General features: G+C 59.8%; 63 protein-coding genes and 1 tRNA gene (1 of these 64 running past the window's edge). 33 read left to right on the top strand and 31 right to left on the bottom strand.

What is annotated here, in order from left to right:
• The 4 genes from HP556_RS24705 to argC form a co-directional block, all read left to right on the top strand.
• Positions 1–448 carry the final stretch of an MBL fold metallo-hydrolase gene (locus HP556_RS24705; RefSeq protein WP_175368922.1) on the top strand. Its footprint begins 542 nt before the window's first position, so only the last 448 of its 990 coding nucleotides appear in the window; its start codon lies beyond the left edge, outside the window; its stop codon occupies positions 446–448.
• Between the two features lie 146 nt (positions 449–594).
• Complete coding sequence (locus tag HP556_RS24710; protein ID WP_175368923.1) at positions 595–1,584, top strand: MBL fold metallo-hydrolase; 990 nt, start codon at positions 595–597, stop codon at positions 1,582–1,584.
• Between the two features lie 232 nt (positions 1,585–1,816).
• Positions 1,817–2,503, top strand: a complete 687-nt coding sequence (locus HP556_RS24715) for an FMN-binding negative transcriptional regulator (RefSeq protein ID WP_175368924.1) — start codon at positions 1,817–1,819, stop codon at positions 2,501–2,503.
• The gene (gene argC, locus HP556_RS24720; RefSeq protein WP_175368925.1) at positions 2,500–3,558 is read left to right on the top strand and encodes an N-acetyl-gamma-glutamyl-phosphate reductase; all 1,059 of its coding nucleotides are present in this window, start codon (positions 2,500–2,502) and stop codon (positions 3,556–3,558) included. Before HP556_RS24715 ends, argC begins: the two co-directional genes overlap by 4 nt.
• Positions 3,559–3,661: 103 nt before the next feature.
• Here the strand turns inward: argC and HP556_RS24725 are convergent, their stop codons facing one another.
• Together HP556_RS24725 and HP556_RS24730 are read right to left on the bottom strand one after the other, a co-directional pair.
• Positions 3,662–4,126, bottom strand: coding sequence for a carboxymuconolactone decarboxylase family protein (locus HP556_RS24725; protein ID WP_175368926.1), 465 nt, complete (start codon positions 4,124–4,126; stop codon positions 3,662–3,664).
• Between the two features lie 196 nt (positions 4,127–4,322).
• Entirely contained in the window at positions 4,323–5,357 is a 1,035-nt protein-coding gene (locus HP556_RS24730; RefSeq protein ID WP_089264165.1) for a glutamine synthetase beta-grasp domain-containing protein, read from the bottom strand.
• A gap of 503 nt (positions 5,358–5,860) precedes the next feature.
• On the opposite strand from HP556_RS24730, the gene HP556_RS24735 reads away from it, so the two are divergent.
• Entirely contained in the window at positions 5,861–6,061 is a 201-nt protein-coding gene (locus tag HP556_RS24735; RefSeq protein ID WP_175368927.1) for a DUF2735 domain-containing protein, read from the top strand.
• A gap of 113 nt (positions 6,062–6,174) precedes the next feature.
• Here the strand turns inward: HP556_RS24735 and HP556_RS24740 are convergent, their stop codons facing one another.
• From HP556_RS24740 to HP556_RS24750, 3 genes are all read right to left on the bottom strand, one after another.
• Positions 6,175–7,116 carry a glutaminase gene (locus tag HP556_RS24740; RefSeq protein ID WP_175368928.1) on the bottom strand — a complete coding sequence of 314 codons (942 nt, stop codon included), beginning with the start codon at positions 7,114–7,116 and terminating at the stop codon, positions 6,175–6,177.
• A gap of 27 nt (positions 7,117–7,143) precedes the next feature.
• Positions 7,144–7,545: an MAPEG family protein gene (locus tag HP556_RS24745; RefSeq protein ID WP_089264168.1), complete on the bottom strand. Its 402-nt coding sequence runs from the start codon at positions 7,543–7,545 to the stop codon at positions 7,144–7,146.
• A gap of 147 nt (positions 7,546–7,692) precedes the next feature.
• A complete protein-coding gene (locus tag HP556_RS24750) occupies positions 7,693–9,432 on the bottom strand; it encodes a PHA/PHB synthase family protein (protein WP_276509763.1) in 1,740 nt (579 codons plus the stop codon).
• Between the two features lie 480 nt (positions 9,433–9,912).
• Here HP556_RS24750 and HP556_RS24755 point away from each other — a divergent pair, with 480 nt between their 5' ends.
• The 7 genes from HP556_RS24755 (at position 9,913) to recJ (ending at position 17,022) form a co-directional block, all read left to right on the top strand.
• On the top strand, positions 9,913–10,104 hold the full coding sequence (locus HP556_RS24755; RefSeq protein WP_420878697.1) for a hypothetical protein: 192 nt from the start codon (positions 9,913–9,915) through the stop codon (positions 10,102–10,104).
• 93 nt (positions 10,105–10,197) lie between these two features.
• Complete coding sequence (locus HP556_RS24760; protein WP_092143358.1) at positions 10,198–11,418, top strand: LL-diaminopimelate aminotransferase; 1,221 nt, start codon at positions 10,198–10,200, stop codon at positions 11,416–11,418.
• Between the two features lie 77 nt (positions 11,419–11,495).
• Positions 11,496–12,818 carry a homoserine dehydrogenase gene (locus HP556_RS24765; protein ID WP_175368930.1) on the top strand — a complete coding sequence of 441 codons (1,323 nt, stop codon included), beginning with the start codon at positions 11,496–11,498 and terminating at the stop codon, positions 12,816–12,818.
• Positions 12,819–12,875: 57 nt separating this feature from the next.
• Positions 12,876–13,874, top strand: a complete 999-nt coding sequence (gene glpX / locus HP556_RS24770) for a class II fructose-bisphosphatase (RefSeq protein ID WP_068736567.1) — start codon at positions 12,876–12,878, stop codon at positions 13,872–13,874.
• Between the two features lie 10 nt (positions 13,875–13,884).
• Positions 13,885–14,337 carry a GNAT family N-acetyltransferase gene (locus HP556_RS24775; RefSeq protein WP_175368931.1) on the top strand — a complete coding sequence of 151 codons (453 nt, stop codon included), beginning with the start codon at positions 13,885–13,887 and terminating at the stop codon, positions 14,335–14,337.
• Positions 14,338–14,416: 79 nt separating this feature from the next.
• Entirely contained in the window at positions 14,417–15,136 is a 720-nt protein-coding gene (locus tag HP556_RS24780) for a haloacid dehalogenase type II (protein WP_175368932.1), read from the top strand.
• A gap of 47 nt (positions 15,137–15,183) precedes the next feature.
• On the top strand, positions 15,184–17,022 hold the full coding sequence (recJ, locus tag HP556_RS24785) for a single-stranded-DNA-specific exonuclease RecJ (RefSeq protein WP_175368933.1): 1,839 nt from the start codon (positions 15,184–15,186) through the stop codon (positions 17,020–17,022).
• Positions 17,023–17,066: 44 nt separating this feature from the next.
• On the opposite strand, the gene HP556_RS24790 is transcribed toward recJ, so the two are convergent.
• Positions 17,067–17,795: a GntR family transcriptional regulator gene (locus HP556_RS24790; protein WP_338117610.1), complete on the bottom strand. Its 729-nt coding sequence runs from the start codon at positions 17,793–17,795 to the stop codon at positions 17,067–17,069.
• A gap of 156 nt (positions 17,796–17,951) precedes the next feature.
• Here HP556_RS24790 and HP556_RS24795 point away from each other — a divergent pair, with 156 nt between their 5' ends.
• From HP556_RS24795 to HP556_RS24805, 3 genes are read left to right on the top strand one after another with little or no spacing between them, the layout of a single operon-like run.
• Positions 17,952–19,301, top strand: a complete 1,350-nt coding sequence (locus tag HP556_RS24795) for a class-II fumarase/aspartase family protein (protein WP_175368935.1) — start codon at positions 17,952–17,954, stop codon at positions 19,299–19,301.
• Between the two features lie 30 nt (positions 19,302–19,331).
• Entirely contained in the window at positions 19,332–20,312 is a 981-nt protein-coding gene (locus HP556_RS30325) for a tripartite tricarboxylate transporter substrate-binding protein (protein WP_175368936.1), read from the top strand.
• A gap of 9 nt (positions 20,313–20,321) precedes the next feature.
• Entirely contained in the window at positions 20,322–21,710 is a 1,389-nt protein-coding gene (locus HP556_RS24805; RefSeq protein ID WP_175368937.1) for a lyase family protein, read from the top strand.
• Positions 21,711–21,719: 9 nt separating this feature from the next.
• Here HP556_RS24805 and HP556_RS24810 read toward each other — a convergent pair whose 3' ends face one another.
• Together HP556_RS24810 and efp are read right to left on the bottom strand one after the other, a co-directional pair.
• Positions 21,720–22,949 carry a lytic murein transglycosylase gene (locus HP556_RS24810; protein ID WP_175368938.1) on the bottom strand — a complete coding sequence of 410 codons (1,230 nt, stop codon included), beginning with the start codon at positions 22,947–22,949 and terminating at the stop codon, positions 21,720–21,722.
• Between the two features lie 168 nt (positions 22,950–23,117).
• Complete coding sequence (gene efp / locus HP556_RS24815) at positions 23,118–23,684, bottom strand: elongation factor P (protein ID WP_068736546.1); 567 nt, start codon at positions 23,682–23,684, stop codon at positions 23,118–23,120.
• Between the two features lie 138 nt (positions 23,685–23,822).
• Between efp and epmA the strand changes: the two genes are divergently transcribed.
• Genes epmA through HP556_RS24830 form a run of 3 tightly spaced genes read left to right on the top strand, consistent with a single transcriptional unit; the run spans position 23,823 to position 26,291 of the window.
• Complete coding sequence (gene epmA, locus HP556_RS24820) at positions 23,823–24,875, top strand: EF-P lysine aminoacylase EpmA (protein WP_175368939.1); 1,053 nt, start codon at positions 23,823–23,825, stop codon at positions 24,873–24,875.
• Positions 24,872–25,972 carry a lysine-2,3-aminomutase-like protein gene (locus HP556_RS24825; RefSeq protein ID WP_175368940.1) on the top strand — a complete coding sequence of 367 codons (1,101 nt, stop codon included), beginning with the start codon at positions 24,872–24,874 and terminating at the stop codon, positions 25,970–25,972. Before epmA ends, HP556_RS24825 begins: the two co-directional genes overlap by 4 nt.
• Positions 25,973–26,012: 40 nt before the next feature.
• Positions 26,013–26,291 carry a hypothetical protein gene (locus HP556_RS24830; RefSeq protein WP_081422013.1) on the top strand — a complete coding sequence of 93 codons (279 nt, stop codon included), beginning with the start codon at positions 26,013–26,015 and terminating at the stop codon, positions 26,289–26,291.
• Positions 26,292–26,314: 23 nt separating this feature from the next.
• Here HP556_RS24830 and HP556_RS24835 read toward each other — a convergent pair whose 3' ends face one another.
• Together HP556_RS24835 and HP556_RS24840 are read right to left on the bottom strand one after the other, a co-directional pair.
• Complete coding sequence (locus HP556_RS24835; RefSeq protein ID WP_175368941.1) at positions 26,315–26,890, bottom strand: HdeD family acid-resistance protein; 576 nt, start codon at positions 26,888–26,890, stop codon at positions 26,315–26,317.
• 122 nt (positions 26,891–27,012) lie between these two features.
• On the bottom strand, positions 27,013–28,038 hold the full coding sequence (locus HP556_RS24840; RefSeq protein WP_120289484.1) for a PrsW family glutamic-type intramembrane protease: 1,026 nt from the start codon (positions 28,036–28,038) through the stop codon (positions 27,013–27,015).
• A 156-nt stretch (positions 28,039–28,194) separates the two neighbouring features.
• On the opposite strand from HP556_RS24840, the gene HP556_RS24845 reads away from it, so the two are divergent.
• Complete coding sequence (locus HP556_RS24845) at positions 28,195–28,455, top strand: hypothetical protein (protein WP_068736902.1); 261 nt, start codon at positions 28,195–28,197, stop codon at positions 28,453–28,455.
• Between the two features lie 3 nt (positions 28,456–28,458).
• Here the strand turns inward: HP556_RS24845 and HP556_RS24850 are convergent, their stop codons facing one another.
• Positions 28,459–28,749: a hypothetical protein gene (locus HP556_RS24850; RefSeq protein WP_175368942.1), complete on the bottom strand. Its 291-nt coding sequence runs from the start codon at positions 28,747–28,749 to the stop codon at positions 28,459–28,461.
• 192 nt (positions 28,750–28,941) lie between these two features.
• Here HP556_RS24850 and HP556_RS24855 point away from each other — a divergent pair, with 192 nt between their 5' ends.
• Entirely contained in the window at positions 28,942–29,535 is a 594-nt protein-coding gene (locus HP556_RS24855) for a DedA family protein (RefSeq protein ID WP_175368943.1), read from the top strand.
• A 21-nt stretch (positions 29,536–29,556) separates the two neighbouring features.
• On the opposite strand, the gene HP556_RS24860 is transcribed toward HP556_RS24855, so the two are convergent.
• Positions 29,557–29,793: a hypothetical protein gene (locus HP556_RS24860; RefSeq protein WP_068736536.1), complete on the bottom strand. Its 237-nt coding sequence runs from the start codon at positions 29,791–29,793 to the stop codon at positions 29,557–29,559.
• Positions 29,794–29,928: 135 nt separating this feature from the next.
• Positions 29,929–30,468: a hypothetical protein gene (locus HP556_RS24865; RefSeq protein WP_175368944.1), complete on the bottom strand. Its 540-nt coding sequence runs from the start codon at positions 30,466–30,468 to the stop codon at positions 29,929–29,931.
• A gap of 422 nt (positions 30,469–30,890) precedes the next feature.
• Here HP556_RS24865 and HP556_RS24870 point away from each other — a divergent pair, with 422 nt between their 5' ends.
• Together HP556_RS24870 and HP556_RS24875 are read left to right on the top strand one after the other, a co-directional pair.
• On the top strand, positions 30,891–31,394 hold the full coding sequence (locus HP556_RS24870) for a Panacea domain-containing protein (protein WP_175368945.1): 504 nt from the start codon (positions 30,891–30,893) through the stop codon (positions 31,392–31,394).
• Positions 31,395–31,472: 78 nt separating this feature from the next.
• Positions 31,473–32,165 carry a hypothetical protein gene (locus HP556_RS24875; RefSeq protein ID WP_175368946.1) on the top strand — a complete coding sequence of 231 codons (693 nt, stop codon included), beginning with the start codon at positions 31,473–31,475 and terminating at the stop codon, positions 32,163–32,165.
• A gap of 22 nt (positions 32,166–32,187) precedes the next feature.
• On the opposite strand, the gene HP556_RS24880 is transcribed toward HP556_RS24875, so the two are convergent.
• From HP556_RS24880 to HP556_RS24900, 5 genes are all read right to left on the bottom strand, one after another.
• Positions 32,188–32,661, bottom strand: coding sequence for a hypothetical protein (locus HP556_RS24880; protein ID WP_175368947.1), 474 nt, complete (start codon positions 32,659–32,661; stop codon positions 32,188–32,190).
• Positions 32,662–33,099: 438 nt separating this feature from the next.
• Positions 33,100–33,882 (bottom strand): hypothetical protein, encoded by a 783-nt coding sequence (locus tag HP556_RS24885; protein ID WP_175368948.1) that lies wholly within the window; start codon positions 33,880–33,882, stop codon positions 33,100–33,102.
• Between the two features lie 102 nt (positions 33,883–33,984).
• Positions 33,985–35,484, bottom strand: coding sequence for a hypothetical protein (locus HP556_RS24890; protein ID WP_175368949.1), 1,500 nt, complete (start codon positions 35,482–35,484; stop codon positions 33,985–33,987).
• Positions 35,481–36,227 carry a hypothetical protein gene (locus HP556_RS24895; protein WP_175368950.1) on the bottom strand — a complete coding sequence of 249 codons (747 nt, stop codon included), beginning with the start codon at positions 36,225–36,227 and terminating at the stop codon, positions 35,481–35,483. Before HP556_RS24895 ends, HP556_RS24890 begins: the two co-directional genes overlap by 4 nt.
• Before the next feature lie 415 nt (positions 36,228–36,642).
• Positions 36,643–37,305, bottom strand: a complete 663-nt coding sequence (locus HP556_RS24900; RefSeq protein ID WP_175368951.1) for a recombinase family protein — start codon at positions 37,303–37,305, stop codon at positions 36,643–36,645.
• Positions 37,306–37,651: 346 nt separating this feature from the next.
• Between HP556_RS24900 and HP556_RS24905 the strand changes: the two genes are divergently transcribed.
• A complete protein-coding gene (locus HP556_RS24905; protein ID WP_175368952.1) occupies positions 37,652–38,332 on the top strand; it encodes a hypothetical protein in 681 nt (226 codons plus the stop codon).
• A gap of 189 nt (positions 38,333–38,521) precedes the next feature.
• Here HP556_RS24905 and HP556_RS24910 read toward each other — a convergent pair whose 3' ends face one another.
• A complete protein-coding gene (locus HP556_RS24910) occupies positions 38,522–38,884 on the bottom strand; it encodes a hypothetical protein (protein WP_175368953.1) in 363 nt (120 codons plus the stop codon).
• Between the two features lie 281 nt (positions 38,885–39,165).
• Here HP556_RS24910 and HP556_RS24915 point away from each other — a divergent pair, with 281 nt between their 5' ends.
• Positions 39,166–39,663: a hypothetical protein gene (locus tag HP556_RS24915; RefSeq protein WP_338117611.1), complete on the top strand. Its 498-nt coding sequence runs from the start codon at positions 39,166–39,168 to the stop codon at positions 39,661–39,663.
• Positions 39,664–39,706: 43 nt separating this feature from the next.
• The gene (locus HP556_RS24920; RefSeq protein WP_175368955.1) at positions 39,707–41,035 is read left to right on the top strand and encodes a hypothetical protein; all 1,329 of its coding nucleotides are present in this window, start codon (positions 39,707–39,709) and stop codon (positions 41,033–41,035) included.
• 522 nt (positions 41,036–41,557) lie between these two features.
• Here the strand turns inward: HP556_RS24920 and HP556_RS24925 are convergent.
• From HP556_RS24925 to HP556_RS24935, 3 genes are all read right to left on the bottom strand, one after another.
• Positions 41,558–42,514 carry a hypothetical protein gene (locus HP556_RS24925; RefSeq protein WP_175368956.1) on the bottom strand — a complete coding sequence of 319 codons (957 nt, stop codon included), beginning with the start codon at positions 42,512–42,514 and terminating at the stop codon, positions 41,558–41,560.
• A gap of 83 nt (positions 42,515–42,597) precedes the next feature.
• The gene (locus HP556_RS24930; RefSeq protein ID WP_175368957.1) at positions 42,598–44,436 is read right to left on the bottom strand and encodes a site-specific integrase; all 1,839 of its coding nucleotides are present in this window, start codon (positions 44,434–44,436) and stop codon (positions 42,598–42,600) included.
• 85 nt (positions 44,437–44,521) lie between these two features.
• Positions 44,522–44,596: transfer RNA gene (locus HP556_RS24935), tRNA-Glu, on the bottom strand.
• 329 nt (positions 44,597–44,925) lie between these two features.
• Between HP556_RS24935 and HP556_RS24940 the strand changes: the two genes are divergently transcribed.
• Both HP556_RS24940 and HP556_RS24945 read left to right on the top strand, forming a co-directional pair.
• Positions 44,926–45,180, top strand: coding sequence for a PilZ domain-containing protein (locus HP556_RS24940; protein WP_175368958.1), 255 nt, complete (start codon positions 44,926–44,928; stop codon positions 45,178–45,180).
• Between the two features lie 12 nt (positions 45,181–45,192).
• Complete coding sequence (locus tag HP556_RS24945; protein ID WP_089264231.1) at positions 45,193–45,345, top strand: hypothetical protein; 153 nt, start codon at positions 45,193–45,195, stop codon at positions 45,343–45,345.
• A gap of 21 nt (positions 45,346–45,366) precedes the next feature.
• Here HP556_RS24945 and HP556_RS24950 read toward each other — a convergent pair whose 3' ends face one another.
• The 4 genes from HP556_RS24950 to HP556_RS24965 all read right to left on the bottom strand — a co-directional run bounded on the left by HP556_RS24950 (position 45,367) and on the right by HP556_RS24965 (position 47,788).
• Complete coding sequence (locus HP556_RS24950; protein WP_338117612.1) at positions 45,367–46,014, bottom strand: glutathione S-transferase family protein; 648 nt, start codon at positions 46,012–46,014, stop codon at positions 45,367–45,369.
• A gap of 330 nt (positions 46,015–46,344) precedes the next feature.
• Positions 46,345–46,794, bottom strand: a complete 450-nt coding sequence (locus HP556_RS24955; RefSeq protein ID WP_089264233.1) for a VOC family protein — start codon at positions 46,792–46,794, stop codon at positions 46,345–46,347.
• Positions 46,795–46,932: 138 nt separating this feature from the next.
• A complete protein-coding gene (locus HP556_RS24960) occupies positions 46,933–47,088 on the bottom strand; it encodes a hypothetical protein (RefSeq protein ID WP_246297895.1) in 156 nt (51 codons plus the stop codon).
• 175 nt (positions 47,089–47,263) lie between these two features.
• Complete coding sequence (locus HP556_RS24965) at positions 47,264–47,788, bottom strand: PAS domain-containing protein (protein ID WP_175368960.1); 525 nt, start codon at positions 47,786–47,788, stop codon at positions 47,264–47,266.
• Positions 47,789–47,949: 161 nt separating this feature from the next.
• Here HP556_RS24965 and HP556_RS30430 point away from each other — a divergent pair, with 161 nt between their 5' ends.
• Entirely contained in the window at positions 47,950–48,075 is a 126-nt protein-coding gene (locus HP556_RS30430; RefSeq protein ID WP_256461297.1) for a hypothetical protein, read from the top strand.
• Between the two features lie 203 nt (positions 48,076–48,278).
• Positions 48,279–48,464 (top strand): hypothetical protein, encoded by a 186-nt coding sequence (locus tag HP556_RS24970; protein WP_116662218.1) that lies wholly within the window; start codon positions 48,279–48,281, stop codon positions 48,462–48,464.
• Positions 48,465–49,014: 550 nt separating this feature from the next.
• On the opposite strand, the gene HP556_RS24975 is transcribed toward HP556_RS24970, so the two are convergent.
• Positions 49,015–49,182 (bottom strand): hypothetical protein, encoded by a 168-nt coding sequence (locus HP556_RS24975; RefSeq protein WP_170849665.1) that lies wholly within the window; start codon positions 49,180–49,182, stop codon positions 49,015–49,017.
• 255 nt (positions 49,183–49,437) lie between these two features.
• Here HP556_RS24975 and HP556_RS24980 point away from each other — a divergent pair, with 255 nt between their 5' ends.
• Entirely contained in the window at positions 49,438–49,611 is a 174-nt protein-coding gene (locus HP556_RS24980; RefSeq protein WP_081422012.1) for a DUF3606 domain-containing protein, read from the top strand.
• Positions 49,612–49,691: 80 nt separating this feature from the next.
• Here the strand turns inward: HP556_RS24980 and HP556_RS24985 are convergent, their stop codons facing one another.
• Positions 49,692–50,057: a PRC-barrel domain-containing protein gene (locus HP556_RS24985; protein ID WP_175368961.1), complete on the bottom strand. Its 366-nt coding sequence runs from the start codon at positions 50,055–50,057 to the stop codon at positions 49,692–49,694.
• A gap of 95 nt (positions 50,058–50,152) precedes the next feature.
• Positions 50,153–50,398, bottom strand: coding sequence for a hypothetical protein (locus HP556_RS24990; RefSeq protein WP_175368962.1), 246 nt, complete (start codon positions 50,396–50,398; stop codon positions 50,153–50,155).
• 468 nt (positions 50,399–50,866) lie between these two features.
• Here HP556_RS24990 and HP556_RS24995 point away from each other — a divergent pair, with 468 nt between their 5' ends.
• On the top strand, positions 50,867–51,193 hold the full coding sequence (locus HP556_RS24995) for a hypothetical protein (protein WP_089264243.1): 327 nt from the start codon (positions 50,867–50,869) through the stop codon (positions 51,191–51,193).
• A 124-nt stretch (positions 51,194–51,317) separates the two neighbouring features.
• Here the strand turns inward: HP556_RS24995 and HP556_RS25000 are convergent, their stop codons facing one another.
• Together HP556_RS25000 and HP556_RS25005 are read right to left on the bottom strand one after the other, a co-directional pair.
• Positions 51,318–51,503, bottom strand: coding sequence for a hypothetical protein (locus tag HP556_RS25000; RefSeq protein WP_139069921.1), 186 nt, complete (start codon positions 51,501–51,503; stop codon positions 51,318–51,320).
• Between the two features lie 223 nt (positions 51,504–51,726).
• Positions 51,727–51,894, bottom strand: a complete 168-nt coding sequence (locus HP556_RS25005; protein WP_158550333.1) for a hypothetical protein — start codon at positions 51,892–51,894, stop codon at positions 51,727–51,729.
• A 277-nt stretch (positions 51,895–52,171) separates the two neighbouring features.
• On the opposite strand from HP556_RS25005, the gene HP556_RS25010 reads away from it, so the two are divergent.
• Positions 52,172–52,378, top strand: a complete 207-nt coding sequence (locus HP556_RS25010; protein WP_089264246.1) for a hypothetical protein — start codon at positions 52,172–52,174, stop codon at positions 52,376–52,378.
• 161 nt (positions 52,379–52,539) lie between these two features.
• Positions 52,540–52,788, top strand: coding sequence for a DUF6719 family protein (locus HP556_RS25015; RefSeq protein ID WP_139212548.1), 249 nt, complete (start codon positions 52,540–52,542; stop codon positions 52,786–52,788).
• The last annotated feature ends 79 nt before the right edge of the window (positions 52,789–52,867 follow it).

A 52,867-nucleotide genomic window follows, 5' to 3' on the forward strand; every position in this document is an offset into this window, starting at 1 on the left:
CGACGATGGCGAACTGGCCAAGGCCGCCAATGACCGCATGAAGGGTCTGTTCGCCAGCAACCGCAAGCTCTTCAACGATGGGTTGAAGAAGAAGGTCACGCCCTATGAGTGGGGCAAGGATGTCGCACCGGGCCTGCTCGCCGTGGAGTCGGTCGGCCATACGCCGGGCCACACGTCGTTCGTGCTGTCGTCCGGCAGCGACAAGCTGTTCATTCAGTCCGACGTCACCAACCATCCGTCGCTGTTCGTCACCAATCCCGGCTGGCATCTGATGTTCGACCAGGATCCGGCACAGGCGGAAACGACGCGCCGCAAGGTCTATGACATGCTGGTGGCCGAGAAGATGCGTGTGCAGGGCTTCCACTATCCATTCCCGGCCAACGGTTTCGTCGAGAAGGATGGCAGTGGTTATCGGCTGGTGCCGGCCCCATGGAGCCCGGTGATCTAAACGAAGCCTGGCAAATTTCCCGGCCTGCGCTGCAGTGCAGGCCGGCTGGCCTCGTAAACACCCATCGCCTCCGTCGGTGCGTCGTGCCAGTCTCTGCGCCGGAGTCGCGCCAACAGCGACCATGCAAAGCAAGGGGAGAAGACTTCATGGATCTGTCACGACGACACGCACTGGCGGGTGCCGCCGCGCTCGCAGCGACGCCACTGCTTTCATCGGCCCCGGCAAAGGCATCCGCACCGCCGGCCGATAAGCAGGCGCCGAGTTTCTATCGCTACAAGGTCGGCGATATCCAGGTGAACGCCATTTCCGATGGTGCGGCGACGTTTCCGCTGGCCGATACCTATATTTCCAACGCCAAACGCGATGATATCAATGCCGTGCTCGCCAGGGCATTTCTGCCGAAAGATCAGATCACCAACTTCTATGCGCCATTGGTGATCAACACCGGTGGCAAGCTGGTGGTGATCGACACCGGCAACGGGCCGGGCGCCTATGCCAGTAGCAAGGGCAATGTCGGTCAGTTCATTACCAACATGACGGCGGCAGGGATCGATCCAAAGATGATCGACATGGTCGTGATCTCGCACTTCCATGGCGATCATGTGAACGGCCTGCTGACGGCGGACGGCGTGCTGGCGTTTCCCAATGCCGAAGTGCTGGTGCCGGCAGTAGAGTGGAAGTTCTGGATGGACGACGGCGAGATGGGCCGTGCCACCGGCGATCGCATGACCGGTCTGTTCAAGAACAATCGGCGGGTGTTCGAGGCCGGGTTGAAGAAGAAGGTTACGCCCTATGAATGGGGCAAGGACGTCGCGCCCGGGCTGCTGGCTGTCGCCTCGATCGGGCACACGCCGGGCCACACGTCCTATGTGCTGTCGTCCGGATCGGACAAGGTCTTCATCCAGTCGGACGTCACCAACCTTCCGGCGCTATTCGCCGCCAATCCCGGCTGGCACGTGAATTTCGACCAGGATCCGGTGCAGGCCGAAGCCACCCGCCGCAAGGTCTATGACATGCTGGTCGCCGACAGGATGCGGGTGCAAGGCTTCCACTATCCGTTCCCGGCCAACGGTTTCGTCGAGAAGGATGGCAACGGCTACCGCGTCGTGCCGGCACCGTGGAGCCCGGTTCTCTGAGGTCTGCGCTCTGGTGATCTTGACGGATCGCGGGCGCGGCCCTATGACCGCGCCCATGATCAACCTTGCGACCAGCATCATCGCCCGCCGCCGCCGCATTCTCGCGGCAGGTGGAGATATGTGCGCATAAGCGTTTCGATCTCTCACTGCCGCCGGATATGGTCCGCGGCAGTCTTTCTCCCAAACAGCAGCGCGACCCATCCGGCGGCCTTCACTCAGGAAGGAGCCCGCCATGTATACGCCGCCCAAATTTCAGACCGACCGGACTGACGCACTTGCGTTTGCGGACGCGCGCGGCTTCGGCACGGTCTGCGCCTTCGATGGCAGGAAGCCGATCGCCTCCGCGGTGCCTTTCTGCCTCGACTACGGCAATGACGGCACGCCGCGTCTGGCCTTTCACCTTGCGCGACAAAATCCGCTGCTCAAGCTTGCAGACGGCGTGACGCCATGGGCCATGGCCATCCTGGGCGCTGATGCCTATGTGTCGGCCGACTGGTACGTATCGCCCGATCAGGTGCCGACCTGGCTCTATCAGGCGGTCCATCTCACCGGACCGGTGCGCATCCTGTCTGGTGGTGAACTGGGCCCGCATCTTGACGTGCTGAGCGCAAGGTTCGAAACACGGCTGGCGCCGAAGAAGCCCTGGACCTCCGATAAGATGGCGGCGGGGCGGCTTGAGGCGATGAAGAAGGCGATCGTCGGTGTGGTGATGACAGTGGACGAGGTCGAGGGTAGCTCCAAGCTCAACCAGCACAAGTCAGATGCCGATCATCTGGCTGTCATGAGCGCACTGGCGCTGCGGCCGGAGCCTGCCGCGTTCGAGATTTCAAATGCGATGCGCAAATTGCGGCCGCATTTGTTTGCGGAAGAGACGACACAATTGACTGCTATGGCTGAGGCCGAAGGATTTATGGGATGAGCACGAAGAAGAAAATCGGCATTCTCGGTGCGTCCGGTTACACCGGAGCCGAACTGGTGCGGCTGCTGCTGCGTCATCCCAAGGTCGAACTCGTGCTGCTGACAGCCGACCGGCGTGCCGGTCAGGCGATGGGCGACGTGTTCCCGCAATTCGCCCCCTATGAGCTGCCTACGCTTGTGAGCATCGACTCCGTCGACTGGACGATCATCGGCCTCGATCTGGTGTTCTGCGCGCTGCCGCATGCGACGACGCAGAAGGTGCTGCAGGATTTGCTGGCCAAGGCGCCGGAGACCAAGGTGGTGGATCTGTCGGCCGACTTCCGGCTCGAGGACGCAGCCGCCTATGCGAAGTGGTATGGCCACGAACATCATGCGCTGGAGCTGCAGAAGGAAGCCGTCTACGGCCTCGTCGAGCTCTATCGGCGCGACATCAAGAAGGCGCGGCTCATCGCCAATCCCGGCTGCTACACATCATGCGCGATCCTTCCGCTGGTGCCGCTCTTGAAGGCGCGCGCCATCGAGACCGATGAGATCGTCATCGACGCCAAGTCCGGCATGACGGGAGCAGGGCGTTCCGCCAAGGAAGAGATGCTGTTCTCCGAAGTGTCTGAAGGCTTCAACGCCTATGGCGTCGGGCATCATCGGCATATGGCGGAGCTCGATCAGGAGTTTTCCAAAGCCGCTGGCAAGGAGGTTGTCGTCAGCTTCACGCCGCATCTCTTGCCGCAGAACCGCGGCATTCTCTCGACCATCTATGTGCGTGGCCGGCGGGGCAAGACGGCGCAGGATCTCCACGAGGTGCTGGTGAAGCAGTATGAGAAAGAGCCGTTCGTGCACATCCTGCCATTCGGCAAGACGCCGCATTCGCGGCACGTGCGCGGCTCCAACATGACCTTCATCGGCGTTGCCGCTGACCGTATCCCGGGCCGCGCGATCATCGTCTCGACCCTCGACAACCTGACCAAGGGCGCATCGGGGCAGGCGGTGCAGAACATGAATCTGGTGCTTGGCTTTGCCGAGACGCTGGGCATCGATCAGCCCGCGATGTTCCCGTAGAGAGCGCGCATACACCTTGGCCCGCATTGCAGGCCGGGTGACGACAGCGAGAGACAACAGAAAAGGCCCGAATTTGCGTTCGGGCCTTTTTTCTATGCTCTTGTCACTTCGCCGCTCCCGGCTTCGGTGCGCGCTCCTTGAACAGTTCACTCAGTGTCTGCGCCGCCTCAATGGCGCGCGGGAAACCGGCATGGACGGTCGTCAGATAGACGATCTCCTTCAGCTCTTCCTCTTTCACGCCGGCGTTGAGCGCGTAGTTCGCATGGATCTTCATGAACGGCCGATGCCCCAGCGCCGCGAAAGCGGCGACGGCTGCTAGCTGTCGCGTGCGCGCGTCGAGAACCGGCCGCGCCCAGACGTCGCCGAGTGCGTAGCCCGTGATCGCATCGGCGAGAAATGGAAATTCGGCGCGCAGGTCTTCGAGGGTCGGCTGGCTGCTGCCGGCATTGAGTGATCGAACAACCTCGTCGCCGCGTCGCAGGCGTTCTTCCGTCGTCTCCGCGCGAAGGCTTGCCGTGGATGCCAGCACGCAGAAAGCCGCAACGAAAGCGGTCGTTCGATATGACATGATCGCTTCTCCCTGTTTTTCTCGCCGCGTGAATGTTGCGACAGCGGACAAGCATTGGGGCATGTCGCACGGCCGGCGTTAGACCGATCCTGCCGATCTCTTGTCCAATCCTCTAAGGCGGCGAAAGGACGCAGGGGCCAAACAAAACGGCCCGAACTTGCGTTCGGGCCGTTCGCTTTTGATCTGTAAGTGACGTTTACGCGGCTGCCGACTTGGCGGTCGGGACTTCCGAGATGGTCTTCAGGATCTGCGAAGCGATCTGGTAGGGGTCGCCCTGGGAGTTAGGGCGACGGTCTTCCAGATAGCCCTTGTACTCATTCTTGACGAAGGAGTGCGGGACGCGGATCGATGCGCCGCGGTCCGCGATGCCGTAGCTGAACTTGTTCCACGGAGCCGTTTCGTGCTTGCCGGTCAGACGCTTGTCGTTGTCCGGGCCGTAGACGTTGATGTGGTCCATCAGGTTCTTGTCGAACTGGGCCATCAAAGCTTCGAAGTAAGCCTTGCCGCCGACCGTACGCATGTATTCGGTCGAGAAGTTGGCGTGCATGCCCGAGCCATTCCAGTCGGTATCGCCGAGCGGCTTGCAGTGGAATTCGATGTCGATGCCGTACTTCTCCGTCAGGCGGAGCAGCAGGTAACGCGCGATCCACATTTCGTCAGCGGCCTTCTTGGAGCCCTTGCCGAAGATCTGGAATTCCCACTGGCCCTTCGCCACTTCGGCGTTGATGCCTTCGTGGTTGATGCCGGCTTCGAGGCAGAGGTCGAGATGTTCTTCGACGATCTCGCGGGCAATTGAGCCGACGTTTTTGAAGCCGACGCCGGTGTAGTAGGGGCCCTGCGGCGCGGGATAGCCATCCTCGGGGAAACCGAGCGGACGGCCGTTCTCGTAGAAGAAGTATTCCTGTTCGAAGCCGAACCAGGCGCCGGCATCGTCGAGAATGGTGGCGCGCTTGTTGGTCGAGTGCGGGGTGACGCCATCCGGCATCATGACTTCGCACATCACCAGGGCGCCGTTCTCACGGGCCGCATCCGGATAGATCGCAACCGGCTTCAGCACGCAATCGGAGCTGTGGCCTTCGGCCTGCATGGTCGACGAACCGTCGAAGCCCCACAGCGGGAGCTGTTCGAGGGTCGGGAAATCTTCGAATTCCTTGATCTGCGTCTTGCCACGCAGGTTCGGAACCGGCGTGTAACCGTCGAGCCAAATATACTCGAGCTTATACTTTGTCATGCGGGTCTCTCATGAGTTGGCGATGCGTAGGGCGTGAGCCCTGAGCTTGCCGGCGGGCGGACGCAAAATCCGCCCCCAGCGGCGCTGCATATAAAGCACGTAGTATGCCAACTTGTCGCGGTGCAACGCTTTTGTGACGAAAAGCGCGGCGCGTCCCCAGTGAGGCTGTCATTCGCTGTCTGGAGAGCGCATCGGAGGCCGGGAATCGGTCCAGATTCGTGGATTTTTCAGAGGAATTCAGCCGCGCGCGAAAATGTTGACTGCCCAATTCCCTTGCAGGCTATTTTTGACCGGAACTTTTCTGCCTTTCAGACGCTCAAATGAGAGGTCCGGCGCTGCGTAGGCGGCTTCAAAACCTGCGCGCCCAAAGCGCACGTCCATCGAGTGCGCATATTGTAGCCATTTGGATGCTTCTTACGAGGCAGTCGGCACAAAAGAAGGGCGCCTCTGTTACAATGATGATCCGAAAAGGAAAAAACAGATCAGAGGAAGGAAGAGAAGCGATGCCGACGTCTCAAACGCATCACCCCCATACCGCTAAAATCTACCAATTCCCGGCTGGCGGCCGTGCATCGGTCGGACCGCGGGGACGGCTCAGTAAGCCGCTGGACCTGCGTGCCTCGACCGTGAAAACCGTGGCCGACTATGACAGCTGGTACCACGAGGCTGCCATCCAGGAAGCCAACCGGACCTACGAACATTGACGGTGCCTGGTCGACAGCAAGGTTCACCGCCCCAGGCGCGGTTTATCGACGACGATCAAGGGCTGAAACAGCGATGTTTCAGCCCTTTTTCATGACCGGCAACCGGGTTGGCGTCAGACGCCGAAGATCGACCAGCCGAGCCGCTTCGTGAGCGCTTCGAGCGCAATGCGGCCGAGATGCGAATTGCCGTGCTTGTCGAGACCCGGCGCCCAGACTGCGATCGACGCCTTGCCGGGCGCGACCGCGATAATGCCGCCGCCGACACCGCTTTTGCCGGGCAGGCCGACGCGATAGGCGAACTCGCCCGAGCCGTCGTAATGACCGCACATCAGCATCAGCGCATTGATACGACGTGCGCGCTCCGAGGAGACGACCGACAGACCGGTCGAGGGATTGCGGCCCGAATAAGCGAGGTAGCGCGTCGCCATGGCCAACTGCCGACACGACATCGCGATCGCGCAGTGGTGGAAATAGACGCCGAGCGTGAAGTCGACGGGATTTTCGACCACGCCGAACGACTTCATATAGTTCGCCAGCGCGGTGTTGCGAAAGCCGGTGCGTTTCTCGGACGCGGCGACCGTCTCATCGATCACGATGGAGCTGTCGCCGGACAGAAACTGCATGAAACGCAGGATTTCGCCGATCGCCTCGCGCGGCTGATGGCCGGACAGGATGACATCGGTGACGGCGATGGCGCCGGCATTGATGAAGGGGTTACGCGGCACGCCGCGCTCCCGTTCGAGCTGGACGATGGAGTTGAACGGGTTACCCGATGGCTCGCGGCCGACATGTTTCCAGAGCCGGTCGCCGACCATGCCGAGCGCCAGCGTCAGTGTGAAGACTTTCGAGATGCTCTGGATCGAGAACGGCACATCGGCGTCGCCGGCGGCTGCGACGTGGCCGTCGGCATCGATGACCACAAGACCGAACTGGTTGGGATCGACACCCGCCAGTTCCGGAATATAGCTCGCGACGTCGCCGCGGTCCGTTCGCTGCGCCATCTCGTCGGCAATTTCCTTGACGACGAGATCGAGACTTGGGGCAGCGTGGTTCATTGCAGATCAATCTGGCGAGAAGAAGCGTTAGTACGGAATCCGCAGGATCGCGATGGCGAGGACCGCCTGGGCGATGAAGCCGACCACGAAGGCCAGCGTGCGGAAAATCGGCAGGCCGAGTGTGTAGACGATCAGATGCACTACGCGCGACCAGAAATAGACCGCGCAGGCCAGAACAGTAGTCGGGGTCGAAACGTCCGCAGCATTCAGGATCAGCACCAGCGGCGCGAAGATGATGAGATTCTCGACGGCATTGTCATGGGCGAACATCATCCGGTTGGCCCATTCGGCCTGCGGCCTGTCGGTGCGCGTCGGGTTGGCCATGACGCCGGTGACACCGCGGACCATGATGCGGTTCAGCATATAAGGCACCCAGAGCAGGCCTGTGAGAATCACGGTCAGTGTCAGCCAGAACAATTCGCGCGTCATCCGGGTATCCTTTCAGTCGAAATTCCCGCGGAAAACGCGGAGATGGTCATGCAAAACACACGCGCCGCAAGCGGATGCGACGCGTCCTTGCTGAAATCATAGACGTTTGCTGTGACGACGCCAAGCAAGCGCGGAGGAGGCGGGCCGTTACGCCCGCACCCGCACATAACTGCCCGGGGCGTCTTCCAGTGCGGGGAATGCGTCGGTGCCGACATGGCGGGCAGGAACTTCCTCACCATCGATGCCGGAGAGCCACTCCCGCCAGTTCGGCCACCACGAGCCAGCATGTTCCTGCGCGGTCTTCATCCAGTCGGCAAGATCGGTGGCGTGGGCGTTGTCGTTGGTCCAGTACTGGTACTTGCCGGAGGCTGGCGGATTGACCACGCCAGCGATATGGCCGGAGCCGGACAACACGTATTTCACCGGACCGCCGAAGAATTGCGAGCCGTACAGCACCGATTGCGCCGGCGCGATGTGGTCCTCGCGGGTGGCGAGATTGTAGACAGGCACCTTGACCTTGGAGAGATCAAGTCGGGTGTTGTCGAGGATCATGTTGCCGGTCGAGAGCTTGTTCTCGAGATAGCAGTTGCGCAGATAGAACGAGTGGTTTGCCGCCGGCATCCGCGTCGCATCCGAATTCCAGTGCAGCAGATCGAAGGCCGAAGGCGGCTTGCCCTTGAGGTAGTTGTTGACCACGTAGGACCAGATTAGGTCGTTCGAGCGCAGCATGTTGAAGGCCATGGCCATCTTGCTGCCTTCCAGCACGCCTGCCGCCTGCATGTCCTTTTCCAGCGCCGAGATCTGATCCTCGTCGACGAACACCATGAGGTCGCCGGCATGGGTGAAGTCGACTTGCGCGGCCAGGAATGTTGCCGATGCCACGCGAACGCGGCGCTTCTCGGCGAGCCAGGCCAGCGTCGAGGCGAGTAGGGTGCCGCCGACGCAATAGCCAATGGTGTGGACCGTCATCTCGCCGGTGACCTGCTCGATCACGTCCATCGCGGTCAGCGGGCCTTCCTTCATATAGTCGTCGAAGGTCTTGGTGCCGAGGCGCTTGTCGGGGTTGACCCAGGAGATCACGAACACCGAGACGCCCTGATCGACGGCCCACTTGATGAAGGATTTCTCGGGCTTGAGATCGAGGATGTAGAACTTGTTGATCCAGGGCGGCACGATCAGGAGCGGCGTGCGCAGCACGTTTTCGGTTGCCGGCTGATACTGGATCAGCTGCATCACCTCGTTCTGGAAAATCACCTTGCCCGGCGTCGTCGCCATGTTGACGCCGACTTCGAGGTTTTTCGGATCGGATTGGCGGATGCGGATCGAGCCGCGGCCGGCCTCGATATCCTCGGCCAGCATGGTCATGCCGCGCATCAGGTTGCTGCCGTTCGACATCACCGTCTCGCGCAGTACTTCCGGATTGGTCAGCACGAAATTCGACGGCGCCATCGCATTGGTGATCTGCTGGACGTAGAACTCCGCCTTCTTGCGGGTATGCGCATCGAGCCCCTCGGCATTCTTGACGAGGTCGTGGGCCCATTGCGTCGTGAGCAGATAGGCCTGCATGACGAAATCGAAGAACTGGTTCGATTTCCATTCGGGATCGCTGAAGCGCTTGTCGCGCGGCGCTGCCTCGATAGCGGGCAGGCTGGCTTCGCCGACCATCCGGCGCATCGCCGAGCCCCAGAGGTCGAGATAGGCCTTGCCGAGCTTCATCTGCAATTCGGCGGCGCGCTTGTCGTCGGACAGCCAGTAATTGGCGACGATGCTGAAGGTCTTGATCAGCTCCGTCAGCTCGTTCGGCGGCTTGTCGACGGTCTCGCCACTTTGGCGCGGTTGCAAATAGGCGGCCAAGGCCTTGCCGCCATTCTCCATCGCCTTGGCCATGTTGAGCGCAAAAGCTTCGGGATTGAACGGTTTGGCGGACGCGTCGCCCGAGATTTTGTCGTTAGCAGCTTTGGCGTCGGCGGCAACTTCGGTCATGGCGCAACAACAGCTTCATTCCAGTCGGGCAACGGTACGTCACCACGCAAATCGATGATGGCACAGTTCGCGGATTGCCGCAGGATTCGATGTGCTGCACCGCGTCATGTATTCGGCTTTGGGTCTTGCTTCCGTCATATTGAAGATCCAAGCCTTTAGCGTCTTCTCCCGGCATTAATCGTTTGTGACCAGATTGGTTGGATGGTGCGCTGCGATAGGGATGAAATCGATTCTAATGCGATGTAGGGTTGTGGCGTGACGCGTAGAGGCACATTCAGGGCGATCGGTGGTCGCAGCGGGCGGGCGGCGACAGCGGCCGCCCTCCTGGCGCTGGGGCTTGGCTTGCCTCTGGGCGGCTGCGCGTCGACCATCGCCGACATGCCCATGGTAGGCACACCCGCGGGCGCTCCGGCGCGTCCGGCCGAGGTGGGGACCTATCTGCCGGTTCACGACCTGCCGACCACCCGCGAAGGCACCGCCATGGCGCCGGCGGACCAGGCCAAGATGCAGGCCGAACTGACTGCCGCCCGCGATCGCCAGGCCGTCGTGCTGCCGGCCAAACCGGCGGCCAAATAGTCAAAACTGCCCGTCGTGACTGGTGTCACCGGGCTTCCGTGATAAAAAGAAGCGATTCAACCGCATGATGAAGCGGTTCTGGAGCCCGATCCCATGGAAGAATTCTACCGCATCCGCCGATTGCCGCCCTATGTGTTCGAACAGGTCAACCGGGCCAAGGCCGCCGCGCGAAACGCTGGCGCCGATATCATCGACCTCGGCATGGGCAATCCGGATCTTGCGACCCCGCCGCATGTGATCGAGAAGCTCAAGGAGACCCTGGGCAAGCCGCGCACCGACCGCTATTCGGCCTCGAAGGGCATCACCGGCCTGCGCAAGGCCCAGGCCGGCTATTACGAGCGCCGCTTTGGCGTGAAGCTCAATCCGGACACCCAGGTGGTGGCGACGCTGGGCTCCAAGGAAGGCTTCGCCAACGTCGCCCAGGCGATCACCGCGCCCGGCGACGTCGTGCTGTGCCCCAATCCGAGCTACCCGATCCATGCCTTCGGCTTCTTGATGGCCGGCGGCGTGATCCGCTCGGTGCCCTCCGAGCCGACGCCGGATTTCTTTGCAGCCGTCGAGCGCGCCATCATCCATTCGATCCCGAAGCCGATCGCGCTGATCGTCTGTTATCCGTCGAACCCGACGGCGCAGGTGGCGAGCCTCGATTTCTACAAGGACCTCGTGGCCTTCGCGAAGAAGCACGAGATCTACATCCTCTCGGATCTCGCTTATGCCGAGGTCTATTTCGACGATAAGAACCCGCCACCCTCGGTGCTGCAGGTACCAGGCGCGATGGACGTCACCGTCGAATTCACCTCGATGTCGAAGACCTTCTCCATGGCCGGCTGGCGCATGGGCTTTGCGGTCGGCAACGAGCGCATCATTGCCGCGCTGACGCGGGTGAAATCCTATCTCGACTACGGCGCATTCACGCCTGTGCAGGTCGCGGCAACTGCCGCGCTGAACGGCCCCGACGACTGCATCCGCGAGATGCGCGATGTCTATCGCAAGCGCCGCGATGCGATGGTGGAGTCTTTCGGCCGCGCTGGCTGGGACATTCCGCCGCCCTCGGCGTCGATGTTCGCCTGGGCGCCGCTGCCGGAGAAATTCCGCGAAGTCGGCAGCATGCAGTTTGCAACGCTTCTCGTTGAAAAGTCCGGCGTGGTGGTATCTCCCGGCGTCGCCTTCGGCGAGCATGGCGAAGGTTACGTCCGCATCGCGATGGTCGAGAACGAACAGCGCATTCGCCAGGCTGCCCGCGGCATCCGCCGCTTCCTTGAAAGCGGTCTCGAAACGTTGCACAACGTGGTTCCTCTCGCCAACCGGCGATAGGCGTGATCCCCGAAAACCGGCAACCGGTTTTCGGACCGGTCATCGCTCAACAAGAATTCCGACAGGTCTGAAGCTTAATGGTCGCACCCCTCAAAGTGGGTATCGCGGGACTCGGCACCGTTGGTGCCGAAGTCGTCCGTCTCATCGAACAGCAGAACTCGATTTTGGCCGCGCGCTGCGGTCGTGGCGTCAAGGTGGTTGCTGTCACCGCGCGCTCCAAGAGCAAGAAGCGCAGCGTTGATCTGCGCGGCATCGACTGGATGAAGGATCCGCTCGCGGTTGCGCAGCATCCCGATGTCGAGTGCTTCGTCGAACTGATGGGCGGCGTTGGCGATCCCGCGCTGTCGTCGATCGAGGCGGCGCTGCGCGCCGGCAAGTCGGTCGTGACCGCGAACAAGGCACTGATCGCCAAGCATGGCCTGAAGCTAGCCACATCGGCTGAGAAGCACGGCGGCGCGCTGAACTACGAGGCCGCCGTCGCTGGCGCCATTCCGATCGTCAAGACCATCCGCGAAGGTCTTGTCGGCACCGATATCAATCGCGTCTACGGTATTCTCAACGGCACCTGCAACTACATCCTGTCCCGGATGGAGCTGGAGGGCCTGTCCTTCGAGGAATGCCTTAAAGACGCGCAGCGGCTTGGCTACGCCGAGGCCGAGCCGTCCTTCGACGTCGATGGCCACGACACCGCCCAGAAGCTGGCCATTCTCGCCAGCCTCGCATTCGGGACCAAGGTCGCGCAGAGCGCTGTTTCGGTCGAGGGCATTTCATCCATCGCCGCTGAAGATCTGCGCGCTGCTGCAGAGCTCGGCTATCGCGTGAAGCTGCTGGGCGTTGCCATGCGCACCGCGACTGGCATCGAACAGCGCGTGCATCCAACCATGGTGCCGCTGTCGTCTTCCATTGCGCAGGTCATGGGCGTCACTAACGCCGTCACGGTTGATGGCGCAGGCATTGCGCCGATTACACTGGTCGGTCCCGGCGCTGGCGGCGCCGCGACGGCGTCTGCGGTTCTTGCCGATATCGCCGATGTCGCACGCAATGTGCGTGCGCTGCCGTTTGGTCGGCCGGTTGAGAAGCTCAAGACCACCACCAAGGCGCCGATGGAACGCCACGAAGGTGGCTATTACATCCGCCTGATGGCGCGCGATCTTGCCGGCACGGCCGCACGCATCGCAACGCGTCTGGCCGAGCAGAAGATCTCGCTGGAGTCGATTGTGCAGCGCCATCCCAACGGCGGCATCGAGCCGGTCGGCAAGAGCACGAAATCGTCACCGGTGCCTGTTATCCTGATCACCTACGCCACCACCGAGGACGCGATGCGCCGCGCCCTCCAGGCCGTACAGAGCGACAAGGTGATATCAGGCAAGCCGCAGGTTATTCGCATCGAGAAGAACTAAATCCACGCGTTGAGAGTTGTACGGGGACATTCGTCCCACCGTAGAAGGAGCCCGCCGATGTCGACCCATATTACCGTCCCGCCGCAGCAACTGCTCGAGCGCATTCTGACGCTGGAGATCGTTCGCGTGACCGAGCGCGCGGCAGTGTCGGCTGCGCGGCTGCGTGGTCATGGGCAGGAGAAGGCGGCGGATCAGGCAGCGGTCGATGCGATGCGCCGCGAGCTCAACAAGATGCCGATCGACGGCACCATCGTGATCGGCGAGGGCGAGCGCGACGAAGCGCCGATGCTCTATATCGGCGAAAAGGTCGGCATCAATGCCGGCCCGAAGGTCGATATTGCCGTCGATCCGCTCGAAGGCACGACGCTGTGCGCCAAGGACATGCCGGGCTCGATCGCCACCATGGCGATGGCCGACGGCGGCACGCTGCTGCATGCGCCCGACGTCTATATGGACAAGATCGCGATTGGTCCGGGCTACGCCAAGAACGTGATCGACATCGACGCATCGCCGGAAGAGAACATCAAGCGCCTCGCCAAGGCCAAGGGCGTGCCGGTGTCGGCGATCACCGCCCTCGTGCTTGAGCGGCCGCGACACGAAGCATTGATTGCAGCGATCCGCTCGACCGGGGCGGCGCTACGTCTCATTCCGGACGGCGACGTCGCCGGCGTCATCCACACCACCGATCCCGCCAAATCTGGCATCGACATCTATCTTGGCATTGGCGGCGCACCGGAAGGCGTGCTGGCAGCTGCAGCACTGCGCTGCATCGGCGGCCAGATGCAGACCCGATTGATCCTCGATACCGACGAGAAGCGCGAGCGTGCGCTGAAGATGGGTGTCACCGATCCGAAGATGATCTATGGCATCGAGGACATGGCGAAGGGCGACTGCCTGTTTGCCGCCACCGGTGTTACCGACGGCGCATTGCTGTCGGGCGTCAAGTTCCGCGGCGACGTCATTGAGACCGAGACCATCGTGATGCGTTCGGTGACCGGCACCGTGCGCATCATCAAAGGCGAGCATCGCCAGCTCGAAAAATTCCACCTCGATTGAGTTCAGTCACATGGCGAAGGCGAATGTTGAGATCCGCCCGGTCGGCCCTGATGAAAGGGCCGCCTGGGAGCCGTTGTGGCAGGGCTATCTGACCTTTTACAAAGCGACGCTGCCGCAGATCGCGACCGATACGGCGTGGAAGCGTTTCCACGACGCCAATGAGCAGATGTTTCTGCTCGGCGCCTATGTGGACGGCAAGCTCACCGGCATCGTGCAGTTCCTGTATCACCGCTCATCCTGGACGCCGGGTAACTACTGCTACCTGCAGGACCTGTTCGTCGACAACGGCGCGCGGGGACTTGGCGTCGGCCGCGCTCTGATCGAAGCGGTTTATGCAAAGGCCAAGGCTGACGGCTGCAGCCGCGTGCATTGGTTGACCCAGAACGAGAATGCGCAGGCCAGGATTCTCTACGATCAGGTCGCGGACAATTCCGGATTTATGCAGTACCGGAAGATACTCTGATCAAAGGCAATCCGAGCGCGCCAACATGCGCTCGGATTAATCGAACTGAAAACCAAGAAAACAAAATGGGGATGAGACCATGAGCGAGACCGATAGCGTCAAGGCTCTGGTGTTCGACGTGTTCGGCACCGTGGTTGACTGGCGTTCCAGCCTGATTGCTGACTGTACCGCGTTCGGCAAAGCGCGCGGCATCACCGCGGACTGGACTGCGCTCGTCGATGCCTGGCGGCAGGCCTATATGCCGTCGATGGATGTGGTGCGCCATCATCCCGAGCGCGGTTTCGTCAAACTCGATACGCTGCATCGGCAGTCACTCGATGTGCTGGTCGCCAAGTTCGGCATCAACGGGCTCTCGGACAACGATCTGCATCACATGACACTCGGCTGGCACCGGCTGCATCCGTGGGCGGATTCGGTCAGCGGTCTGACGCGCTTGAAGACCAAATACGTCATCAGCCCGTTGTCGAACGGCAATGTCGCGCTGCTGACCAACATGGCGAAATTCGCCGGCCTGCCATGGGACCTGATCATGAGCGCGGAACTGTTCGAACACTATAAGCCCGATCCGCAGGCCTATTTGGGCGCGGCCGCCCTGCTCAATCTGAAGCCTGCGGACGTCATGATGGTCGCCGCCCATAACAGCGATCTCGATGCCGCACACAAACTCGGCCTCAAGACCGCCTTCGTGCCGCGCGTCACTGAGTACGGCCCGCACCAGAACCGCGATTTCAAGGCCGAGGGCCCGTGGGACGTGGTGGCCGATGATTTCAATGATCTGGCGAAGCGGATGGGCTGCTGACGGCCTGAGATTTGCCGAAAGCGGCTGCGCGGCCTATTGCTGATGCCATGACGCCACCGACCATCATTCCCGTCGAATCCCAGCAGGCCTTTCTCGGCGTTACCGAATCCGCCACCGGGCGGATCTGGCGCGACCGGGTGGATCAGCGCGGGGCGGCGCGGGCGCTGGCCATGGTGCAGCGTTTTCAATTGCCGGAAATGCTGGCGCGGGTCATCGCCGGCCGCAATATCGAACTCGACGCAGTCGAAGACTTTCTCGATCCCACCATCCGCAAGCTGATGCCGGACCCGTTCACCATCACGCAGATGGAAGCGGCGGCGAAGCGCATCGCGGATGCCGCGCAGCGCCGGGAGAAGGTGGCGATCTTCGGCGACTACGACGTCGATGGCGCGACGTCGTCGGCGCTGCTGGCCTGGCATCTCAGGCATTGCGGACTCGATCCGCAGATCCACATTCCCGATCGCATCTTCGAGGGCTACGGCCCCAATGTGGATGCCATCAGAATGCTGGCCAGCAAGGGCGCGACGCTGCTCGTCACCGTCGATTGCGGCACGACCAGTTTTGAGCCGCTGGCCGAGGCCAAGAAGCTCGGCATGTCCGTGGTCGTCATCGATCACCATCAGACCGGCGAGGAATTGCCTGACGTGGATGCCGTGGTGAATCCGAACCGGCTCGACGATATTTCCGGTCTGGGTCATCTCGCCGCCGTCGGCCTCGTGCTGATCACGCTGGTCGCGGTCAATCGCGAATTGCGCAAGCGCGGCTTCTGGACCGCCGAGATGCCCGAGCCTGATCTCCTGGGCATGCTGCATCATGTGGCGCTCGGGACTGTGGCTGACGTGGCGCCACTGATCGGCCTGAACCGCGCCTTTGTCGCCAAAGGTCTCATCGCATTGCGTCGCCGCGATCACATCGGGCACACCGCGCTGATGGATGTGGCGCGTTTGAACGGTCCGCCGGAAGCATGGCATCTCGGCTTCATGCTGGGACCGCGCATCAATGCCGGCGGCCGGATCGGGCGCGCAGACTTGGGCGTGCGGCTGCTGCTCGAAGGCGATATCTCCGAGGCCGCGAAGATCGCTGCCGAACTCGATCGGCTGAACATCGAACGACGCGTGATCGAACAGGCCGCGGAAGCGCAAGCCGAGGCCGAGGCTCTGGCGTCACTGGGGCTCGAAGACAAAGGCTCCGTAGTCGTGACCGCGTCTGAAGGCTGGCATCCCGGCGTCGTCGGTCTGGTCGCCTCGCGGCTCAAGGAGAAATTTGCGCGTCCGGCTTTTGCCATCGCGCTGGAGCCTGGCGGAATTGGCACGGGGTCTGGCCGCTCGATCTCCGGCGTCGATCTCGGCAAAGCCGTGCGGCAAGCTGTTGCCGATGGGCTTCTGATGAAAGGTGGCGGCCACGCCATGGCCGCGGGCATCACGCTACGCAAGGAACGGCTCGGCGAATTCCGCGCCTATATCGAAAGCGCGCTGGCTGCGGATGTCGGCAAGTCCCGCAACGAGAAAGAACTCTTCATCGATGGCGCTATCACTGCGCGCGGTGTGACGACGGATCTCGTGAATACGCTCAATCGCGCCGGGCCGTTCGGGCAGGCCAATCCCGAGCCGGTGATTGCGCTGCCGGCGCATCAGCTCGTTTATGTCGATGAAGTTGGGCAGGCGCATCTGCGGCTGCGCTTCAAGGCGTCGGACGGCGCCATGGTCAACGGTATCGCGTTTCGTTCAGTGGGGCAGAAACTCGGCAACGCGTTGCAGGAGCTGCGCGGTCAGCCGGTCCATGTGGCGGGCTCGCTGACCGTCGATCGCTGGCAGGGTGCCGAGCGCGTGCAGATGCGCGTGATCGACGTGGCGGCGCCGGATCCCGGGCCGAAGATGATCAGGTAGTCTCACCGCTCTCAACCTGTCGTCTCCCGGCTTGACCGGTGCACTCATCCATTTGTGTCTTGCCGGCGGAGCAGCCTGGTCGAATATCGATACCGGTCCGCCGGATGAATACTGAGCGAGACTTCGGCCAGCTCGTTTGACGCGAACAGATACTGCCGCCGAATCGACAGCGCATGCGCGCCAGCCGTTGCCTTCAGTGGCTCCGCCATCGCGTCCGACACGCCAACCGCAGAAATGTCCTGCCGGATCTCGACAAAGCGTCGTCCCGAGATTTTCTCGACCAGCGTGCCGAAGATCTCATGATGCCCCGCCATTTTCGTGCGTACCTCGTCGGCGAAGGCGCCGTCGATATAGACATCGGTCCAGCAGATCGGCGTCTGTGTGACTTCGCCGGGAATCGTGCGCAGACTTGAGATGCACAGCCAGCGGCGGCCGGGCCGGCATCCGAGCTGGCTGGCAAGCTCGCTGTCGGCGACGACATCCGCAACGCGCTGCACGTGGCGCTCCGTCTCGGTGCCGAACTGCTGCACCGCCTCGATCGTATTGAGTGCCTGCGTAAAGCCATCACCGCCCTTGGCCGGAGAGGTCGCCTCGACACGCGTCCCGGCATTGCGCTTCCGGCTGACCAAGCCGGACGCCTGCAGCTCCTGCATCGCCGCGCGCACGGTTGATCGGCTCACGGCGAACTGGTCCGCCAGCTCGAACTCTGTCGGCAGCACAGACCCGACCGGATGCCGTCCGTCTGCGATGGCCTCGGTAAGTGCTCGGGCCACGAACGCGTAACGCTTTTCCACCGTCGTCCCTCGACCCCTAAGTCCCTGATCGCAAGATGGAAGCCTGATTGGCGACCATCTCGTCAAGAAAGGAGATTGACACACAGTTTATGTTCGTACAATTTAATATGTACGAACATAACAAGAGGAAGCGGTATGGGCAGCACGGTTTTCGATTCGGTCCTGTTTCGGGACATGTTCGGCACCGCGGAAATGCGGGCGATCTTCGCCGACGAAGCCCTGGTCGGCCGCTACATCGAGGCCGAAGTTGCGCTGGCCCGCGCCCAGGCCCGTCTCGGCGTTGTCCCCAAGGAAGCCGCGCAGGCCATCGAGGCCGCCGCTAAATCGATCCGGATCGATTTCGACAAGCTCCGAGCTGAGACCGAAATCGTCGGCTACCCGATCTTGCCGCTGGTCCATCAGCTCTCCGAAGCCGCAGGAGAGGCGGGCCGCTACGTCCACTGGGGTGCGACCACTCAGGACATCATGGACACCGCCAACGTCCTGCAGATCCGCGCGGCGCTACAGATCGTTGCACGCGATCTGCGTGAGGTCCGCGACATCTTGGTCGCGATGGCGCGCAAATATCGCGACACGCCGATGGCGGGGCGCACCCATCTGCAGCAGGCGCTGCCGGTCACCTTCGGCTACAAGGCCGCCGTCTGGCTGTCTTCCGTCGATCGCCACATCGAACGCGTCGATCAGGCATTGCCGCGCATCCTGCTCGGCGAGTTCTCCGGCGCCGCGGGGACGCTCGCATCGGTGGGCGAGGGCGGCTTGGAGATGCAGAAGCTGTTCTGCGAGGAGCTCGGCCTGCATCAGCCCTCGATCACCTGGCATGTTGCCCGCGACGGCATCGCCGAAGCGGTCACGCTGCTCGGCCTGATCACCGGTACGCTCGGCAAGATCGCCACCGACGTGATGCTGTTGTCATCGTCCGAATTCGGCGAAGTGTCTGAGCCTTTCGTGCCCGGTCGCGGGGCGTCATCGACGATGCCGCAAAAGCGTAACGCGATTTCAAGCGAACTGATGCTCGCCGCTGCCAAGGCGGTGCGCCAGCACGTCGCGACAATGCTCGATGGCATGATCCATGACTTGGAACGTGCAACGGGGCCGTGGCACCTCGAATGGGTGTCGTTGCCGGAGAGCTTCCTGCTCACCGCCTCGTCGCTGGCAAATGCCAAATTCATGCTGGCCGGGCTCGTGGTTCACGAAAAGCGGATGCTGGAGAATCTGGATCTGACACGTGGTCTCATCGTCGCCGAAGCGGTGATGATGGCAGCGGCGCCGAAACTCGGCCGCCAGCATGCGCATGACGTCGTCTACGACGCCTGCCGCAAGGCGATCGAAGGCGGCGGACAGCTTGCGGATATCCTCGCCGAGGTCCCGGAAATCACCGAAGCGCTTGGCGGCAAGGACGCCATCCGTCGTCACTGCGACCCGGCCAACTATCTCGGCCTCTGCGGTCCGATGGTCGATCGCGTGCTGAGCATGAGTGGACACTGAAACAACACACACAACAGGGGAGGAATTTCGATGACGAAGAACATTTTGACGACCGCATTCGTGCTCGCCGGTGCACTGCTGTCTGGCCCAAGTCTGGCGCAGGATTATCCGACCCGCACGATCACCATGAACATGCCGTATTCGGCAGGTGGCCCCGGTGACACCATCGCGCGGCTGTTGGCGCAGGGCATGAGTGGCCCGCTGAAACAGCAGGTCATTGTCGAGAACACGACGGGCGCCGGCGGCTCCATCGGCAGCGCCAAGGTCGCCGCTTCGCCACCAGACGGCTACAATCTGCTGCTGATCCATATCAGCCACGCGACCAATCCGGCGCTGTATCCAAAACTCAAATACGATCCGATAAAGGACTACGAGCCGATCGGTCTCGCTGTCGATCTGCCGTCGGTGTTCGTGGCACGCAAGGATCTCCCGGCCGCCAATCTCGCCGAGCTGATCGCCTGGATGAAGACCAACAAGGAGAAAGTGAACTACGCGCATGCCGGCATCGGATCGGCGTCGCATCTGTGCGGCCTGCTTCTCAATACAGCGACCGGTACGCAGCCGACCCAGATCGCCTATCGCGGCGCTGGTCCGGCGATGAACGACATGATGAGCGGGCAGGTCGATGTCATGTGCGACCAGATCGTCAACGTGGTCGGCAATGTCGATGGCGGCACGATCAAGGGCTACGCCGTCACCAGCACCGAGAAGGCGCCGGCGCTGCCAAAACTGCCCACGACAGCCGAAGCCGGTCTGCCGGGTTTCACCTACACGGTCTGGTACGGCCTGTTCGCGCCGAAGGGCACACCCAAGCCGATCATCGACAAACTCGTTGCCGCACTGAACGTGGCGCTGAAGGACGAGACCGTGAAGAGCCGGCTTGCCGGGCTCGGCGTGCAGCCAGTGGCGCCGGAACGGGCGACGCCCGATGCGCTGGCCGCGCATCTGAAATCCGAGATCGACAAGTGGACGCCGATCATCAAGGCAGCGGGCGTTGTCGGCGCGCAGTGAGCGAGACTCGTGAGTGACGTTCGCACGGAACATGACGCCTTCGGTGCCATCGCGGTGCCGAAGGATCGCTATTGGGGCGCGCAGACCCAACGCGCGCTTGAGGTCTTCCAGGTTAGCGATGAGCGTTTCCCGGTCGCGCTGATCCGTGCATTCGCCCTGCAGAAGATCGCGGCCGTTCGCGCCAATCTGCAACTCGGGACGATCGCGCCGGAGATCGCAGCGCCGATCGAAGCAGCGGCACTCGAACTTCAGCGAGGCCGTTTCGACGATCATTTCCCGTTGCCGATCTGGCAGACTGGCTCCGGCACCCAGACCAACATGAACGCCAATGAGGTGATCGCAAACCGCGCCAATGAATTGCTGGGCCAGCCGCTTGGGACCAAATCACCCGTTCATCCCAACGATCACGTCAATTGCTCACAGTCATCGAACGACAGCTTTCCGACCGTGATGCATGTGGCAACGGCGCTGGAGTTGCGCGGGCGCTTGCTCCCGGCCTTAAAGACGCTACGCGATGATCTTCGCGCCAAGGCGGACGCGTTCTTCGACGTCGTGAAGATCGGACGCACGCATCTGATGGATGCCGTGCCGATGACCATGGGGCAGGCATTCGATGCCTTCGCCCGCCAGATCGGCCATGCGATCGACCGCATCGAAGCCGTCTTCCCGCGCCTGCTGATGCTGCCCCAGGGCGGCACGGCCGTCGGCTCGGGGCTCAATGCGCCAGAGGGATTCGACAGCGCCTTTTGCGAGCACCTGAACGCACTGACCGGCGTTACGTTCGTCCCGAACCCGAGCAAGTTCGAAGGCATGGGCGCGCATGACGCGCTTGTCGAAGTGTCCGGCGCGCTCAATGGCCTTGCCGTCACGCTGCTGAAGATCGCGAACGACGTGCGCTTCCTCGGTTCGGGTCCGCGCTGCGGGTTCGGTGAGCTTGTCATCCCGCATGACGGGCTGACGTCGTCGATCATGCCAGGCAAACGCAATCCCACCATCGCTGAGATGCTTGCGCAGGTGTGTTTTCAGGTGACGGGTAACAACGCCGTCGTCACCGCAGCCAGCGCATCCGGCAATTTCGAGCTCAACGTTGCCAAGCCGGTGATCATCTACAATGTTCTGCAGTCGATCCGCATCCTCGCCGATGGCATCGATGTCTTTACGTCCCGATTGATCCGCGATCTCGACGTCGATCGGCGACAGCTCGCCGCGAATGTCGCCAACGCGCCGCTGCTCGCGACAGCGCTCAATCCGGTGATCGGCTACGACAAGGTCGCGCTCATCACAGCCAAGGCGCTGGACGAGTCCATTACACCGCGCGAAGCAGCGATCGCGCTAGGACTGCTCTCGGGTGAAGACTACGATCGTTACGTCGATCCGCAGCGGATGGCGGGCATTTGACGGAACGGCTCAGCCGCCTTGCCGCAACCGCGCGAGCACCTTCAGCCCGCCATAGCCATCCGCCGGCAGCAGACCCATCTTCGTTTGATAGTCCTTCACCGCTTTCATCGTGTCGTTGCCGACGCGGCCATCGGTGCCGCCGGTGTCGAAGCCGGCGCGGGTGAGGCGAGTTTGTACTTCCTGCACTTCGGCGAGTGTGAGCGCGCGTTCCGAGCCGGGGAACGGCTGGATGAAAGGCGGCGCGCCGAGAATGCGATCGCCGAGATGGCAGATCGCCAGCGCATAGTTCATCGACGGATTGTAGCTGCGCACGGCGTAGAAGCCCTGACCGAGCAGGAAGGCCGGACCGCCTTGCACGGGTACCCAGAGTTTGGCATTGGCATTCGGCTGCGGGAAAGGCTGGCCGTCGGCACGCGTGACCCCTGCAGCGGACCATGCGGCAAAACTGCGATTGCTATCCGATGACGGCGCGCCGTTGGCGCGGACCTCGTAGCCCCAGTGCTCGCCGCGTGGATATTTGCCGCGATTGACGAGGAAGCGTGCGCTAGAGCCGAGTGCATCATCGGGCTTGCCGAACGGCGAGACGCGGCCGTCGCGGTCATAGTCGATGCCGACATTGAGCCAGACCTCGGGCATCCACTGCGTATGACCCATCGCGCCGGCCCATGAGCCGCGCATTTCGTCCGGCGTGCCCCAGCCCTTGTCGACGATCTTCAATGCGTTGATGAGTTCGGTTTCCCAATAGGCGCGGCGGCGCGGTTCGTTCCACGCCAGTGCGGCCAGCGACGGAAATACCGGGCGCATATGGTTCTGCTGCACGATGGGATCGCCATAGGCGGACTCGACGCCCCACAGCGCCAGCAGCGTGCCGCGCTCGACGCCGAAGTCGCGCTCGATGCGGTCGAACACCGCTTCGTTCTTGCGCAGCGCGTCCTTGCCGGCGGCGATCCGCCAGTCGGAGGCGCGGCGGTTGATGTATTGCCAGAGCTGCTCGTGAAATTCCGGCTGCTTCTGCATCTTGGTGAAGACGGACATGTCCGGCTCGATGCGGCCCATTACGCGGGTATAGGTGGCGTCGGAGACGCCTTTGGCAGTTGCCTTTGCACGAAAGCCGTCGCGCCACGCGTCGAAGCCCGCGGGGGCCGCAAGGGCGGTACCGGGCATGGCCAGCAGCGCGCCGGCGCCCAGGCCGGAGCGGAGCAGGCTGCGTCGGTCGATCAGGGAATCGCGCGTGGTCATGCCCCATTGTAGCCGCATGACTTGCGCGGCGGCAGGGGCAATGCGTCGCGGCGCGTCAACGCAATCAACGGATTGATATCATGTATAAAAAAGACCGCCGGAAGCCATTTTCGGGCGTCCGGCGGTCTTGCGAAAAAGGTGCGGCAGTCTTGCGACAGCCGGGATCCTTTAGTCCTTGGCGCGTTCGATGTAGGAGCCGTCCTCGATCAACACCACGATGCGTGTGCCGGTACCAACATGCGGCGGCACGTTGGTGCGGACGCCGTTGGACAGCATGGCAGGTTTGTAGGACGACGACGCGGTCTGGCCCTTGGTCACCGGCTCGGTATCGACGACTTCGAGGGTCGCGCGCTGCGGCATCTGGATCGCCACCGGAACGAGGCCGTGCAGCGACAGCTTTACGGTCATGTTCTCCTGCAGATAGGGCTCGGCATCGCCGATGACGTCCTTCTGCACCTGAACCTGGTCGTAATTGTCGTTGTTCATGAAATGGAAGCCGTCGGCATCCTTGTAGAGGTAATTGAAGTTCTGGTCTTCAATCGTCGCCTTTTCCACCTGGTCAGTGGTCTTGTAGCGCTCCGAGATCTTCACACCGTCGCTGATTCGGCGCATTTCGATCTGGCTGACCGGGGTTCCCTTGCCGGGGTGGATGTTCTCCGCGGACAGAACCACGTAGAGCTTGCCTTCCTGCTCGATGACGTTGCCCTTGCGAATAGAACTGGCGATGACTTTCACAGATATGTTTCCTAGATTTCAGGCCCGGGACCGATCCGGACGTGTGTGTCCTGTGGCCAGCGAAGCGGTTTCGGGGGGCAACATACTGATTTCACGCGGCGATGCCAGCGTTTTGCAACCCAAAAGGGCCGTTTGCCGATGACTGGAACCGACCGTCCGTCGCCCTGGTGGAGCCCGGCGCGACATCAGGACCGCCGGGGCTTCCTGCTGGCGCGGGGAGCGATCACGAAGGGTATCCGGACGCGGTTCGAGGCTCAGGGCTTCCTGGAGGTCGAGACTGGCGTCCTGCAGGTCTCACCGGGCAATGAGACCCATCTGCATGCGCCAAAGACGACATTGATCGACCGCGATGGCGAGCGGTTCTCGCGGTATTTGCGAACATCGCCGGAATTCGCCTGCAAGAAGCTGCTGGCGGCGGGCGAGACCAGGATCTTCGAATTCGCGCGGGTGTTCCGCGACCGCGAGCGCGGCGACAAGCACCTGCCTGAATTCACGATGCTCGAATGGTACCGTGCCGAGGAGAGCTACGAGACCGTGATCGCCGATTGCGTGGCGATCATCGCCAACGCGGCGCAGGCGACAGGCATCAAGCAGTTCACGTTTCGCGGTCAGGTTGCCGATCCGTTTGCCGAGCCGGAGATGTTGACCGTGGCAGCGGCGTTCACGCGCTTTGCGGATATAGATTTGCTTGCAAGCATCGATGGCGCCGAGGGGGATCGCGCTAAGCTGGCGGCTGCTGCGACTGGCAAGGTGCGGATCAGTGACGACGACACATGGTCGGATATTTTCAGCAAGATTCTCGTCGAGCATGTCGAGCCGCATCTCGGGCAGGGACGGATGACCGTGCTGTTTGAATACCCGTCGCCGGAAGCGGCATTGGCGCGCACCAAAGAAGGTGACCGACGCGTGGCCGAACGCTTCGAGGTCTATGCCTGCGGTGTTGAACTGGCCAATGGCTTCGGCGAGCTGACCGATGCCGATGAGCAGCGCCGACGCTTCACGGAAGCGATGGACGAAAAAGAGCGTCGCTATGGCGAGCGCTATCCGCTCGATGAGGAGTTTCTTGAAGCCGTGGCGGCAATGCCGGCAGCATCCGGCGTAGCACTCGGCTTCGACCGGCTGGTGATGCTGGCCTCGGGCGCGACGCGGATCGATCAGGTGGTGTGGACGCCGCCGGCAGGTGCGTCATGAACCGTCATGTGAAAGTTGCGACGACCCTGCGGCAAGCCAGCGACCTCATCGAAAACGGCCTCGCGCCGGCGTCGACGCTGGCTGATTTGGAGAAAGTCGCCGCGCGTTATGCGGTCGCGGTGACGCCGGCCGTAGCCGCACTGATCGACAGCAGCGATCCCGACGATCCGATCGCGCGCCAGTACATACCGAGTGTGGATGAACTGAACGCGCAGCCCGAAGAGAACGCTGATCCGATCGGTGATCACGCCCACGCGCCCATCGACGGCATCGTGCATCGCTATCCCGACCGCGTGCTGTTCAAGCTGGTACATGTCTGCGCGGTGTATTGCCGGTTCTGTTTCCGCCGCGAGATGGTGGGGCCGGGCAAGGAGACCGCGCTGTCACCCGACGCCTATTCAGCCGCGCTGGATTACATTCGCAGCCATGACGAGATCTGGGAGGTAATCCTCACCGGCGGCGATCCCCTCATGCTGTCGCCGCGGCGATTGAGCGAGATCATGGCGGATCTCGCTGATATCCCGCATGTAAAGATCATTCGATTGCATACGCGGGTCCCCGTGGCTGATCCCGGCCGCGTGAGTGCGGAAATGGTGGATGCATTGAAAGTCACGGGTGCCAGCACATGGGTGGCGCTGCATGCCAATCATCCGCGCGAGCTGACGGATGCTGCACGTGCGGCCTGCGCGCTGATGGTGGATGCCGGCATTCCCATGGTGAGCCAGTCGGTATTGCTGCGCGGCGTCAATGACGATGCGGCGACGCTGACGGCACTGATGCGCGGTTTCGTCGAGTGCCGCATCAAGCCCTATTATCTGCATCACGGCGACCTTGCGCCTGGCACCGCACATTTGCGCACCAGCATCGCGGAGGGACAGGCCTTAATGCGCGCCATTCGAGGCAATGTTTCCGGATTGTGCCAGCCGGATTATGTGCTCGATATTCCCGGCGGTTATGGCAAGGCGCCGATCGGTCCCGAATATTTGTCTGAGAATTCTTCAATCAGCCTCAAGCCTGACGGTGAAGCTTCTGCGGAATCGGTCTATCGTGTTGTGGATTACTGCGGCGACGTTCATATCTATCCACCGAAGCCGTAGCGATCGGCTTACACGCGCCACCTGGTGTCGGAGACAAAAAATGAAAACATTGTTCGTGATGACGGCAGGCCTGTTCGTGCTCGGCCATTCGCTGGCTCTGGCGCAGGATTCGTCCCGCAACCTGCCACCCAAGGGCCTGCGCTCGCAGCCGACCACACAGACCAACAGCGGCGGTGCTCTGCCAGAGGCTCCCGTCGGCCATCGCCAGCCGCGCCCAGGCGATTTGCCGCCGGAGACCGGCAAGAACGATCCGTCCCGCATCGACGCGCAGGATCGCGAGCTTGATCGCATGATCAAGAATATCTGCAAGGGCTGCTGAGCCCCTGCAGACAGTTGGCGGGGTCAGGCCTTCTTGCGGGCGGCCATCGCCAAGCCAATCAGCGAAGCGCCGCCGATCACCAGATTGATGCCGACCATCAAGCCGATGGCCCAGGCTGCCGTGCCGGGCAGGCCCGAGATGATGATGAAGGCGATCACGATATCCATCAGACCGGAGAAGGCCATCCAGCTCCAGCGCTCCGACAATTCCTTGCGATGCTGAAGCGCGTACATGATGGTCGCTACGCCCTCGGCGAGGAAATAGACGCCAACCACGAATGTCAGTGTCAGCGTGCTTTCGGCCGGGCGCGTAAGCAGAATGATGCCTGCGCCGATACCAAGGATTGCTGAAATCAGCGACCAGATGAAGCCCGGCGTCTGACGCGCCCAGAAGGTCATCAGCAGCGCGGCGACGCCCGAGATGAAGAACATCCAGCCCAGCATGACGGTGACGGCGATGCTGGCCACCTGCGGCACGATCATCGCGGCGAAGCCGAGGATCACCAGCACGATGCCCTCGATTAGAAATGCCTTCCAATGCACGCGCACGGCGTCGCTCATCTTCGATTGCAGCTCGGCGAGGTTGGGCGGCATGGTCATGGCGGCATGTCCTGATCTGGCCGGCAGCATGCTGGCCCTACCTTGCATTTATCCGCTCACACGCGGAAGCGTGCAAGTTTGTTGATCGGGAATAGCTCGAATGTCGCGTGAGGTCTTGAACGTTATGACTGCGCGGTCATGGCCGGTGCGGCCGTGCGCATGCGGTTGCGCCCGAGAATATAGGCTGTCGTCGTCAGCACCAGCAGCACGGCGCCGATGGCGATGGATGCCAGACCGAGCGGGATCAGCACCATGGTGACGTTGCGCGCCGGGTTCGTAAACCAGTGATGAATCGAGGTCAGCAAGAAGGCTGTGCCGGCAAAGCCCGCGCCGCCGCCGGCGACCAGCAGCGCCCACATGCCGCGCAACTGGCTGAGCCGCTCGCGTGACACCTCCGTATGTGGCGCATGATGCGCGCCGATCCGCCTGACCAGCCGCGCCGCCAGCGCAATGGTGCCGAAGCCAATCACCACGCCAGCGGCCTCGAGCACGCGGCGCATCACGCCGACGATCTCCGGATGTCGCTGCAGCGTCAGCAAAGGAAGATCGAAACAGGCATGCAGCGTCACCGGCGCGAGAACAATGAGCATGGGCGTGCGAATAAAAGCCCAGCCGTCGCGGCGATGGGCGCCGAGCGCGCGGCCGGAACGGGTGATGGCGATGTAAGCGCCGGCGATGACGCCGAGCGCGCCGTGAAATGGCACGGTCAGCACGCTGCGCAGCACCGCGAGCGTCCGCCACATGTCGGGATATTGCAGGAGATAGACGAGATTCTCGTAGGCTGCGAAGCCGAGGCCGGCGGCGGCGCCGTAAACCACCGTGTCCATCGGATCGGCCGTCCGGGCGCGCTGGGTGGACACCGCGATGATGACGAAGATCTTCACGATCTCCTCCGGCGCGGCGACGCCAAACACGGCGTGGAGCACCATGGCCAGGGTCGGGTTGTCCGTAAGGCCCGGAATTGCCGCGAACAGCGCGCGGGCATAGCCGAGCAGGGAGATGCTGGCGGCCCCCAGCAGGAATGACGCCCAGACCAACCCGGGCGGTCCCGGCCGTTCATCGGCAGCAATCACCAGCCACAGCAACAGCAAAGCTGGTGCCACGGCGGCGATACCGATCACGGTGGGGAGCGATTCGAGCAGGTTCATGGAACTTAATTATAGACGGCCGGGCAGACCGGAAAGAGTGACTCTTGCGGGAGCCGCCTGCGACAAAAGAGAAGCGAGCGGGCCCGGGCCAGGGCCGGAACCAATCAGTGTTCGGTCGATTGGGCTGACACAGCTCATACTGCACGGGAAATGACCATGGCCGACGACGCAAAGACACCCCCCTACATCTACGAAGGCGTCGAGCCCGTGCCTGAGGCCAGGTCGACAATCACAGAAACGATCACGGATGTGAAAGAGGCGGTGACCGAGACCGCGCACCGCATCGGCGGTGCCATCGAGTCCGGCAAGAAGCCAGGCATGCCCTTGAGCATCCTGGCCAATGTTGCGCGTGAAGCGCCGCTGGGGTCGCTGCTGGTTGCTTTTCTGCTCGGCGTCGCCGTGGCGCGCCGGCGCTAGGCGTCAGCGAATCCGGGCCGGCACCAGATTGACCGGCTTCGTGGTCCGTAGCGATGCCGGCTGATAGGCTGAGGCAGGCGCAAAGACCGACTTGCAGCCATCGCTTAGCTGAGACTTGTTGCGGATCATGCAAGCCGTGACGCGATCGACATCCGGGATTTCCGAACTGCACAGTCGCATCGCATCGCCCGTGCAAAGCTGTTCCTGTTCGGCGCTGTAGGCGTGGCAGACGGTGGTCAGCATGCCGAATGCAAGAACGGTGGCGGCGGCGAGCTTCGCGGTGGTGAATGTCATCGTGTGTCCCTCGATCTTGTGTCCATCCGTGCGCCGATCGGCGCGTCGTTGGAGCGATTTGATAGAGGGCGTTCGCTTCAGGCGGTTTGCGCGGAGGCGAGGAAACGGTTTCTTCGACCGCGGTTTTGTTTCATTTCTGATGATGGACGAAACACAGCCTGAACACAGCGTGCCGGTCGGAATCCCATCCTGATGGACATTATTCAGAAAATCTCGGCGCTGATCGCGGCGCAAGCCGATTTGGCTGGACCGCTCGGTTTCGTCATCGCCTTCTTCGGATGTCTGGTCGGCTCCAGTTTCGTCGTTCCGGCTGCGGCCATCGTGACGGCGACGGGGGTGCTGATCGGCGCCGGCGTGGTGTCCTGGACTTTCGTCCTTTGGGCCATCGGCGGTGCGGTGCTCGGCATGAGCGTGTCCTATGAGCTCGGCAAACGGTGCGGGCCGAGGCTGCTGGAGATGCGGATGCTCCAATCGCGTCAGCAACTGGTGGCGCGGGTGCGTGGGCTATTCGAGCGCTACGGCATCGCGGCGATCATGGTCGGTTATCATATCGGGCCGGCGCGCGCGCTGGTCACCAGCGTCGCGGGCATTACCGGCATGCCGCGTCTGAAGTTCGAAATTGCCAGTATCGTGTCAGCAATGGTCTGGATCGTCGATCACGCCTTGATCGGCGTCATCCCCGGCACACTCATCGACGCCGACAGTCCATGGTTGCTCCCGGTGACATTCGGAGCACCGGTCGTCGTGATCGTGCTGACCGTGATGTTGCTGCGCAAGGCGTTGTAGCCCCAGCGCCAACGTCTCGCATCACGCGGCCTTCGAGATCTTCTTCTTGAGATGCCCGGTGTCGTGATCGCGGCGGAGCTGACTGAGCGACGTGTCGTTGAGCTTCGGCAGCACTTCGCTGAGCGTGAGCGTGTCGGGATGCCCGGCTGCGAAAAACTTGCCGTAGATCTTGCGGAGTGTTGCCAGTGTGGTGCTGCCGTATTTCTCGGTCATCGCGCTGTCGTGCGCGTGAAGGTGATCGCCGCCGTCATGCTTCATGTCTCGCTCCCTGCCGGTATCGCATGATCTTGCACCTTGAGCAGTGCAGATTGCGTTCGGCCAGACAGACTAGGCGCGGTGCTGTGGAGAGTACAAGCAGTTCACGTGTGCTCGGGAGCAATCGCGCGGGATGGCTTAGCCGCGCGCCCCGGGGCGCTTGCGCTGCACAATGATCTTCATCTTCTGACGGCCCTTGCTTGCCGCGGCGCGGGAGCGTGAGCGGCGCGGCTGCTCACGCGCGGCAGGCTTGTCGTCAGTTGCCGAGGTGCTGGCAAAAGACTGCCGGAGAGTGTCGAGCGTGGAGGTGAGAGCGCCGACCTGTTCGTTGAGCTTGCGCGCTTCGTTCTGCTGCGCTGTCATCAGACGCTGCATGGTCTGCAACTGATCCTGCACGACCTGAAGCTGATCGATCGACTGCTGCTGCGTGGCCTCGATGCCCTTGGTCTTTTCGATCAGCTGCTCGGACGCTTGCGCCACACGGGCCTGTTGCAGGCGTGATGCGGTGAGCCGCTCCGGCTCCGGCGTTGCGCCGCTGTAGCTGCGCCACGTGAATATGCCGCCGATGCCGATCACGACCAGAAACAGGGCCGCAGCCGCAACCATGATCGGCTGCTGGCTAATGCGCCAGGTGTGACCGGGTTCGGACGCGTAACTGTGCTGGGAAGCGCTCGGCATGATTTCGACCATGAAGCTCGAAGTCCTATGGCGTGTGATCGTTCCAATCCGCGACAAAACCATCCAGAACGCGTGAATTTCGGGAGGTTCGCGGCCAAGTTCAACGAAAATAAGGCTCGGGTGGCAATAACGTGGCCTGACCCAGGGCAGTGCGCGAATGGCGCTCCCTAGCGGAAACCTCGGAAGCGCGCTCTAAGTATTGATTTACATGAAGAAAATGCCGCTCGATTGGATTGCTGTGTAGCATAGAAGTGTTCTTTTGCCAATCGCCGCAGCAATATCGTTCTTGCTTTGTTCTAATTTTCATCTACCGTTGAAGCCTGTGGATCCCTGTTGATTCCGGTATCACCTCGACAGGTGGCCTACGGCACGAGGTGCACAACCTGTATTGCTGCCTCAGAGACTCTGTTATTGGATCGGCCATGTATGAAGCTCGCAAGATATGCAATTTTCTGCTGGCGAATTACGACGCTGTAGAGTTCGACATCACGAACTTGCGCATCAACAAGCTCCTGTACTTTATTCAGGTCGGTGCACTGAGACAGACGCCTGAAGGTATCATCCGAAATCACTTCGAGGCTTGGCAGTTTGGCCCCGTTATCCGGCCCGTATTCGACGCCTTCAAAGGGTACAAGGAAACACCGATAAAAGCGCCGGCCGAATATCTCGATTACGCTTCCGGTCGCACGATTCCGATTCCTCATGACGACATCCGTGAGGACCACCAAAAGATCATTAGGCGAGAGTTTTTAGACTACAGTCGTTTCACCACGGGGCAGCTCGTTTCGTTGTCACACGAGACCAACGGGCCATGGGACTTGGTCTACAAGGCGTATCTTGCCGATCCGACCCGAAGCCCTAGGATTTCAAACCAGATCATCCGCCAGCATATGATCGGGGAAAGCTCATCCACCGTTAAGCATTAACGCCCTGTTAGGAGTTATTGTTGGTCTTGCCCGAATCACTTTAACATCGGGTTTTGGCCCACTCCTAAGGAGGACCTGATGGCGGGGCGGGGAAAGTATTTCGAGTTGTTAGACTTCACGAAGTTTGCGTTTCCATCAGTGATAGGAATGGACGCAGCGGCCACCGCGAATAACCTCATAGAGAGGCTTGGCGGCGGCGGGTTCATGTCATACGGCCCGATTTGGTCGCGCCTCAATCCGATCGTCGCGGGGTATGCTACCGACGCATTCATTGCCTCAGAGTTCAGCTTTCATTCCGAGGAATGGGCAAACGATGCAATGCAGGAGGTGGCCCGCCTGTTGCGCCAGTATTTCAACGGGCGAGGACGCTGGTTCCAATACCCCCAGCGCCCCTCGAAAGTTCTCGGCTTCTGGTTCAAGCCAAGCATCAAGGGAGTTTGGTGGGTTGATGGCAAGGCTTACGCTGTGCTGATCAACGCTCGCAAGCAACAGCCGCTGTTTCCAGACCATCTTCGCTTCCTCGCTCGTGGTGTCTACGAACTGCACTGTGTAGAAGACCCGAACGATCCGACACCGCTAATCATCGATTTGAGCGAGCCGCAACGCAAAGAAGGTCGAATCCTCCGGGCTTATGAGATGCCTGTGGCGAAGGCGGTTTCCCTCGAAGAGTTTGAAGATGCGGTACGTGAGTTCCTAAGGGCACTTCAAATGGCGGGCGTGGCGCTACCTCCCGAGGGCATGGACATCGTGAGCCTGTTTAAGAAGAAATAGGTAGGCGCATGGGTGGCCAGCGCTAAGTCTGCGACCCCGGGAAGGTGTAATCGTTGAACGCCGCGTCGCTAAGTGTGGAATCGAGCAGAACCTTCCACGCTTGGCCCGCTTCGATCCATTTAGCTTTTCGGTCGGGCAGATTTCGCAACATTCGAAAGGCACTCGGAGCAAGTCTCGAGGCTGTGCTTTCCCTCGTCTTATCCTCTGACGCTTCTTGAATCACACTCTTGAAGAGACGCTCTGGTGTGGCCCATCCATCTTCTCGAAAACGATCGGAGATAAAGTAAGATATAAATGCGCGAAATGTGACGGCCGCACCGACCTGGTGATACGTTTGGCTGACTGCAACAGCGTCGAGCCATTTAATGACCCGGTCGCTCGGATTATCGAAGCCATCTTCATTGAGAATAGTGGTCGAAAAGAAATAACCAATATCAGCCTGCAATTCCTGTTCAAGCGAGAGATACCAGTTTTTGATGGAGACGATAGGCGACATTGAAATGATTTCCATATAGCGGGCAGCTTGGAAGGCTTTGCGAAGTGACAACGCTTACTACACGTGGGCTAGCCGAAAATCACTAGAAGCCTTTTGTTGTACAATAATTTTCAGGGTGAAATTCAAAGGCTACAGCCTGAGGGCACGACGCGAATTTTTTCTCACCGTGCCGTCACCGCGGGGCCTGCGCCGGGAAACATCGTGGTCACCGCCCCGGGCCATCACGCGACGCCCGGTGGTCTCGGTGACCGTCAGCCCTTTGCAGCACGAGCTTTCCCCGCTGTGTCCGTTCAAGGCTTCCATTGAAGAATTTGACGAAGCTGTGTGGCAGTTTCTGACAGCATTGCATGTCGCCGGGGCATCACTTCCGCTGGACGTCGCAGATCTCGTCGACTTGTTCAAGCGTAGATAAAACTGCCGGACTTGCGGGCTTCGACGCTAAGACAAACTCGTCTTTAGCTTTATGAACTCCGCAATCTCCACCTCTCGCGCCTTCTGGAATATCCACCCACCCAGAGTGCGATTCCAACGACCCCCGAGGTCTTTCAATTCCTGCTTCAATGGAGCGGTATCGCCTTTGACAAGGAACGATTTGACCTGACCATCTTTCTCATAGTCCTCCATGTAAAGTTTACCGGCTTTGACAATCTTCGTGATGCTTTCCAGCCGTTCACGCAGATCATCTGGAGAGGCAACTTTTGGCAACTCCCCATTGAGAAGCCTTCGGACATTTATGGAAAGTTGGTTGAACAGCTTCTCTCGGAGATCCGTTATGCTGGAGTAGGCGCCCGTCAAGCCGATTTTCTGCATTCGCTTCTCGAAATCTTTCAGCGCTGCAAATTGATCGATATCAAGCTTGTCTGGCTCGATGTTTCTTGACGAGAAATAGAGCATCACGGGCCTGTTATTCTTGATGAACCATTCGATCTCTTCGGCAGTACCACTCTCGCTGGCACCAGTCGGAGATCCCAGCCGGGTCCAGAACACACCAATAGCCATATCGCAAGTTTTAAGCATCTGGTCGTTGATGACGCCTTGAGCTCGATCTCCCATGAGCGGAGCGCTATGAGTCTCCCACTTCACTGGAAGCAAAACTACTGCGTCCTTCTCGGAGTTGAGCGCATTCCAGCTCGCGATAACTTCCGGGATCGTTCGCCTTTCTTCTTCGACGTCTCCGGGGCTGGCGACCAGTACCTTGTAAACTTTTGCATCAAATGCCACGGAGCTTTTCCTCGTGTAGTATTTTCGTCAGGGCAGTTGATGCATCAGTAGCGCGGCTGCATGCTGTAGGGTGATCTGGTTTACAACGCCGATCAGCTCCCGCTACATCCAGATTGCTTGCTGAACCACAGCGCGGATTCGTTTGATTTTCGCAGCACCGAAGTATTCGATCGCATCCAGTGTAGCGTCGTCGGCAGCGGCAAGTTGGCCTACAGTTTCAATTTTCGCTTCACGTAAGCGGGTAATCATGTCCGCAGTCAAACCATAAGGATACGCTGGCGACTTCGCCAAGTCACTCACAGGCCTGTCGATAATGGTCAGCCCTTTCTCGGCTGTGAGTGCGGGAAGCCGGATATTTTGAAGTGCTGACCCGCTAATGTGGATTTCTGCGGGATCTGTCGATCCCTCCAGCCAGACATTAATCATCTCACTCGTAAGCCGACTTGGCACTGCGCCGCCATCGATCAAGTTGCAGAGATTCAGAGCATATACGGGGCCCCTCCCGCCAGACTTCATAGCTCGAGATGCTTCGCGGCGTGCCATGAAACCTAAATACTCCAGAATCTCGAACAGCTTCGCATAGTTGGATACGATCTGGCGATGTACGAGCACTTTGTCTAACGGTGCTCCGCGATGTTGCTGTTGCTGCCGTTCTTTTAGAACTGCAATCAACGCTTCGAATGCTTCCCGCGCTGGCTCAATGAGAGGTTCGTAGACGCCAAGCTTTGGCGCGACTTCGTCCATTAATGGCCAGTAGTAGTCGGTCGCCATGTTGAGGAGGCACTTATTGATTTCTGGGATACCGACTTTGTTTGCATCGTCAAAACGATTACACGCGAGAATAAAACCGCGAAGATTACCGACCACCGCTCGACCTAGAAGATTAGCGAATTGTTCTGGAGACAGCCGGTCTGAGAAGCGCTCCTTGTCTGCTAACCTGGGATATCGCGCACGGAGAACGTCGGGAAAAAAAGAGGCGTCGTTAGACACGTCAGACCGACTAATATCTATCACCGTCGAGTCATTAAATACATCAAACCGGACGCCAAACTTCGTGACGCCGGGATAGATGGACGCTTTGCAGGATGTAAGGTTGCTGGAAAGAGTACGGAATAGATCGAAGAATACCTCGAGCGGTTTCTCTCGGCCAATGTGCGCCGCGTCGTCAAAAAGCAAAACGATGCGTCTGTTCAACACTTGAGATAGCCGAGTTAAGCTAAGCTGAATAGATAGTTGATCGGCGCTGCTACCAAACTCCGCATTGAAATTTCGAGCCGTGATCTCTTTCTGAATTGCGACCGAGAGCAGGATGCAGAAATGCCCGATGTACTCATCGCCGTCAGACTGCAAAAGCGGCAGATACCGCAGGCTCACGTAAACCGGAAAAATGTCTGACGCAGCCTGCATCCTACGCTGTGCTTCGATCATCAAGGCGCTCTTACCGCTACCTCGGCCGCCCCTAATCAACACTGGACCGTGAGCGCTCAGCTTCCTGATAATCAGATCGTCGTGCGATGTGAAACGATGAAGCGCCTCAAATTTGTCAGGCTGACACTCTTCGGCGGCTAGAATCAGCGAAGAGTCCAAGTCATCGTCGCTCATGGGACATCCTGTCGAAAGGCCAAGTACGCTTCCAGCGCCTTAGCAGGAGTAACGCGGGCGTAAGCTGTGGGCACAAAGTGAGACGCCAAACCGAGGTTCGCCATCAGCAAACAAGAATCTCGTATTGCCGCTTTCACCGTTGATTCTCCAAACACCAACGAACTAGAAAAGAATTCCCAGTGAACACCTTTCGATAAGGTCGAATATAGCTGGGAGCTTTGACCGCGAACCTTATCGATGAAAGTGTCCGCGTCCAACGATAGGATATCAGCTAAAGCAGCGTTGGTCGGTGCGTTAGAAACGAAATCCAACATTTCGTTTACGGCAGGTTTCCAATAAATGTGATCTACGTGAGATGAAAAAAGCGCTCGGCTTACTTTCTGAACGTCAGAATCTGGATTCCATAAAATGGCCGAGTGTTTGTCAGGCATCACATCGCCCGTCCACGAAAAAGATGATTTAGCCCTATCACCGAGTCGGTATTCTGGCTGCGACTGGAATTCACTGAGATACAAGATCCGGAAAGAGTCGAGGCGCCCGAGTAGAGCAGCACATCCGTTTTCGAGGATCACTCTTGCGCAGAACGGGCCAAAAGTGCGGGTATCTTCGCTAAAGTCGCTTTGGAGATAGCCAACGGCACGGCCGGTAAAGGAGTCAATTGATTTTGAAAGCTGGTTTAGAGCGATTTTAGCCAAGCCCTCGGCAGGCGCATCCCCGCACAACAGCGTATCTAACCCGGACATTAAATGAGAATCCCATCAACCCTAACGTGCAAGTTAGTGGTGATCAGGAGGGATGTCCACACTGATCGGATGGAGTTAACGCCGCATCTCTTTAGGCGTCCCCCGACGGTAAGGACTCGAAAGAAATCGCCAAGCAGGCACGAGACTGCGATCCCTTTCACGATTCTCGGAGTGCATCGACTGTTCGCTGAGTTGTCTGCGTGGTTTACTTGAGAGGAGGCGAGGGCAACTCATTCTGTCACTATAGGGGCATTTTACCCGAGCAATAAATTGTTAGGGGGCAAAAATGTGAGAGGTGTCCTAAGGGCGGCTGCGCGACGATTTCCCCCGTAGCCCGCCGACGTGACAAGGCCGCGCATCGTTTTCTCTTCGGGGAGCAGCGTTCTCGGGAAGGCCCCTAGGATGATGTTTTTGATCAGGCTGCCCGTGATCTCTCTTCTCTCTGCTTCCATCGTTCCAGCCGCCGCTCGGCTTCGGCCGGGTCTTCCTTGATGCGCAACACCGTTTGGCGGCTGAGGCCACTCTCTCGCGATACGTTGGTGGTGTTAGTCTCGCGAGCGAGGAGGCTGATAACCAGGTCCAGTTGCTCGCGGGAGTAGCTCGGTTTCCGGCCGAGGTAGGCGTCCGCATCCGCCGATGTTTTCGCGTGCTCGATGCCCGCCCGCTGGGCTTCCTTCTGGCTCTCGGCTTGCGCCTGCGATAGGGCGGACATGAAGGCAATCATCGAGTCCCTCACTGCCTGCTGCATTGGCTCCGTGGTGGCGCCGTCGAAGGTCAGACCGTTGATGACCGTGCGGATGATCACGCCTCGACGCATGAACTCGCGGATGGTGTCGCTGACATCGGCATAGTTACGTCCGAGCCGGTCCACCCAGCGCACCACCAGCGTGTCACCCTTCCGTAAGATATCCCACAGTCGCCGGCCCTCGGGGCGTTCGGCCAATCGTGTGGACACGCCTGAGACACCGTGATCAGCGATCACCTCGTCAATGATGTAGCCGGCCGCTCTGGCCTGCGTGAGCTGGTGAGCAATGGTCTGCTCAGCGGTCGAAACCCGCGCGTAGAGAACTGTCGTCATCGATCCCTGTCCGTATAGGTGGCGACCGAATAATATGTGTCCGCATGACCGAAATCAAGTTATACGGACAGTGTTTCATGGCCAATTTCCAGTGACCGTTTAGGCATACTCTTTCGGACATTCTCCGGAGTGGGGAACGGTTGCGCCTGTTCACAAGGATTGAGGCGGTGATCTGCCAAGTGCAACAAAATCAACGCGCTAAATGCCCCATCAAGATGGCTAAATATTGAGATATTACAGCGACTTAGAATAGGTCGCCATATATGAAGAAATAAAGGCGCCCTGCAGCCGCATCTTCATTGAGCTACTTCCAGCCACCAACCTGAGCAACAAGGAGTGCCACGCAATGGCCATCCAATATACCGACGCGACTGTACTGTTCCACCGCATCCTTCGCATCCAGGCCACGACGCCCCATTCACGGTCGACACGCAGTGATATCAAGGAGCTGTGCCGTCTCGCTTTGAGAGTTTGCCCCGACAGTCTGCTCAGCGCCGCTCCCTCAAGAAACGGCTCATGCGTTGCCTTCAAAGTGCGGCACGGGAAACATGGCAAGTCGCAACATCGCCACGCACGCTTGATCGGCACTTTGGATTTCTGTTGGCTGGTTTTGATGTTGATAGCAGGTTGCCGCCTGGTGTCAGTTCCGGCCGGTGTGCCGCCCTTTTCATATCTCCGAGTAGAGCATCCCGAAGATATGTCACCGAACATGCGCATTCGGCTGGGCCGCATCATCATGGACGCGCCGGCAAACCAGCAAGTCGCATTCAAGGGGCGAGGGACGTTCCGTTCGCTTTTGCGCTCCAATCAGATGCTCCGCGCGCCCTCGCGAAAGAGTAACGCTAAACCGAAGCTTGGTCGGGCCGAAGCATTGGAGTTGACCCGGCAGCTCTACACGGGCGGGGAGAGGCCCCCCATCGAAGACGTGCACGCTGGCGACTTCGTTGCGGCAGTACGGAATATGCTCGCGGTTGCTGATAGGTTCGACGGTGGACCGAAGCTCTATCCGACAGAATTGGCCGAATAGTGTGACTACCGCCATCCCGACTGCGCCGGCCACATAGTTTCTTGGCACTCAGGGTGGTCGCTTTGGAAAGGCCTGTGGCTCCGGCGGTGTTCCTTCAAAGTTTTCGAGAATGACCACCGGAGTTCGCTGGGATTGACGACGCGTCGCGTGAGACGGAGGGCGATCCGCTTGTGCCTTTCGTTCAGGCGGTCATTTCATAGAGACACGGACGTCCTCGCGCTCTCTCGGCAAGCGATCTTCCGTAGCCGCGTACGCTGCATTCTCTTCCGCAATCCTTCGGGCCTTCCATTCTTCGACGGACACCCATACTCCGGCAGCCTTCTTAGCCTTTACCCACTTGAGCCGGCCGTCGTGCTTCGACACATGCCGACGCTCTTCTGACCAGCGATCACGCCGCCGCTTCCGCTCTTTGCGTCGAGCACGGGCCTTCGCCTTCTTCGGGTCCAGCAACGGAGGCAGGCCATCAGCTTTCCGCTTGATGTTTTCTTTGCGTCGCTCGCGCTTCGCGATGACTTCGCGCCGCTCCTCCAGGGTGATGCTGCTCTTCTCCATAACGGAACAACATATCCATGAAACACAGAAAACAAAGACCCTCTTTCGCTTCGCGTTTGTCGTTGGCGGAGGGGCTGCCGAAGTGCGTAATCCCCGGATGCGGGAAGCCCACACTCGTCGCCAGCAGAAAGGGACTGGCCGCGTTTCACTGCCAAGCGCACGTCCAACATATGGCCCGGCATGGAAGCCACTGGCACGGCTCGTACCGTGCAGGCGAGCTGAGGCCCTACCTGTCATCTGCGACATCTTATCTGCGTTGTCGCATGCAGACGGACGGCGCTGTGAAACAGTCCATTGAGGCGCTCACGTTGCTGCTTGCCGGTTCGCCCTACGAGATTGCAGCACGTCTACGCGGATTACCAGTCCGAACCCGCGCCGACATTGCTTTTGGTCGACTTCGACGAGCGGGCATAAAGCCGGAGCGTTTGCTGGCCATCTATCTTGCCATCGTTGCATTGATTGAAGAGGACCCCGGCGCGGTGCGAACAAAAGAGTTCCGATTGGTTCAGGTAGCGAAAGCGGCTCATCGATTGGCGTCCGGCTATCACCGGATCTGGGAATCCGAGGACTGGCAGGGACGGCGATCAAGGATCGAGCTGCATAAGTTTGCGCGAAGCTCCGGGCAAATCCTACGGCGAATTGGAGCGATGATCGAGGAGCGGTCTGAGTTTGCCGTCGAGAGACACCTTGCGGGCGTGCTCGCTTTCAAGCGCAAGCGATATGGTCCGCACCCTGCGCTGCCCGAGGCCAAGCCTCTGTGCAATAAATTGGAAGGTTAATAACTTGCGAGAGATCAGGTCCCACTGCGGCGGTGCGTCAATATTGGATGACGAGCTGGGTCACTTTGAGCATAGTCCTCGATCGGAAATCACCAAGCCTTATCGTTTCGAAGTGCGTTGGCGGGCAGTCGATGAAGACTTGCGACGCTATGTTAACGAGCTTCGGATCAAACTGGGGCAACACGAGCAACGGAAGCGAGCGAGACGCGCGAGCGATCTGGCGAAGTTCGACCGGGTCATAGAAGTGCTTTGCTGCAACGTTGTAGCAGTCAGGCTTGCCGGACTGGCTCCTCGATCCTTCGCGATACTGAGGGCGAATTACGCTTCCAGTGTCTCTCCGATATACGGCGCCCACTTTCGACAGGTTGTGATGTTGATGGAGGAAATGGGACTCATCACACAGCGGAGAGGAAGCCGGCATTCCAAGCGCGACCGTTTCCCTTCCACCATCACTCCCTCGGCCGATTTTTTGACGTGGCTGCCGGCCATTGAAGGCTGGGAGGCGCTACGCCTTGAGAATGGTCCCGCCATCGTTCTCAACAAAGGCGAAGACGCTGAGCGAGAGCTGCCGGAACTTGATTATGAATGGTTTGCACGCGCGGAAAAGGAGGTGGCTACCATCAATGCGAGCATTAGAGACATGCCACTTGGTGATTACCCTGACGAGTTAGCCCACGTCGCAGCGATGCATCGTGCCCTATCTGACATAGTCAGGACGCCGCTTCATCGCTCAGTATGGCGAGCCTTCAAACCGGACTACGAGCAGGGAGGTCGACTATACGGAGGATACTGGGAAACGATGCCTCGGGCCGAAAGATTCCGCTTGCTTCGGATCGAAGGGGCTCAAGTTGTAAATGTTGATTATGGCCAGCTTTTTCTCCGGTTGGCTTACGCAAGCATGCGGGCTTTACCGCCAGATGGCGATCTATATGACCTGACTGGCCGGGATCATTTGCGGCCCGACTGGCCGCGACTACGCGAAGGGCGGAAGCGGCTCGTCAACGCAATCATTGCTTCGAAGAAAATATTGAAGCATTGGCCCGGTGACACTCCTTCCGAATGCAGCGCCGTGCGGCGTATGTTTCCCGAGGGAACCAAGCCGATTGACGAGGATCGTGCCATCAAGGCGCGGCATCATGCCATCGCGGAGGAGTGGCTAGGCCGGAGTCGCATAGGCGAGCTGATGCGCCGGGAATCTGACCTCTTGGTGGCGGTGCTTTTGCGGTTGATCGGCATGGGCGTCACAGCGTTGCCTCTCCACGATTCCGTGATCGTCGCTCAGCGCCACGGCGGGACCGCAAAGCTGGTGATGGAGGAGGAGGCCTTGCGGCTGATTGGCGTGCTCATCCCCGTGAAGATCGACACTGGATAGCTACTGGATGGCTCAGCGGAGTCCGTACAGGCGTTTTGACTGGCGGGCGAGGATGGGCACACGCAAGGGGCGGCCGATGAGGGGGGCCTTTCTGGCGGCCCAGTAGCGCGGAGCATAGTCTGGGCGGACGATCAAGGGGCGTGAGCTTACGCTTCCACTTATGCCTCTCTGCGCTTCTCCCTGCTGCCTCTGAGTGAAGAGCCCTAGCGCTGGATAGTCTATCGACCATCATCAACACCGAGGAATGCAGGGTATTAATCCCTCCGCTATCACCGGCGACGCCTTGTAGGTCAAGTGAGACGACCCTTAAGTCTATCCTCAATGTGACCTAGGAGTGTCGTCATATACCGGCCAAGCTTCTTGACTCCCATGATGCCAACCATGGCGCCTTGATGACCAAGTATATGAATGGCGGGCGTCAGGTTACATCTTGGTAAAACATTTTGGAGCTTTGCTAAATGGCTGTCTTGATGCTGAGGAGAGGGGAGGTGGAGCAACGAAAGCAACGTTCAAGTGGACCGGCTAGTCCCCGGCGGGTGGGCGCTTCGGGATAAGACCTTTAAGGGCGGCCGCAACAGGCTTTCCGCCGACAAGCGCCGCCGACACTGCAATAGCCATTTGGCCGCCAGCGTTCGTCAGCGAGCAAATACCAACTGCGGTCGCGAACAAGCCGATATCGAAAGTCTTAGTTAGTACTTCAGCGTGCTTTTTAGTCCACCAAGATTGAATGCCGTCGGCGAACGTCGTGACGGACTTTACAGCCGCGACCTCCTTCACTTTCCCCTTTTTGAAGGCATCCACCATCGCCTGGATATTTTCAAGCTGAGAGCGCATCTGCTCATACTCCGAGATATGCGCGTTTTGCTCCGCAATGGCTTCTGGCGAGTTCGGTCGGTGATCCTTAAGAGTTTCGATCTTGTCGTCGATTTGAAGAATAAGTCCGGCAACTGCAAGCCTAAGCTCCACCTCGTTGGCCTCAATTGCCTTACCAACCCTAGTTTTGGCTTTTCCCTTCGGTACCGAGGATCGGGGCGGTGCAAAAAGCTTGTAAAGCTCATCGATATCCAGAACGCGGAAGTGGCGATCATTTTCTGGACGCTTCCGTAGCGACTCGCCTGTGTAGCCATAGCCGATGAGCCAGTATTCATCGAAATCGTGGAATGGTTGCTTACTCTGGCGGACGTAGTTCCTGAATTGCGAAAAGTGCTCCTGTATCTTTGCGGCCGTAATCTCCAGCACGATTTCGATGAGGAACCGTCGTTCTCGGCCAAGCTCAACCCGCGAAGCCAGCAAGTCACCTTTCGGGTTGCTGCGATATTGCCCTCGTTCGAGAACTCTCACATTTCCCGCTAGCAGAATGTCTGTGACAATCCGTGCGAGTTCGGGGGCCGTAACTGCCTCTTGCTCGTGAATGCGTTCGAGGGACCGTTCGATTTCCCGCTGCGAAGGCTTTTTGACCCTCGTTGGTTGTTTCGCCATGCTATCCCCCGTTGCCTTTGATCTGTTTCACACGCAGTGAGGCTCGGAGCAAGACTATGGCGAAGATGGAATCGGCCGATTTTTCACGTGACCCGCCAAGTCAGCTCCTTGAGGTCAATCGGAGGCTTTATCTGTGCCATCGCCTTTGAGAGTGGCTTGATGGAAAACCCTGCGCCGTAGTCTCGGCCGACGCTGCCTTTGTTGGCGTGACCCGTGATGGCGTCGTGAAGCTCCTCGTAGAGCTCGGCATCTCGCGCCATGCGCTTAAAGGTGTGACGAAACGAATGAAACACCTTTGTACTATCTGTGATTCCGCATTTGTCATTCAGATACGAATTGACCCATTTCGACCACGCCGACGACTTCACTCCGGGCCACATGGGATCACTGAGCTTTGCCCCGCGCTCTAAAAGCCGTGCGCGATAAGTGAGTAGGCCAATGCGCTTCAGCTCAGGGTGAAGGGGGATGCGTCGAATTGAAGTTGCAGTCTTCGTGCTCCGTCCGCCCTTTCGGCTCACGTCGAAGAACCACACATCATCGTCTTCATCCTCGCGTAGGTCGATGAGCCTCATACCTGCCATTTCGTTGAGGCGCATTCCGCTGAGCAGGCCGATAAGCGGCAACCAAAACGCAGCTTCTCCCTTGCCGCCCTCAGTGCGCCAGTTCTGGGAGAACACGGGAGAAGTGAAGATCGCGCGGAGGTCGGCTTTCGAGAAAATCTCACGGTCTTCCGTATCGCCATCATCAACGCGGAGCTTCACGGCCTTCGTGAACGGATTGGCGAAGTGCTCAACGTCATCGAGCATTGCCTCAGCCTCCGCCTTCGAGACGACGGCACCGATTAGCTGTAGAAGCTTGTTGACGGTGTTGGCGTGTCTGAGAGGTTGGCCTGAAAGATCCTGCTCAAGGAGCCTAGACAGTGGCATCTTGCGTAACCGCGTGGGCAAGCGGGTAGGAACCTTCGCGATGGCGTCACGGAATTCCCGTGCCTTTGCTCTCGTGATGTCTCCGAGGTGAATATCTCCGTAGAGGTCGGTGAAATACCGGACCACTTGCCCCGTCTCGATGATGCTGTTCTTGCCAGGGGTCTTTGAGCCGCGGACGCCACCACCGCCCATCTTCCAAACCTTAAAGGCTTCGCTGAGCCGGGGACCTCGGGGCGACTGCACGGGCTCTGCGGGTGTCGGGATGTCCACACCTTGATGGCGCTTCTCGATGGCGTCATAGGCGCGGACGTGAGCGCGGAGGACCTCAAGCGCGACCGCCTGAAATTCGACCGACGATTTCTCGTATGATGCGCCGCGTCGCTTTAGCTCGATGCTGGTCTCAGCGATCACTATGCTGGGGTCTCGCCTTGCGAAAGCTGCACGGTACTCGGCCGCGAGGTCGCCGGTCTCTTCGCGAAAGATTTCTGCATGGTCTAGTTGCATGCCAATGACGAATGGCGCCGGAACATCAGTCAGAAGCGGAAATTTAGTGGCGCGGTCTACGACAGATTCTATTCCGCTCTGGAAGTCGAAGTCACGATGCTCGATTCTGCGCCGATCATCACCGATCAGCCGGGTGATTTCATCGTCCTCCAGGAGCTGCCGGAAAACCGATTCGCCGATCTCGTTGGCGTCTACCTTAGCCGGAGCACTCGGGACCGTCGCAGGCTGGGAGAGGGCGGTCATCACCTCCTCAATCAACCGGGCAAACTTCAAGGCTTCCCGATGGTCCCGCGTCTTGGCTGGGCGAAGTTCTTTGGTGTCCAGTGACCGTACAAACTCCCGTTTGAAGAGCCCTGTGCTGGCGTTGATCAAGGCGGGAAAGGCCGAACGAATGTGATCTGGCGCGGGCTTGCCGGCCAATGCTTGAGGCAACCTTCGTCGAAACTCGTATGTGCCAGAACGCCGTCGTTGCATGTAGCTTAAAGCTGCCATTGTGTGCCGCCTCTGTGTAGCAGAGCGGCATCTCTAAGCGCATGATTGCTCAGAGTTTTCAGCTTTTCAATGGCTTAGGGTGATTTGGCGCTCCCTAGCGGAATCGAACCGCTCTCTCCACCGTGAAAGGGTGGCGTCCTAACCGATAGACGAAGGGAGCAAAAAACCCCGGCCGATCCAGCGGCCCGAAATCAGGCCAAGGATACCGCGGTTCTGCACGGCTATTTCTAAAATCGCCGCAACATCAAAGCTTTAGGGCTGATCTATCGCGGGCGGCACCGACCGAAAGCAAATCAGTTTGGTGCCAGCGGCCGAACGTATAGTGACGTTTGTTCGGGTCGGCAAGTGGGCGGTGAGGGATCAGGTGGATGATCCCCATGCGCGGCGCACGGACCTTGTGCACAGGACATTTCGAACTCTTCTGCACCTCTCAACGGTTCTTAAAGCATGCAGGCTTAAGGCTCTCTCCCGGGGGCGTGGAGTGATGCGATGGCAGTGACGAAAAAACGCGACACACGCCGGTCCGTACACCAGGCCGCATGGATCACGCTGGACGGTGGATTCGCGGCCCGGCAATGCAATGTGCTGGATCTCTCGGCCTCCGGCGCGAAAGTCGTCGTCGACGATCCCACGTCGGTCCCCAACAAGATGAAGCTGGCCTTCTCGCGCGACGCACGCACCGGGCGTACGTGTGAAGTGGTCTGGCGCCGCGGTAAGACGCTGGGCGTTCGCTTCATCGCATAGGGCTGCACCATCGTGCGCCCCGATATCGTCATTCCCGTATTGATGGGCTGCGCGCTGCTGTGGTGGATCGGCCGTGGTATGAACTGGTCCACGCGCCTTATCGTGGCCGCGATCACGCTGGTGGTGATCATGGGCATCCTGCTGCTCGAACGCTCGCTGAACTAACGTTCAAGCGAACGCCTGCGCTCAGGAGAGCGGCGGCGCGACATAGGTCTGGAAGCCCGGCCGTACCGAGATCGCCTGATACCAGCGTTGCAGATGCGGAAGTGCAGGGCGGATGACGCCCTCGACGCCGAACCATCGCCGCGCATAGCAACCGATGGCGATATCGGCGAGGCTGAAATCGTCGCCTTCCATCCAGGTTTGACGGGAAAGTTGCCGGTCGACCATCTCCCACAGCGCCGCATTGGCATCCGCGGCCTTCTGCAGCGCGGCCATGTCGCGGTCGGCGACGGGCGTCCGCACCAGTCCCCAAAACAACGGGCGCTCGGCCGGCTGCAGCGTCGTCAGTGTCCAGTCGAGCCAGCGCTCCATCCCGGCGCGCACTTTTGGCGTGGATGGGTAGAGCGTCGATGTAGCGCCATAGGCCAGGGCGATATAGCGCATGATGGAATTGGATTCCCACAGCACGAAATCGCCTTGCACCAATGTGGGGACGCGGCCGTTGGGATTCATCGCCAGATAGTCGGCCTCGCTGTTGCGGCCAAACTGCATGCCGGCATCAATGCGCTCATAGGCGACGTCGAGTTCATGGCAGCACCACAGAACCTTTTGCACATTGACGGAATTGGCGCGGCCCCAGATCTGCAGGGATGGAGTGGGAGTCTGTGGCACGATGAACCTCGCTGGCGAATAAGCGCCGCAGGTTTAGCCAGCAACGCGCCGCCATCGCAAGGCCGGTCTCGTGCTGACCTCTCACAAAGGAGCGAGCCCGCAAACAAAACAGGCCCCGCGTGAGCGAGGCCTGTTCATGGGTTCAGCTTGGGAGGCGTCAGCGACCGAAGAAGAGCCACAGCAGAATGATCACCGGAATCGGTACACCCAGCAGCCAGAGCAGAATTCCACGTCCCATTGTCTCAGCCTCCATGAAATCAGTATCGCATCAACAACGCGGCACTGCTCATGGCGTTCCACCGCTGCACCTGCAGCGATGCGTTTTGTGAGTTACCAATGTCCGGTGTTGGGCATTGACGACCATGGCTCCTGCGGCGGCAGTGCGTCGCCTTTCTGCAGCAGCTCGATGGAATGCAGATCGGGCGATCGCACGAACGCCATCTGGCCATCGCGCGGCGGACGATTGATGGTGATGCCGAGCTTCATCAACCGGTCGCAGGTCGCATAGATGTCGTCGACCTCATAAGCGAGATGACCGAAATAGCGATCCTCGCCATATTTCTCTTCGTCCCAGTTGTAAGTGAGTTCGACCAGCGGCGCGCCTCGTCCCTTGGTCTTGGCAAGTAACGCCTCGTCTTCGGCGGCGCACAAGAACACCAGAGTGAATTTCGCCTTGTCGTTGTCGACCCGGCGGACTTCCTTGAGCCCGAGCGCATCGGCATAGAATTTCAGGGCCGCATCCAGATTGCGGACGCGCAGCATGGTGTGAAGGTAGCGCATTGGGATTGTCTCCATGGGATCGACACAAGCGTGCAACCACTAGGGCAGCGGCGCTTGCCATAGCAGCTAAACAAGACAAATGGCAGATGTCGTCTTGAGAAAGAGGGCGCACCATCTGAATTGTGAAGAGCGTTGCCCTCAGGCGCTGACATCCACGATGGCGGGCGTATCGATTTCCCGCTTGTGCCAGACGGTCAAATCCTTGCGCGGCTTCTCCCACGCATATTCGTCACCGCTTTTTTGCAAATGCTGAATGGCCGCCACATGGGCGTCATCGGCGCTCTTGGCTTCCACGACGATCTCCACGGATTCCTCGACGGAGCGAACGACGACGACGCTAAAAAATTTCCTTGCCATGCGGGCATAACCGGCAGCGCAAGGCTACGTTCCCGGTGACGATGTATTAAGCCGTGACCGCAGCATTTTATCGGGAACGCTGCCGTAATGGGTAATCTCGAACCGTGCGGGATTAGGTCGGGACGATGCTGAAATGATGATCATCGATCTTCTCCCGCGTGATGTCGACGATGGCGCCAGGAAACCGAACCGCCTTGCCCGACGAATCGAGCGTGCACTTGCCGCGCGCATAGACCCAATGCGTGTCGCCGTGAGAGACGACGCGATATTCACGGGAGAACACCTGACCGGTCGTCAGTGAGCGAGTGATAGCGGCGGCGACATCATCGATGTCGTCCGGATGAATGGCATCCAGCCAGTCTTGCAACGGCGTGCCCCGCGAGGCCAAATCCGCATTGACGCCGAACAGACGGGCGAATTTGCTGTCTGCATAGACGCGGTCATTGGCGATGTCCCAGTCCCAGGTGCCGACCAATCGATCCTGGATACTGGAATCGCCTTCATGATGACGCACGCCGCTCTGGGCGGCTTCGAGCGAAGCCATCCGCAGGATCTGCGCGAGAACTGTGTGATGGCCCGCCTGCGCCGAGATGGCGAGCTCCCTGCAGATCTCCGAGATGGGCCGACCGACAATCATCACCGCTCCCGGAACTTATTGGCCAACTGACCGTAATATTGCGTATATTGATGGGCATTCAATTCAACGTACAGGGAAAAGGTTCCGAAACCTTTCTGTACAACTTGGGAGTGTTACTCGTGTGGCGGTTTGGAAGGGCTTCGGACGAGGAGGCCTTAAAAATGGTTGTGACTTACCTCACCATTAACGAGCCGGAGCGCCGTCGCGAAATATTCGAACTCGCTGAGAAGTATGCGAAGGAGACCTGCACTCCGCCGATTTCGCAGGACAACGTCGATAAGAAGTAACAGGCAGAGGAAGTAACGAACCAGGCAGGAGCGCTTCACGATGCGGCCTGTAGTTTAGTTTGATCGCGGGAGCGCCGTTAACAGTCCACAACGGCTTCGTTAAAATCCGATCGGCCAAGTAACCTTCATCGGTTAGGTTAAAACCAGAGTATGATTGCGCGGAAATAAGAGTGAGCTATTCATTTCCCATCGAGGGAGTGACCATGTCCGCTTCGTTTCACAATGCCGACAAGCCGACGCATCGACGGGTGATGCTCGTGGGATTTCTGTTCTGCGCAGCCTTTGTCGCGGTGAGCTTCTTCGCCCGGCCGCAGCCGGCAACGGACCATGTCCTGCTGAAAGCCGACAAGCTCACTCGCACCGCCGGCCAGCCCGTGGCTGCCAACTAGCCAAGCAAACCATCAACGCTGGCTTGGCGTGGTGTTTGGGGTGAAGGGTACGATCACGCGTACGGGCTCTGGCAATGCGGGTCGCTCATAGGCGACATGCTGGGCGCCTTTATTGGCAACAGCGGGTGTCGGCTTGAGGAGCCACGGTACGAAGGCGATCATTCCGCAGACAAGCGCGACCGCGCTGAGCAGGAATACACTATTATCTTCTTCTCTCGGTCCCATGCCATGGAAACACCGCACTGCGGCGTTCGTTCCAATGAGCTATGCGACCGCATGCAAGCGGCGAGGGAAGACTATGAGAATTGTCGCTGTTGGACTGCTGATCGCTGTCATACCGCTGCAGGCCTTCGCTGCGGCGTCAAAGAAGCCAGTGGCAACGAAGCAGAGCATGAAGCCGGCACTGCGAAAACCAAATATCTGTGCGCAATACGGTGCCGGATTCCTGCAGGTTGAGGGGACGTCGACCTGCATCAGGGTCGGCGGGAGCGTCGGCATTGGTGGGGGTGTTTCGCACTAGAGCGTGGATCGCCGCGGACTGCTGGCTACCTCAGACCTTCTTGTCGAGCTCAACCGGCGCCTCCGGCGGCTCGTGATGGTCGTCATAAGCCCGTTTCGCCTGCAACTGGTCCCATGCTCCCGTGCGCAATGACAGCCGACCGTAAGGCGGCGGGTTCGGCCTCAGTTCGACGGTTTGAACGACAAGGGCTGTGGACATCATCTCCCATAATGCCGCGGGTGCGATTGGGTTCTCCGAGCTCTGGAAGTGCAGTTAAAGCCGGGTTGGCGGAATCTCCGGCATTTGAACAATTACTTGTGTGGCAGGTGAGCGGCGCCCGGAACAAGTCACAGTCGTGCATGTTTTGCACTCACCAAACGGCATATGGGACACCTTGCGTGGACGAAGATTTCAATGACGCCGGCGAGCAGCTCGCCATTTATATCAACCAGTTAATTGAAGAGGCCGACGACGATGGACGACCGGAAGAACAAGGGTCAGCCGGATCGCAGCAAGATCAACATGCACGAGGCGCATGAGGTGAAATACTGGACCCATCAGCTCGGCGTTTCCCGCGAGCAGCTGCAGGCGGCGGTGGAGAAAGTTGGCAATGCGGCTGCGGCAGTGCGCAAGGAACTGGCGCACTAGAGCCGATGCATCGAACTGGGTGAACAAACAAGAACGGCACCCGATCAGGTGCCGTTCTGCTGTGTGGTATCTCCCGGGCGTCAGATGCCCATGGGAACGCCGTAGTAATCGTTCACCGCGCGGGCCTGCGATGTGTCAGCCCAGTTCCAACTATTGTCGTTGCCGTATTTGGGAGCGTTCTCCAGCTGCTGCTGCGTTACGCCAGTGCGATAACCGCCCAGTGCGGTATCATATTTCAGCGACTGCCAGGGCAGGGGATAGTGATCGTCGCCGATGCCGAGAAAGCCGCCAAAGCTGAGCACAGCGTAGGACACCCGGCCACTCTTCTTGTCGATCATCACGCGCTCGATTGAACCGATCTTCTGGTCGTCAGCGCCGAACACTGCGGTGCCTTCGACCTTGTCGCTGCCAATCAGGTTACCTTGTTCACTTGCTTCGATGGGCATGTAGAGCCTCCCTTTTGGTTGTGTCTGGCCAACAGGTAAAAGGGAGAAACGTTCCTACGTCGTTGCCCTGCAAATGTTTGGGACGCCCAGCGTCGTCAGCGACTGGCCACGAGACGCAGGCGCGGCTTCAGCGTATTTTGCAAGTCGTCAGCAAGCTTGAGGACCCGCGGATCGCTGGAGCGGGCTGCGCAGGTTGAGAACTGATTGACTGAGCGGACAAGAGCCTCGCGTTCCTCGCGCGTAGGCGTGACATGCGGACTCGATAGGCGCAGCACCATCTGGCCAAGGCCGACGAGCAATTCATCGAGCGCCTTGTCGATCTTTGTGATCTGTTCAATCATCGCCATTACTCCACTGCTCGCACGCGTGTCCGTGCGACACCGCGTACATTCATGGAGAGGAAAGCGTCGGCTTTGCGAGCCGTTCCGATAACCGGCCCCTCATGGTGAATGAAACGTGAAGGCGGTATGGGGGTGCGTTAAGGCTTCACCCGGAGCTAATCGGCGCCTTGTCGCGGGGGAGCGTAGCGAAGCGACGCGTATAGGGTGACGGTTTCATTTTGCGATGCGTCACGGGAATCATCTTGTCGCGTCCGTTGTGTTCATCGAAAGCGCGAAGCCGCTCTCGGATGAATTCGGGATGCGCCGCGTGAAAGGCCTGAAGCTGGCGTGCGAGTTGCGCACGGCGATAGCGAATGGGCATCATGACGCACCTCCGGTCCGGAACCCGAGCGGTGAAATCTTACAGGCCCTGAAACCAACAAAAAAGCTTGGCGTTATTTGGCCGGTGGTGAACAGAAAGGGTATCACATGAAAAAAGCAGCATTGATCCTGGCCACTGTCGCAGCCATCGGCACGACCGCCATGACGGCGCCTGCCGAAGCGCGCGGATGGGGTCGAGGTTGGGGACCGGGTCCCGCAATCGGCTTTGGTATTGCCGCAGGTGCGCTGGCCGCGGGGGCTTATGGTGCGTACGGACCGTACGGATACGGATATGGCCCACGCTATTATGGCTACGGTCCCGGCTACGGCTATTACCGACCGCGCTATTACCGTCCGGCTTACTATGGCGGTTACTATGGTCCCGGCCCCTATGCCTATGGCCCGCGTTACTATCGCAGCTATGGTTATTGGTAGGGCCGAACACGGCCCGGAGCATTGCTTCGGGCCTATTGCGCTGCACGTGCCTGACGCGCATTCAATAAAAAGCCCGCCAGAAATGGCGGGCTTTTTATTGGTCGCTGCTGCGAGCAGATCGTAGCTAGTGCCGCACGCGGCGCTCCTGACGGGGCGTCACGAACTCGTTCCAGTCGGTGGCCCGTACCTTTTCGATCGTGGTCTCGTAATAGTCTTCGCGTTCGCGCTGAAACTTCGCCTGTTTCTCGCGAAATTCTGCCACCCGGCGTTCCATGTCGGCGCGTGCCGCTGAAATTCTTTCTTCGTTCATTCTCTTCTCTTCGTTTCGCTCCCCAAGGAGAGCATCGATGCCGAATGCGGCATCAATCCGATCTTTGCAAGGCGACCGGTGGATAAGTCGCAGCGCGCAACGCTCACGCAAGCTGAGATCTCCCACACCGAATCAACGGCAAAACAAAACCTCGCATCACGGCTGTGAAGCGAGGTTGGATGTTCCAGCGCAGACGTAACGCCGCCGACGCCAAAGGATTCCGTTATTCAGCACTCTCCAATGCGAGCGCCTGTTCGAAATCCCGCATCCGCGCGTTGACCCAGTCTTCGTCCTGACAACTCAACAGCAGCATTTCTCGTTCTGCCTTGCGGCAGAATTCCGGATCCGGATCGATGCTTTTCCAAAGGTCGATACGTGCCTGCAAATCCATGTCAGTCTCCCTGTTTTCCAGCCGCGTATGCCCCGCCAACCCGGCGATTCCTGTGACGTCCCGATAAAACATTGGCGAATGATGTTCGCTGTTTGTTCTAGTTCAGGTCAGCCATTCTGTCCATCGGGATCTCGCTGCGGCAGATTGCACGGAAATTCTGCAGGGGAATGGTGCGATCCGAGATCCCGATTTTGATCGCGATGGAGAGTGTCATCGTCATCAGCTATAAGGCCGCTCGCTCGGGGCCTTTTGCTTCGGCGTCTGTCAGGAGAGCTGCATGAGCAAGCAGGCAATGCGCGAAGAGGCCGAGCGTCTGATCCGCGAGACTATGGAGCGCAAGGCGCTGGTGGTGAAGCAGGGCGACACACGGATTATGACGACCTGCGGCAAGTGCGGCGCGGCGAACAAGGTCTCGGCGCCAAAGGGTGTCGCGCGGGTGTCTTTCACCTGCAAGGAGTGCGGTCACGAGCAGGTCACGCTCTGACCCTATGCTGAAACCGGAAATCGGCGCGAAAATTGCTTTGTGTTTCGCGGTGGTCCGGGGCAATAATTGCGGTAACGGCTCGGGGAGAGCCGACTGCAAAAATTGAAGGGCGTGAGCGATTACCCTTGGACCGGTGCGTATTTGCTGTGTTGGGGACGACCATGCGTTTTTGGGTTTTGGGGACTTTCGGAATTTCTCTGGTGGCGTTGGCCACACCTTCCGCCGCTCAGTCCATTCGGACAGCTGAACCGCTCATCCTGGCGCCTTACGAGAGCGCGCTGGTCCAGGACGGTTCATGTGCCGCTGGCAAGATCTTGAAGGTGACCGGCGCCATTCGTGGCCTGCGCCGCAAGAAGCTGTGCATCCCGCTCAATGAGATCCAGGCCTCGCTGGGCTCGGTGGTTCAGTAGCCGCCCGCGGCAAGACTTCTTGCTTTGACTGGACGACTTTCCGAGATCGCATCAATCGCCTGTTAACGTTGGAGTGTGC

This window comes from Tardiphaga robiniae, from assembly GCF_013359755.1.
GTDB lineage: Bacteria > Pseudomonadota > Alphaproteobacteria > Rhizobiales > Xanthobacteraceae > Tardiphaga > Tardiphaga robiniae.

What these genes read in the sequence shown, in the direction of transcription:
- HP556_RS24710 (WP_175368923.1), top strand. Translation starts at nt 595, where the DNA reads ATGGATCTGTCACGACGACACGCACTGGCGGGTGCCGCCGCGCTCGCA.
- HP556_RS24715 (WP_175368924.1), top strand. Translation starts at nt 1,817, where the DNA reads ATGTATACGCCGCCCAAATTTCAGACCGACCGGACTGACGCACTTGCG.
- argC (WP_175368925.1), top strand. Translation starts at nt 2,500, where the DNA reads ATGAGCACGAAGAAGAAAATCGGCATTCTCGGTGCGTCCGGTTACACC.
- HP556_RS24725 (WP_175368926.1), bottom strand. Translation starts at nt 4,126, where the DNA reads ATGTCATATCGAACGACCGCTTTCGTTGCGGCTTTCTGCGTGCTGGCA.
- HP556_RS24730 (WP_089264165.1), bottom strand. Translation starts at nt 5,357, where the DNA reads ATGACAAAGTATAAGCTCGAGTATATTTGGCTCGACGGTTACACGCCG.
- HP556_RS24735 (WP_175368927.1), top strand. Translation starts at nt 5,861, where the DNA reads ATGCCGACGTCTCAAACGCATCACCCCCATACCGCTAAAATCTACCAA.
- HP556_RS24740 (WP_175368928.1), bottom strand. Translation starts at nt 7,116, where the DNA reads ATGAACCACGCTGCCCCAAGTCTCGATCTCGTCGTCAAGGAAATTGCC.
- HP556_RS24745 (WP_089264168.1), bottom strand. Translation starts at nt 7,545, where the DNA reads ATGACGCGCGAATTGTTCTGGCTGACACTGACCGTGATTCTCACAGGC.
- HP556_RS24750 (WP_276509763.1), bottom strand. Translation starts at nt 9,432, where the DNA reads ATGGCCAAGGCGATGGAGAATGGCGGCAAGGCCTTGGCCGCCTATTTG.
- HP556_RS24755 (WP_420878697.1), top strand. Translation starts at nt 9,913, where the DNA reads ATGGTAGGCACACCCGCGGGCGCTCCGGCGCGTCCGGCCGAGGTGGGG.
- HP556_RS24760 (WP_092143358.1), top strand. Translation starts at nt 10,198, where the DNA reads ATGGAAGAATTCTACCGCATCCGCCGATTGCCGCCCTATGTGTTCGAA.
- HP556_RS24765 (WP_175368930.1), top strand. Translation starts at nt 11,496, where the DNA reads ATGGTCGCACCCCTCAAAGTGGGTATCGCGGGACTCGGCACCGTTGGT.
- glpX (WP_068736567.1), top strand. Translation starts at nt 12,876, where the DNA reads ATGTCGACCCATATTACCGTCCCGCCGCAGCAACTGCTCGAGCGCATT.
- HP556_RS24775 (WP_175368931.1), top strand. Translation starts at nt 13,885, where the DNA reads ATGGCGAAGGCGAATGTTGAGATCCGCCCGGTCGGCCCTGATGAAAGG.
- HP556_RS24780 (WP_175368932.1), top strand. Translation starts at nt 14,417, where the DNA reads ATGAGCGAGACCGATAGCGTCAAGGCTCTGGTGTTCGACGTGTTCGGC.
- recJ (WP_175368933.1), top strand. Translation starts at nt 15,184, where the DNA reads ATGACGCCACCGACCATCATTCCCGTCGAATCCCAGCAGGCCTTTCTC.
- HP556_RS24795 (WP_175368935.1), top strand. Translation starts at nt 17,952, where the DNA reads ATGGGCAGCACGGTTTTCGATTCGGTCCTGTTTCGGGACATGTTCGGC.
- HP556_RS30325 (WP_175368936.1), top strand. Translation starts at nt 19,332, where the DNA reads ATGACGAAGAACATTTTGACGACCGCATTCGTGCTCGCCGGTGCACTG.
- HP556_RS24810 (WP_175368938.1), bottom strand. Translation starts at nt 22,949, where the DNA reads ATGACCACGCGCGATTCCCTGATCGACCGACGCAGCCTGCTCCGCTCC.
- epmA (WP_175368939.1), top strand. Translation starts at nt 23,823, where the DNA reads ATGACTGGAACCGACCGTCCGTCGCCCTGGTGGAGCCCGGCGCGACAT.
- HP556_RS24825 (WP_175368940.1), top strand. Translation starts at nt 24,872, where the DNA reads ATGAACCGTCATGTGAAAGTTGCGACGACCCTGCGGCAAGCCAGCGAC.
- HP556_RS24830 (WP_081422013.1), top strand. Translation starts at nt 26,013, where the DNA reads ATGAAAACATTGTTCGTGATGACGGCAGGCCTGTTCGTGCTCGGCCAT.
- HP556_RS24835 (WP_175368941.1), bottom strand. Translation starts at nt 26,890, where the DNA reads ATGACCATGCCGCCCAACCTCGCCGAGCTGCAATCGAAGATGAGCGAC.
- HP556_RS24840 (WP_120289484.1), bottom strand. Translation starts at nt 28,038, where the DNA reads ATGAACCTGCTCGAATCGCTCCCCACCGTGATCGGTATCGCCGCCGTG.
- HP556_RS24845 (WP_068736902.1), top strand. Translation starts at nt 28,195, where the DNA reads ATGGCCGACGACGCAAAGACACCCCCCTACATCTACGAAGGCGTCGAG.
- HP556_RS24850 (WP_175368942.1), bottom strand. Translation starts at nt 28,749, where the DNA reads ATGACATTCACCACCGCGAAGCTCGCCGCCGCCACCGTTCTTGCATTC.
- HP556_RS24855 (WP_175368943.1), top strand. Translation starts at nt 28,942, where the DNA reads ATGGACATTATTCAGAAAATCTCGGCGCTGATCGCGGCGCAAGCCGAT.
- HP556_RS24860 (WP_068736536.1), bottom strand. Translation starts at nt 29,793, where the DNA reads ATGAAGCATGACGGCGGCGATCACCTTCACGCGCACGACAGCGCGATG.
- HP556_RS24865 (WP_175368944.1), bottom strand. Translation starts at nt 30,468, where the DNA reads ATGCCGAGCGCTTCCCAGCACAGTTACGCGTCCGAACCCGGTCACACC.
- HP556_RS24870 (WP_175368945.1), top strand. Translation starts at nt 30,891, where the DNA reads ATGTATGAAGCTCGCAAGATATGCAATTTTCTGCTGGCGAATTACGAC.
- HP556_RS24875 (WP_175368946.1), top strand. Translation starts at nt 31,473, where the DNA reads ATGGCGGGGCGGGGAAAGTATTTCGAGTTGTTAGACTTCACGAAGTTT.
- HP556_RS24880 (WP_175368947.1), bottom strand. Translation starts at nt 32,661, where the DNA reads ATGTCGCCTATCGTCTCCATCAAAAACTGGTATCTCTCGCTTGAACAG.
- HP556_RS24890 (WP_175368949.1), bottom strand. Translation starts at nt 35,484, where the DNA reads ATGAGCGACGATGACTTGGACTCTTCGCTGATTCTAGCCGCCGAAGAG.
- HP556_RS24895 (WP_175368950.1), bottom strand. Translation starts at nt 36,227, where the DNA reads ATGTCCGGGTTAGATACGCTGTTGTGCGGGGATGCGCCTGCCGAGGGC.
- HP556_RS24900 (WP_175368951.1), bottom strand. Translation starts at nt 37,305, where the DNA reads ATGACGACAGTTCTCTACGCGCGGGTTTCGACCGCTGAGCAGACCATT.
- HP556_RS24905 (WP_175368952.1), top strand. Translation starts at nt 37,652, where the DNA reads ATGGCCATCCAATATACCGACGCGACTGTACTGTTCCACCGCATCCTT.
- HP556_RS24910 (WP_175368953.1), bottom strand. Translation starts at nt 38,884, where the DNA reads ATGGAGAAGAGCAGCATCACCCTGGAGGAGCGGCGCGAAGTCATCGCG.
- HP556_RS24925 (WP_175368956.1), bottom strand. Translation starts at nt 42,514, where the DNA reads ATGGCGAAACAACCAACGAGGGTCAAAAAGCCTTCGCAGCGGGAAATC.
- HP556_RS24930 (WP_175368957.1), bottom strand. Translation starts at nt 44,436, where the DNA reads ATGGCAGCTTTAAGCTACATGCAACGACGGCGTTCTGGCACATACGAG.
- HP556_RS24940 (WP_175368958.1), top strand. Translation starts at nt 44,926, where the DNA reads ATGGCAGTGACGAAAAAACGCGACACACGCCGGTCCGTACACCAGGCC.
- HP556_RS24955 (WP_089264233.1), bottom strand. Translation starts at nt 46,794, where the DNA reads ATGCGCTACCTTCACACCATGCTGCGCGTCCGCAATCTGGATGCGGCC.
- HP556_RS24965 (WP_175368960.1), bottom strand. Translation starts at nt 47,788, where the DNA reads ATGATTGTCGGTCGGCCCATCTCGGAGATCTGCAGGGAGCTCGCCATC.
- HP556_RS30430 (WP_256461297.1), top strand. Translation starts at nt 47,950, where the DNA reads ATGGTTGTGACTTACCTCACCATTAACGAGCCGGAGCGCCGTCGCGAA.
- HP556_RS24970 (WP_116662218.1), top strand. Translation starts at nt 48,279, where the DNA reads ATGTCCGCTTCGTTTCACAATGCCGACAAGCCGACGCATCGACGGGTG.
- HP556_RS24975 (WP_170849665.1), bottom strand. Translation starts at nt 49,182, where the DNA reads ATGTCCACAGCCCTTGTCGTTCAAACCGTCGAACTGAGGCCGAACCCG.
- HP556_RS24980 (WP_081422012.1), top strand. Translation starts at nt 49,438, where the DNA reads ATGGACGACCGGAAGAACAAGGGTCAGCCGGATCGCAGCAAGATCAAC.
- HP556_RS24985 (WP_175368961.1), bottom strand. Translation starts at nt 50,057, where the DNA reads ATGCCCATCGAAGCAAGTGAACAAGGTAACCTGATTGGCAGCGACAAG.
- HP556_RS24990 (WP_175368962.1), bottom strand. Translation starts at nt 50,398, where the DNA reads ATGATTGAACAGATCACAAAGATCGACAAGGCGCTCGATGAATTGCTC.
- HP556_RS24995 (WP_089264243.1), top strand. Translation starts at nt 50,867, where the DNA reads ATGAAAAAAGCAGCATTGATCCTGGCCACTGTCGCAGCCATCGGCACG.
- HP556_RS25000 (WP_139069921.1), bottom strand. Translation starts at nt 51,503, where the DNA reads ATGAACGAAGAAAGAATTTCAGCGGCACGCGCCGACATGGAACGCCGG.
- HP556_RS25005 (WP_158550333.1), bottom strand. Translation starts at nt 51,894, where the DNA reads ATGGATTTGCAGGCACGTATCGACCTTTGGAAAAGCATCGATCCGGAT.
- HP556_RS25010 (WP_089264246.1), top strand. Translation starts at nt 52,172, where the DNA reads ATGAGCAAGCAGGCAATGCGCGAAGAGGCCGAGCGTCTGATCCGCGAG.
- HP556_RS25015 (WP_139212548.1), top strand. Translation starts at nt 52,540, where the DNA reads ATGCGTTTTTGGGTTTTGGGGACTTTCGGAATTTCTCTGGTGGCGTTG.